Origin of the sequence: Peribacillus sp. Aquil_B1 (assembly GCF_022603275.1) — a bacterium.
Lineage (GTDB): Bacteria > Bacillota > Bacilli > Bacillales > DSM-1321 > Peribacillus.
The window spans coordinates 854,555-912,225 of the sequence record NZ_JAKXEE010000001.1 but is presented as its reverse complement, the minus strand read 5'-3'; the positions used below and the strand labels follow the sequence as shown (position 1 = coordinate 912,225).

Here is a 57,671-nt window from a genome sequence, read left to right as displayed (position 1 = left end):
CTTTTTTTTGTGCTTAAAGGTATAGCAAACCTGTGAAATGAAAATTCCAAAAAAAATATCATCGTACCCCCTTCAAGAAAATTGGATAAAATCTGATTTCAATAACTTTTTTTTAGCGATCCATTTAACAAAGCATAATAAAAAAAGACTAAACAATTAGTTTAGCCATACACTTACTTCTATACTTCAATTGGAAGGGTAATGATAAATTCAGTCCCTTGTCCAACTGTACTGTTAACTTCAATCGTCCCTCCCAATACGTTGACCAACTCCCTAACGATAGCGAGTCCAAGACCAGTACCTCCCATTTGCCTAGATCGCGATTTTTCTACTCGATAAAACCGTTCGAAAATAAAGGGCAAATCATTTGGAGGTATCCCTATTCCTGAGTCTTTGATAGTGATAATGACGAAATCCTTATTTGCTCGGGAAGTAATAACAATTCCCCCATGATTTGTGTATCTTATAGAATTTTCGATAAGGTTAGTTAAAATTTGTTCTAATCTCATCCCATCAGATAAAATCATTTTCAAATGTTTACCGGGTTCATATTTCAAAGTAACATTTTTCTTATTTGCGCTCAGTTTGGACCTGTTCAGGACCCCCTCAATTAATTCCTCGACATCAATCCATTCTTTGTATAATTCAATCTTGTTTTCTTCCATTTTTGACAGTTCAAACAAATCATTAATAAGAAGCGTCAATCTCGAGGCTTCATTCTCTATAATAGCTAGGTACTCTTCCTTTTCCTGTTCATTATTGTATAGATTTTTTCTTATCACTGACGCATATCCAGATAAATAAGATATAGGGGTTCTAAGCTCATGAGAGATATTCGCTAAAAATTCACTTCTATTCGTCCGATATTCCTTTAGTTCTATGGCAAGGTCATTAATGGCTTGAGCGAGTGATCCAATTTCATCGTTAGACGTTTTTTTGATATTTATATTAAGATCGCCTTTTGAGATCCTTCTTGTTATCTTTTCCATATCAATAAGAGGCTTTGATAGCTTCTTGGATACAAAGAAAGTAAAACCTGCAGCAAGCAGTAATGCACCTAAAATGGCAATAACAAGGTAAGTCCTTAATTTATGAATCGAATCATGAATGGAATCTAATGAGGAGAATACAAAAACTCCCCCTTCAAAATTTTCATTAATTATAATTGGACGTCCTGATAAAAAATAATAATTTTTAGTATGGGGATCCACATAATCCTGATGAATTTTATTCGTTTTTTTAATTTTAGACAACAAGTCAGGGTTAAAACGCGTCCCATTTTCATAAAGATTAGAAGTTGTAAGTACCTTACCAGCTTTATCAACGATCACTAATTCAGTTTTTGTATGATTCGCCATTTTTTCGTATAGTCCCAATTCATTTTGATCATCGAGATATGATATGGAGTTTATGATGTCTAAAGAAACTTCATCAATATATTCATGAGTTTGACCATAATAAAAACCGAAAAATATTCTATCTATTACATAACCTAAAGGCACTAAAATACACATAAATAATATCATTATAGTGATGCCTAACTTACTACCTATACTATTAATTTTGATTTTTTTCATGGCTTGCCCATATCCTCAAATTTATAGCCGATTCCCCAAACTGTCTTTATTGGGTTAGATTTGCACTGAGTATCCCTTAACTTCACTCTTATGTTCTTAATGTGAGTATCCACTGTTCGAAATTCACGCTCATCATGTATTCCCCATATTTTATCAAGCAATAATTCACGAGTAAAAATTTGAGTCGAATTACTAGCCAATAGCCACAACAAATCAAACTCCTTTGGAGTGAATTCCACTATATCACCCTCTATTTTAACTCTCCTGCTTTCATAATGGATTTCTAAACCACTTGAAATTATTACTTGCTCATTTGGCTCAATGGTTTGTTTTACTATCGACCTTCGTATTAATGCATGAACACGGGCTGCCAATTCCTCAAATGCAAAAGGTTTAACTAGATAATCATCGGCCCCTATCTCTAATCCACGAACTTTATCTTTCAATTCATTCCTTGCTGTTAGCATTAAAATCGGTATATTATATTTTTCTCTAATAATTTCACACATTTCCCAACCACTGATATACGGCATCATAATATCTAAGATAATTAAATCAAATGATTGCTTATTTAGGCATTTCAATGCCTCATGCCCATTGTCCGAAACGACAATATTATAGTTATTAGATAAATGTATCTTTATTAGATTTAACATATTCCATTCATCATCAACAACTAATACATTTCTTTTCATTCTAATGACCCTCCAAATGAATATTGCGTTTTTTAGCAGATATGGAATAAATCATAGGTCATGGCCCCTTCTTTTTAACATCATTCTAAAAGGACGCATTATAGTATCCCTATAATTCATTTACAAGTGACTCCTTAAAATAAAGTTACCCTTTCGATTATATAAAAAATTCATGCAGAAAATATGGAGATTTAGTAAGTTCTTTTACGGTTCTTCCTCTACTCAAAATCTATTGATTAAATATTTTCCTTATTAAATATTACCAAGGAAGCTTCCTACCTCTACTGGGTCCGCTTGCTCGAATTAGGAAGGAAGATAGCATTTGAAGAACGAGTTAAACAAATGCTTATTCCATCTTGTCAAAAAGCTACCCATACTTCTATTAAGATGTTAATAAGTGCATAAAAAAGCCCTCTATGCAGGAGGTTTTACTACTTCAATTCAATGTTCTTAAACCAAAACTCCAATGCCTCCATTGGCTCTTCTCTTGTATGTACATAATATAATTTTACATCACTTGGTTTTACGGTCGCTGGGAGAAAGAATGTGAATTTAAATTGATTATCTGTATGTAAATCAAAAATTTGCGGTTCTAATTGAGGATGAGATTCTTTTCCAGCCCAATCTCGTACTTCTCCCCTTAAAAATTTCCAATCCATATCTTTGTAGTCTTTTACCCTATTTCGTTTTACGTTGGAGACTTTTTCATTTTCAGGAACATAGAACACAAGAAAATCCGAAGGAAATCTATACGCATCTAAACTTTCTTTCCACCTTCCCTCCACAAGGTATGTTTCATTTTCTTTATGAACAGAAAGTTCTAAAGAATCAGGTGTTGTATGATACGACGTTTGATAAACGAAATATCCGAAAAAAGTAAAAACTATTAGCAAGGGACTTAACAAAATTATCGATAATATCCGTTTTCTCTTCCAAAAACGAATTCCTCCAAAAATACAGCCAATAATGATAATCATTGCAATAAGCGACATAGAAATTTCCCCTTTAAAGATTTTATTAATGAATATATTGTAATTTTACCACTATTAATAGGAACTCCTTTGAATGAGTAGATTTATCACTAATAGCAACAATCTTTAAGAAAACAGCCACTTAAAAAGAGACACTGGTACAATCACCAATGTCTCTCCAAGCTTTATAGCTTAACTCTTTGCAAACGAAGAGCATTTAATATGACCGACACAGAACTGAATGCCATTGCGGCACCTGCTAGCCAAGGGGCAAGTAGCCCAATCGCTGCTATTGGAATTCCTAATGTGTTATAGGCAAAGGCCCAAAACAGATTTTGTCTAATATTCCTCATCGTTTTCCGGCTCATTAGTATAGCGTCCGCTATACTGTTCAAATCTCCACGAATCAAGGTAATATCAGCAGCTTCCATGGCCACGTCCGTGCCTGTACCAATCGCCATTCCGATATCGGCTAGAGCAAGAGCAGGGGCATCATTAATTCCATCTCCAACCATTGCGACCTTTTTGCCTGTAGCCTGAAGCTTTTTCACTTCCTCCGCTTTTCCTTCCGGAAGTACTTCAGCTATGACATGATCGATACCTACCTGTTTGCCTATTGCCATTGCAGTACGCTCGTTATCACCAGTAATCATAATGACATCAATGTCCATCTCTTTTAATCGTGCTATGGCTTTTTTAGAGGTGTCTTTAATCGTATCGGCAACTGCAATCAGACCAGCATATTTCCCATCAATGCTGGCTAGCATTGCAGTCTTCCCATTTGCTTCTAAGTCTTCCATATCAGTTAAGACCTTTGACACATCAACGTTATATTGCTTCATAAGTTTTCGAGTCCCTACCAAGATCTCTTTTTGATTGACTCTCGTTTTAACCCCATACCCTGGAATCGCCTCAAATTCCTGAACGAGGCTAAGTGATATACCCCTCTCTTGTATTCCTTGAACAATAGCCTCGGCAAGTGGGTGTTCAGATTGTTTTTCAGCTGCCCCTATTAAGGATAGGAATTCCTCTTCATTTATTCCATTATCCACAATAACATCTGTCAATTCTGGTTTACCATTTGTAACTGTTCCTGTCTTATCTAGGATGACAGTATTAATATGGTGGGTAGTTTCAAGGTGTTCCCCACCTTTAAATAGAATACCGAATTCTGCGGCCCGTCCTGAACCAGCCATAATCGAAGTCGGAGTTGCAAGTCCTAAGGCACACGGACAAGCTATGACAAGAACTGCAATCAAAGCTTCGAGAGCTGGTGTAAACTCTCCAGGGTTGACCCAAATGAGCCAAACAAGAAATGTCAAAAAGGCAATGCCGACGACAATCGGTACGAAAACTCCAGAAATTTGGTCCGCAAGCCTTTGTATAGGGGCCTTGGAGCCTTGGGCATCTTCCACAACTTTAATGATTTGGGAAAGAGCCGTGTCTCTGCCAATTTTAGTGGCTTTCATTTTTATAAAACCATTTTTATTCAGGGTTGAACCTATAACCGCATCTCCCAGACTTTTATCCACCGGAATGCTTTCACCAGTTAACATGGATTCGTCGACAGCAGAATTCCCTTCAATTACCTCTCCATCCACCGGTATTTTTTCACCCGGCTTCACCAAAAGTATATCTCCTACGATAACTTCTTCAAGTGGTATTTCAAGTTCTTCCCCATTCCTTATTACCAAGGCTGTTTTAGCTTGCAGTCCCATGAGCTTCTTAATCGCTTCAGAAGATCGGCCTTTTGCTTTTGCCTCGAAAAGCTTACCTAAGATAATAAGCGTGATGAGTATGGAACTTGTTTCAAAGTATAGCTGTGCCATATGATGATTCCCAATCGAAATAAAGGCCTGATAGACACTGTAAAAATAAGCGGCCGATGTCCCCAAAGCGACCAATACATCCATATTGGCACTCTTATTCCTAAGCGCTTTGAAAGCACCCACATAGAATTGCTTACCAATAATAAATTGTACGGGTGTTGCCAGCGCCATTTGTACCCATGGATTCATGAGAAAATCCGGCAGGTAAATAAATGACGTAAAACTAAAATGACTTACCATCGCCCATAACAACGGGAATGACAAAATAACGGAGAAAATAAATTTTCTTTTTTGTTTTTGGATTTCTTTCTGACGATAGTCAACAGAATCCTTATTATCATCCTTAATAATCGCCCCGTAGCCCAACTTTTCCACTCGTTGAATAATATCGATAGGGGAAGTTTGGGAAGGATCATATTCAACCGTGGCATTTTCAAGCGCCAGGTTCACATTTGCCTTGGATATTCCATCCATTTTATTTAGACCCTTTTCAATCCTTGTTGCACACGCTGCACAGGTCATCCCTGTAATGGCAAACTCCTTTTTCTCTTTGACTACATCATAGCCCAAATCCCGAATTTTTTTTTCGAAATCCTGAGCGTTCACCTTTTCTGCGTCATATTTAATGACTGACTTCTCAAGGGCTAAATTGACATTGGCTTCTTCTACACCTTCCATTTTTTTTAACCCTTTTTCAATTCTTGTTGCACAAGCGGCACAAGTCATTCCTGTAATTTGTATACTTTTTTCCTTTATATCATTACTCATTTGCACTCACCTCTCCATACCATATGGGGGTATATTTTTTTGTAAAAAAGAGTGCTAAAAAGCACTCTTCCAACTTATTTAACATCGTAGCCTTGGTCATCGATTGTTTCTTTTATTTTTTCGAGGGAAACTTTTTCACTATCAAAAGAGACATCAACTGTTCCTGCTTCTAAATGTACTTTTACACTTTCTACACCGGTAAGCTTTCCTACATTTCCCTCAACAGCATTCACACAATGACCACATGACATTCCACTTACATTCAATGTTACGTTTTCCATTTGATTCACTTCTCCTTTATTTTTTCATTAGTTTTTGTATGGTTACTAATACCTCATCAATAACTTCTGTATCTCCCTCATTAAGTCGGTCGACTACACAATTTTTCATATGGCCTTCTAATAATATCTTTGCTACGCCATTTAGTGCACTTTGAGTGGCCGCAATTTGAGTAATAACGTCATCGCAATAGGTATCCTTCTCTATAAGACCTTTTATACCACGGATTTGCCCTTCAATTCGATTAAGACGGGTAGTTAAATTCTTTTTTACTGCTTCCGAGTGATGACTTTTTCTTTCTGAAGAGGGGGATACACAGCATTCATCTTCAATCGGATAAACATTTTCCTTCATCTCTTTATCCATATCTCGACCTCCTTGAATACAATATACCATACCCCTCTACCCTATTCAACAAATAAATAATCTGTTAATAAAATTTTTTATAATCTTCGTTTTCTACACTTTTACTATTTGCTTCTTAAGATTATCTATTCCAAACCTATTAATAAATTTAGGAAAGGCTTCTCTTTTTTTTCCGTTTTTCTCATATATAGAAATTACTTTTTGTACTTGATCTAAAGGCTCCTGTTCGGACATGCCCTCACTGAATAAAAAGCCTGTCTTTGCATCGATCATTCATTTTATTAAAGGAAATTTGGGTACTACAGTATACAAGGAAAAGATAAATTCTTGCGATAACTCTAAATTACAATACCCCCCTACCCTATGTAAAGTTTAAAGATTTTGTTACTATTTCTTTAAAAAATGGATCATTATTCACATAGTAATCCGGCTAAATAGTTAAAGAAGGGAGAATAGCGTCTATCTCATCGGTGGTCACCCTAATATTTCTAACTTATTACCAATACAAGAAAATAGAGCTTACCCCTTTACGGGAAAAGCTCTATTTATGGTTAAAATAAGTTCATTTTTTCAAGCCTTATTTTTCCGGTGATAATTCACTCTCTGTTACCCATTTATGATTTTTAACTTCCTCTCCGCCCGTAGTCGGTGTGTAATCAACCATATACACAGTCGTTTCTTCGGCTGAATCAATTTCAGCTTTCGCGCCATCCATCCCTTCCATATGAGCAGCATCTACTGTAACTTCTGCTCCAGGTTCTAACGGTTCGTCACCAGCATCTTTAATCTCTTCCTGGATAACCCATTTATGATTTTCCACTCTTTCTCCACCAGTTGTCGGAGTATACGAAATAGCATAGACCGTCGTATCATAGGCACCCACAATCGTTGCTTTGGCACCCTTCATACCTTCCATGTGATCTGTTTCGAGAATGGCTTGACTTCCAACTTCATAGGTTGGATTCTTTGCTTCTTTCAAACCTTCAGGAACTTCTTCTGAGCTAGAATGTTCCATATTACCATGATCCATGCCTTCCATGTTCTCTTTTTCTTCTGTTTTCTCAGCGCTATCATTGTTTTCTGTTTTTTCATCATTCGCATTGGCGCAGGCACCCAGTATTAAGAAGAGGGCTGCAAATAACGATAAGATGAGAGACATTTTCATTCTTTTTTTCAACATTAAAATTCCTCCTTTGGCTTTAGACAATATCATAATACCAATAATATGTGCAGAAATTGTGGAGCACGCTCATGAAAAAGATAAACGGAGTATCTTACTTTATTTCCCCTTTTGACAGGATTTTATTCCACTTCTTTTCCTGCCTTTTGCTAACAAACACATCATTCATTGAGGTTACCATCATCATTTCGCCTTCTTTCAATGGGTTAACCTCTAGGTAAATCGGTATGTTTTCTTTATCCAAAGATGGGGCAACTAGTGAAGAATCCTTTTTTTGATCCTTCAAACTGATTTCATGAAGGCTCACTTTGTCATTTTCAAGCATGGAATAGACCATGGAATCTTCCTTAAAGGTTAAAGAAGTCACCATCGACTTTGTCGGGATTAGGGAAAAGTCCTTCCCATAGTTTTTAGATAAAAAGACTCCTTCCTCTCCATAAATGGCAATCATGTTATCCTTTGATGGATGGATATCAAGGCCCCCAATAGAGGTAGAAGTCATACCGTTGAGCTCCAATTGTTTCCAGTCTTCCCCTTTATTTTTGGAATAAAAAAAGCCTTGTCCCATTTTTGAATTTTGAGCTTCATTATATGTATAAACAGTACCGCTTTCATAACTGGCCCCTAAGTAATGAAAGTCCGTTTCTCCATAGAAAGCAAGCTTTTCCAGACTTTCCCCTTTATCCGTACTTTTAACAAGACCTAAGGGATTTTTTAAATCAGAACCCTCTTCAGGGTGACCACTTGAATAGAAACCGTCTTTTATTGTCTGGAACCCCATGTAATCGTGATTGTTACGTGATGTTTTGTACCAGGTCCCATCCCTATATTCAAATGGCCCTCCATGAGTTGCTATAACTGGGGTTCCCTCTTTACTCCAGTATCCCGCACCATGGATATGTTCAATTGTTTCATTCTCTGCTTTAATAAAATACTCCTTTTGCTCATCATTTGAACAGGCTGCTAGAAGTAAGTTTATAGATGTAAAAGATAATAAGCCCCATTTTAAATGTTTCAATGGTATCCTCTCCTGTCTTATTTGTACCTTTTTTATGTTTTTTAATGACAAATTTTCGTTATTCCTTGGGCACCCACTTATATCCAACTCCCCAAACAGTTGAGAGATATAGATCTATAGGAAAATTCGCCTGCCTTAATTTATCTCGGATATTACGGACATGGGAATCTATAGTCCTATCCTCTGTAAAAGCTTTATTCTCCCAAATACTTTCCAGTAAATGCGCACGAGAAAAGACTTTGTTTGGGTTTTTTAATAATAATCCCAGTAAGGAAAACTCCTTAGGAGTGAGTTGAATCTCCTGTCCTTCATACATCAATTCATGAGATTCCTCATCCCATTTTAATCCCTTGAAATGAACTGCCTTCGTGTCATTATCAACCATTCTTCTGAAAAGTGCATCTATTCTAGCCAATAATTCCCCCTCATCAAATGGTTTTGTTACATAATCGTCTGCCCCTAACTGGAAACCTTTAACCACATCCGATTTTTCATTTCGAGCAGTCAGCATAATAATGGGTACTTTAGAAAATTCACGAATTTTAGCGCAAGTACTCCAACCATCCATTTCCGGCATCATAACATCCAACAAGATTAAATCAGCATATGAATTTTTCATATGAACAACTGCTTCATGTCCGGATTTCACCATGATGCAGTGATAGACGGGAGATAAGTATATATTCAACAAATCGAGCATTCTTGCTTCATCATCTACAAGCAATAAGGTTTTCATTACGGCAACTCCTTTAACGAAATAAAAAAGGCTGTTCCTTTTCCTTGTTCACTTTTTATCTCTATCGTACCATCGTGAGCTTCTATTAGTTCTTTGACGATGGATAGTCCAAGTCCTGACCCTCCAGTGTCCCTAGATCGAGACTTATCTACTCGATAAAAACGATCAAAGATATAAGGAAGGTCCGTTTTAGGAATCCCATGGCCTTCATCTTTTATAATTAGCACTACCATTTCCTTTTCACTTTTTACAGATATACTTGTTTTGGTATTAGGATTGGAATATTTGATCGCATTATCTAATAAGTTAAACATTACCTGTTCAAATCTCATAGGGTCTATAAAAACATTTACATTTTTCTTGCATTCAACGATAAGTTCCATTCCATTTTCCGTGAAAGCAGGTAGCATTTTCTCATAAATAGAATGTAAAAAGGAACAAAGCTCTACTTCAACACGATTTATGACAAAGGTATTTTTGTCTAACTTAGCCAAATCAAATAAATCTTTTATCATATCAGACAATTTTTTTGTTTCCTCAAAAATAATACTCAGATACTGATCGCGGATGGATTCGTCTATATCTTTTCTCCTTGATACGTCTGCATATCCCTTAATATAGGTAAGAGGTGTTCTTAACTCATGAGAAATGCTTGCCAAAAACTCACTTCTTTCCCCCTTTAGGTGTTTTAAATCCTCAGCAAGGATTTTTATAGATTTGGATAGCTCTCCCAACTCATCATTACCCATGTCAGGGAGATTGACAGAGAAGTCACCCGTGCTAAGTTTCTCAGTAGCCCGCTTCATCCTGATCAGGGGTCTAGTCAAAGCTTTGGATAAAAATAGGATGGTGATGATCATTAAAGAAAGAATCATGATGGCACCTGCAATAAAATGATGGTTCAGTCGTGAAATTAAACTTTGAATCTGATCCGTACTCCGGAACATGTAAACATACCCTTTTTGATTTTGGTTAATTTTAAAAGGAGTTACCGTTGAAATATACTTTTCACTTTTCCACCTATTTTCCAGCGTTTCTCCATCACGGGGTATTTTCCCTATTTCTTTGGCAATAATCTTTTGCTCTTCATTATCTAATTTCGAGGATGAAATAATAATGTTCTGATTTAATCCCGTGATAATGACCTCTGTATCAGCGTTTGCTTCCATTACAGCAATATGATGTAATGTTTCCTCATTATAGGAATTTTCAAGCACGTCCCGATGACTATTGCCTCTTGCCTGAAGTGCAGCTAATTCTTCTTCTATTCTGGAATCTACAATGCTTGTATGGAGAAAAAAGAACAAAAATATTTCAAGAATAAGCATGGCACCTAAAAACCAGACCCCGAATTTCAAGGATATTTTATTCAAATTAATCACCGCTTTTTCGAATTACTATCACCATCATAATGAAAAAATATCAAAAAATTGTGCAGTTTTTAAGGAGTTTTTGATATTTCGTTAAATAATAGTTGAGCTGGGTAGAATATGAGTGTTAAACAACAAAATTCTTAGGAGGTTTTATTTATGAATACCACTTATGAGGAATGTATTAGAGCGTGTCTGGAATGCATGGAGGCCTGTAACACATGTTATGATGCATGCTTAAAGGAAGAAGATCTTAAAATGATGGCTACTTGTATAAGGATAGACAGGGAATGTGCGGATATCTGTGCATTTGCAGCTAAAGCCATGCAATCCAAAAGTCCCTTTGCCCATCAGATTTGTCAACTTTGTGCAGACATTTGTGAAGCATGTGGAAACGAATGCAAAAAACACGATCATGAACATTGTCAAAAATGTGCGGAAGTATGCTTCAAATGTGCAGAAGCTTGCCGTAAAATGTCCGCTTAATGAAGGTTGAACAATAATAGTGTACATGTGACACCAGAAAAACCCATTTCCATCACTCTAATTGGAAATGGGTTTTCTATTTCCCTCCTTAAATACGAAAAGATTGTGCCTACTAAACTAAATCGTCCCGTGTTTTTTATCTAATAAATATTGGATTGTTTCTTTATCGGAAGTAGTTGGCAATGAAAAGTCTTGTTTATAACTTTCATGACCTTTTCCCGTAACGATTACCCAATCACCTTTTTTAGCCATCTTTAGGACAGTCTGTATAGCCAATGTTCTATCCGGAATTACCAGACCATTCTCAGCATTATATTTGTGATATAGATCGATTAAAGTAGCTTTCATTTCGTGATAGTCCTCTGTATTTAAATCATCGAGAGTTAAGATTGATACATCGCTCAGTTCTGAGGAAACCTTGACCATTTCAGCTCTCTTTTTTTTGTCACGGCCACCTCTAAAGCCAAATATATGAAAAATCCGCTCAACACCTAATTCCTTAGCTGTTTGCAGGCAGTGAAAAATTGCGTCTGCCGTATGGGCATAATCAATGACAATCGTTGGGCTATCTTCGTCCTTATACACTTCAAATCTTCCTGGAACACCAGGGAATTTCTTAAGAGCTAGGAGAATATCCTCTTTTCCAACCGTCATCTTCCGAGCAACTGCGTAGGCTATTGCTGCATTATATAAATTATGCAGTCCAGGCATTGGCAAATTAATTCTTACGATCTCGTTCCCATCATTCAGTAAAACAAAAGGCTTAGTTGCCGTATCATAATCATGGATTGATAGATCACAGCACTTGGATTCACCAATGACATACGTATTCACTTTCCGCTTTTTCAGGTACTCATGCAGCTTTTCACCCCAAAAATTATCTCCATTAACGATGGCCATTCCATTCGGCTTTAACTTTTCAAATAGTAGTGCCTTTGCCTGAAAATACTCTTCCATGGTTCCGTGATAATCGAGGTGGTCATGATAGAGGTTGGTGAAAATGCCATAATCAAATTCAATTCCCTCTAAACGGTATTGAACTAATGCATGTGAAGACACTTCCATTATGACTACCTTGTCCTTGCTGGAAGCGAGTAAGGCGTTTAGTTCAATCGCACTTGGTGTGGTATTATGTGAATCAATTGTTTTTTCATTAATAATATGTTGAATCGTCCCTATGACGGAGCACGCCATCCCACTTTCTTTTATAATTTTATGCAGCATATAACTTGTCGTTGTTTTTCCGTTGGTTCCGGTAATTCCAATCATGATTTTCTGCTTACTTGGATCTCCATAAAAATTCTTCGCAATCTTCCCTAATGCTTTTCGGCTGTTTTTCACTTGTAAGTAAGGAACCTCCAAGTCTCCAATATCGAGCTCTCCAATCACCGCTGAAGCACCAAGTCGCACGGCATCCTTTATATAATCATGACCGTCAACACTATACCCTCTTACAGCCACAAAGAGATATCCATTTTGGATATCTCTCGAATTATCCGTAAGACCTAAAATCGATATATCTGGAACATTCATTTCTGATAAATTCTGTATACTGGCATCTTTTATCAATTTTTTTAACATCATAGGTTGGTTTGACTCCTTATTTTCAAATAATCCCCCTTATCTTAGTTTTTAAATATGTAGAAATTATGGAGAATCATTATAAAAATAAAATCTTAATATTCTTAATGGAAGTGCAACAGTTATTTTTTCGGGGAGAAAATTTATCCTTGTACTTTTTAATCCACTCCTTTTTTCACAAAAGCATGCATAATTGAAATGAGATAAATATATACTTTACTCCTCAAAGAAGAAGCCTTTAGTTTAGTTACATTACAGTAATTTCCCCAATCATTCCCGCTTCCTTATGACCCGGAATCGTACAATAAAATATATAGTTTCCCGCAGGCAAAGAGCCAATTTTTGCAGATGCAGACTCTCCTGCTTTAGCATGTACATGAAAGTTACCTTCTTCATGAAAATCTTCTGCATTATTTTTATTAAACCCATCACGGCTAACTATACTTATATCATGCTCGTCTTTTCCGACATTTTTTAATGTGATTTCGTACTCTTCCCCTTGGTTAATGGATATATTTCGTGGCTCATAACTAAAATCGAGAGCCTTGACCTCTAAGGCATAGGAGCTACTCATGTTTTCTTTTGGTATAGTTTCCTGGTTGTGTTGATGCTGCTCGTTTCCAATGTCCTTTGCCATAATTGGTCCTGTAAAGTTTAATAAATATATCGAGCAGAACAAAAATCCACCAGAAAATAAAGGGTTTTTCACTAGCTTAACCATCATGTTGGTTTGTTTTTCTCTCATTTCAGACAAAAGAAGATAAATCATAAGTAGATGGACACCGATAAAAAGAATAAATAATATCTTCAATAGCTGTTCAATATTTTCAGGGGGGATCATTTCCCCAAGCATGGCTCCCATCATTCCTCCCATAAGACCCGACAATACACCATCTGATACAGCTAATAATCCAAAGGGCAGACCCATTATAAATCCAATAAATAATCCTACAAGAACTCCCCATACCGTAGATTGAAATAAATCTCCTGAAAGATATACGGCAATGATGGTACCACCAACGATTCCACTAACCATTCCTGTAGCCATAGAGACCATCATACCCGACATAAGTCTTATCTGTTTGTACAACATGGCACACAATATGAAGATGCCTACCAACAATCCTATTGAAACGATTAATATCCAAAGCAGGGAATTAGACAAGAGGATTCCTCCCTAAAAAGTATGTTTGTACATACCTATTGAAACCCACAAAAAAAAAGACTAATAAAATACAGATATAGCTTAGACTATTGTAGGAATTGTAAAAATCCTTACAATCTTGATAAAGCCTGCAAACTTTCTTCACATTTATTACTTATGATTTCTTTTTAAGGTATCTAATAAAAGTACAGGGATGGATTTATTCAATCATCCAATAAGATCTAAAGAATTTTATCAATGCTTTCAACTGGCCCCTGTACTGTACACAATTTGTAATAAAATGTCTCGATTAACTGGTCTAGGGTTATAAAATGTAATATGACTAGGAAGGGTACAAACATGGATGAATTAGTTTTATATTGGTTTTCACTTTCGGGATCTTTTTCTATTATGGTGAGTATTCTCCTGAATATTGTTATAAGTATATTCGGAGTAATACCCAGTTTTTTTTTAACAGCAAGTAATATTACTTTTTATGGATATGAAAAAGGGATTTTTATTTCCTATATTGGTGAGTGCTTGGGTGCTGGCATAAGTTTTCTCTTATATAGAAAAGGGATTCAATATGTGAAACATCCTGTTCCTCCAAATTCAAAATATCTTAATAAACTTATGAGGTCAAAAGGGAAAGAGGCAGCTATATTAATTGTATCTCTTCGGCTTTTACCTTTTATGCCATCCGGATTGATCAACCTCGGAGCAGCCTTAAGTAAAATCAATATACTTCACTTTACATTAGCTAGTGCTATAGGAAAAATTCCGGCAATGCTAATAGAAGGATACTCCGTTAATGAAGTGTTATCCTGGGAAACTGAAGGGAAAGTTGCCTTATTTATAGTTTCATTGTTGATTTTGGTGATTAATTGGTTGATAAAGAGGAAGCGTTCCGGCGTTTAAGCTTTTTATTTATTTAAAAAAGAGGCAGATTCGTAAATCCTGCCTCTTCTCTAATGTACTTATCTAAATTCGCTTAAACATATTCCCCTTTGACAAGGCCAATTAATTCTACACTTTTATATCGTTTCCTATTCAGGAATCCTGATATTCTTTAGCGGCATAGCCCCTTCTCCTTCGAATTATCATAATGATAACGGAACCTAAAATTAGTACCAGTGACATGAGTTGTGCCATTCTGATTACATCAAATAGCATAAGCGAGTCTGTACGCATTCCTTCTATAAAAAACCTTCCAAATGAATACCAAATTAAATAAGACAAAAATATTTCCCCATGACGGATATGGGTTCGTCTTAAGAAAAGTAAGAATAGAAACCCTGCAACATCCCATAGTGACTCATATAAAAAGGTAGGATGATGATAGACACCATCTATATACATTTGATTAATGATAAAATCCGGAAGCATAAAGTTCTCTAAGGATCCTCTGCTTACATTCCCTCCGAATGCCTCTTGATTCATAAAGTTTCCCCATCGGCCGATCGCCTGGCTAAGGATAAGACTAGGTGCAGCTATATCAACAATCTTCCAAAAAGAAACCTTTTTTGCCCTTGAAAAAAAGTATGTTGTTAATACTGCTCCAATTAGGGCGCCATGAATAGCAATCCCGCCATTCCATATTTGAATAATCTGTTCTGGATTCTTCGAATAATAAGACCATTCAAACAGGACATAATAGATTCGAGCGGAAACGATTGATATAGGGACCGCGTAAAGAATTAAGTCCATAAATATTTCCTTATTAAGACCTCTTTTTTCAGATTCTTTAATTGCCAGCAATAAGCCAATTAGAACTGCTGCCGCGATAATTAGTCCATACCAGTAAATCTCTATAGGTCCCAAACTTAATGCGATTGGGTCAAGAGGCAGTTTTTCGTTTTTCAATGTATGTCCCCCTGTATTCTGATTTTTTTATTTTTATTAGTATACAGAATAATTTTGCAGAATTTATGAATTCCTATAAATCATACGGCAAACTTCATTATTATTAACGAACTATTAAACATTAATAGACGTTTTATGCAATAGACTTAGTTAAACTCAAATAAACTTTATGAATGATTCTAAGCGGGACAAAAAAACTTGCCAAAATATTGACAAGCCTGTAGAACATTAAATCCTAATATTCAGTCGTTATTATTGGTGTACCCATTGTAATCTGAATCTCTTTATTTTCAGATTTTCTCAAACCGATTTGAACATTAAATACCTCTCCAGTTTTGGTCTGAATGTTGTCATCAAATTTATTAGAGAGTCCTGAAATGGAAATAAAATTTTTTTCTTTTAACCCTTCCACATAACTAGCTGATAAGGAATCGAGTATATTACTTTCAAGTTGCTTAATGTCTTGTCCAACCTTTTTTCCAGCCACAGTAATATATGGATTACCTTTTTTAAATTGTGCCGGTATATTGAAAGCCTTACCTTTGTTTAAACTCACCCATTTTTTCCCTTTAATTTGATAACTTTGATTAACATTAAATAAATCACCATTCTTAATTAAGGAAATCGTAATCTGAATTCCCTCTTGATCATTTCCTTTTACACCTGTAATAGTCTTATGGTGGATTTCATTCCCTTCTTCCGACCAGGAGAATGATTGATCCCTTATTAATGTAGTTACCATCTTGTTTAAATCAGCCTGCTCTACATTTTCCATTATTGACCCGTAGACAACACGCCACTCCCTAATTTCTATTTGATTTTCACTCGCCACTTTTAAAAAATCATTTACATTATTATATAAATTAAAATTCTGACCATGTGCACTTCTTGATAAGATCAATAAACTAAAGATAAATAGTAAAGTAACTAAATTTATTTTCATAAAAATCACCTCGCTATAATCATTGACAATAACAAGCTACGATATATTCAAACTATTAAACTAGATATATTAGAATCCAGTAAAACCTCTAAATATGTAGACAGTGAGAAAAGATATGATTTTAGTCATCCAATCGAAATATAAAAAGATTCCCATAAAAATCATTAGGTATCCACCAAACTTTATAAACTTTACATTGTATTTTTTTATCCATTTTAAATTACCTATAAAAAAAGCCATTATAAAAAATGGGATGGAAAAACCTAACGTATACATTAGCATATATAATAGACTGGCATTTGGATTTGAAACACCCATTGCGATTACAGCAGCTAGAATGGGACCCGTACAGGGTGTCCATCCTGCGGCAAATCCCATACCAACAAGACCGGACCCAAAAAAACCTGTAGGTTTACTTTTAAAATTCACCTTTTTCTCTTTCATTAAGAATTTAGGTTGAAATAAACCGCACGCAACTAGTCCAAAGAAAACAATAATGATGGCCCCTAATTGACGGATAATATCTTGATACTCAAGGAAAAGGTTACCTATAAGCGAGGTAGATAAACCTAAGGCTAGAAAGATTACGGAAAATCCTAAAAGGAAAAACATTGTGTGCAAAATTGCCCTCTTTTGCATGATTCCATTATTCCCCTTTAATTCATCCATAGAAACTCCTGTTATATAGGATAAAAATGCAGGATATAGGGGCAGGCAACAAGGAGAAATGAAAGATAAAAATCCTGCACCGAACGCTAAAAATATATTCACATCTGTCATGAGATGATTGATCCCCTTTCTTGTATTTATTTCCTCATTTGGATTAATAATTTATTATAATGCTTAGATGTGCAGAATTTATGAAGTTTATATCTTTATTAGTCCTTCATTAATTTCCCCAGTTCATTTTACAAACAAAAAACCCTTATAAAGACATAAGGGTCATTGGTCAACGATAAAGTTAGATAAGCATAAACTATACGAATAATATTCAAGTTTATTTTTTCAGGGTGCTTTATCCTCTGAGATTGTAAGTACTATTTCTTTTTCTGTCTTATTAACAATACCTACGATTATTAATAGTATGGATATCCATTGCAATAAGGATAATTGTAAACTTATAATTTCTTGAGGAGAAAGGAAAGAAAAAAACATTCCACAAACCCCAAGAATAATGGCCATTTTCCTAGAAAGCTCCCCATGACTTTTTTTAAGATCCGTTTTAAAAGCAATAAATAAGAATATCCCAAATACAATTGCGAAATACAGATTTATGGGATGATATTTAATGGATGAATCAGCCATAGATACCCCCCAAGGAAGATTCGTTGAGTATCCATAGATGGGATTGAAAAGATTGTATAGAAATAAAGAGGATAAAATACCGATAAGTAATTGATCAAAAAGCTCCATTAATGCAATCATCATTTTTCTCGACTTGATGTATAAGTACAGAATTGTTAATATACCACCTAATATAAATGACTTATCGTTGCCATTTGTATACAAAATTAGAGATGGGTTTTGAAATACTTCTGTTGGATGGAAGAGAACAGGACCAAATTTCCAAGTGAATAAAAGTAAAAATGCTGCCCCAGAAAATATGTCTGTCACTTGTTTCCTAAAGGGATTTTTTAAGTACCTAAATCGAAAGTCTATTATAAGATAACCGACTATTCCGCTAACGATGATTATAAGCAGTTTATATTGCAATAGAAAGGGCCCTACATTTATGACGTCATCCATTTATTTAACCTCATTTTCGACTAATCTTTGAAATTTTTCCTCAAATATTTTTTCTCCAGCAAAACCCATAATTTGATCAACAATAATTCCATCTTTATTGATAAAAAAGGTAGTTGGAATAGCTTGGATATGATACTTTTTAGACACGGCATCATCAACATCAAGTAAGACTGGAAATTTAAATCCATAGGATTCAGCAAAAGTCCGAGCACCATCTATAGAGTCACCTGATGTGATGTTAACAGCATACATTTGTACCTTTTCCCCGTATCTTTCGTTTAATTTTACTAACTCCGGCGCTTCTATTTTACATGGGCCACACCATGAGGCCCAAAAATTAATCACTAAAGGTTTTGATACATCAGACGTTGAGTATTTATTTCCATCTAACGCCTTTAGTGTAAAACTAGGCCTCTTGAAATTTACTTGGGGAGCCTCTTCCATCTTATTTAAATTTTCTGCGGAAGTGGTTAGGCTATTTTCCTTATTAATTGTAGTGACAAAAGTCCATAATAAAGCAAATAATAATATACCGCTTAGTAATTTCTTCACAATACTACCTCCAGATCTCATAGCTAAAAAGATAAGAATTTTTTTATTGTCCATCCTGGACTCTCCTTGACAGTGTCAGAAACATTCTAAATTGCATTAGTAAAGTAGGCTATCAAAATAATAAATACGGACCATATAATAAAAAAAAACACAGGTGGAATCCTTTCCTTTTTCCTGGTTTTTCGTTTGCTGCAGCAACCCATCTTACATCCCCCATTTCTTATTATTAATTCTTGAGGTTATTTTACACGTTAAATTTGCAGAATTTATGAAAAAAACTAAAGTAAGCCATAATTACCTGTGTGAATAATTCATTTTTGTATGGAACAATTTATAAAGCTAAGTAGGAAAAACATTGGTTGTTCCTCCACAATCGAGAATATTTAAAGTTAAAAAGATTGATCATGCTGATTATCCTTTTCCTTTCAGGTAATTGTATTAGTCTGGGATAACCTGCTTACCTGAATAGTGTTAGCCTAAAATAAAAAGACGCATTTCTAATGAAATGCGGCTTTTTTCCGAATAATTTGTTAACTCACAAAATTGGATAATAGGGTGTATTGGTCACGTCGAGCAGGGATAATCCCAATACCCATTTATTTAAATGGTATTACTTCTACTTTAACCTTTGTGTATAACTTAATAAACCCTGTTTTTTAACTATGGGCTATCTCTTGACAGGAATTACCGATCGATTGTTTCATTTACCCAAGGGCTACATCCAATATCATCATTATTGTAAACCCTATCATTAAGCACATAGATGCGAAATCTTTATTTCCGTTCTCTTGGGAGCCAGGAATAACCTCTTCAACGACTACAAAAATCATGGCTCCAGCCGCAAAACTTAGTGCAAAAGGGAGAAGTGGTTCAATTAGAGTAACTGCTAAAACTCCAATCACAGCGGCAATAGGTTCAACCATTCCCGAGAACTGCCCATATAAAAAGCTTTTTCGACGAGACATTCCCTCTCTTCGCAAAGGCATTGAAACAGCAACACCTTCTGGAAAATTTTGAATACCTATCCCAATCGCTAAAGCAATGGCACCAGACAAAGAAGCAGACGGAAAGCCTGCTGCTACAGCTCCGAATGCAACCCCCACCGCAAGACCTTCTGGTATGTTGTGTAATGTAATGGCCAACACAAGTAGAGTGCTCCGTCGCTTTCTCTTGGGATGTAATCCCTCTGCATCTTCCAATGATGAATTAGGATGCAAGTGAGGAACAATTTTATCCACTCCCCATAGAAATACGCCACCCATTAAAAATCCTATTGCAGCAGGTAACCACACTGGTAAAGGACCACTCTCTGCCATTGAAAGGGCCGGTGATAGTAACGACCAAAAGCTTGCTGCAATCATAACACCACCAGCGAAACCTAACATCCCATCAAATAGCTTAAGGTTCATTGTTTTTGTCGTGAATACTAAAGCAGCACCAAGTGCCGTCATGCCCCATGTAAATAGGGTTCCAATTAATGCCTGGGTCACCGGATTTAAAGTTGAGAAAAAATCAACCACTTAAGTTCAGCTCTTTCCAACTAAATTTCAGAAATAAAATTTTTAAACCCCGAGGCTAAGTAGCCCCTTTTTCGTCTTTATTCCCCAATTGTTTTACAGCTAGTTTATGCAGTTACCATTAAATGTTCGCCTAAGGAAAGAGTATAGCTATAAGTTCAAAAGTGTCAATTTCCTTATCAACTTTACCGTAAGGAATCTGTTGTTATTTAGTGTGACCATTTATTATTTGTTTTTCCTAAAACAATTTGTAAAATCCTTAAATCCTACAAACTAAATTCATAGTTTCTGCAAGTTTATATTATAAGATTAAAAATGAATGGAGGAGGTATATAAAATGAACATAAAAATCATTGGATTTCTTACTTTTGTTATATTACTTTTAACCGCATGCTCATCAGCTGGAAATATGGGCAACATGGATCATAGCAACATGGAAGAGAAAGATACAAACAAGGAACAAAAAGATAAAAAACTTCCTGAAACATCAAATACAGAGATTCTAACCGGTAAAACATTCAACATCGTTGCAAAAGAAGCAAATCACCAATTAAATGAAACAGTAAATGTTACTGCTTGGACATTTAATGGTTCAGTCCCAGGTTCCCAAATTCGGGTAAAAGAGGGCGAAGACCTAAAAATAAACTTAAAAAATGAGCTTCCCGACCCTGTCAGCATTCACTGGCACGGAATTCCTCTTCCTAATAATATGGATGGTATTCCAGGAGTAACCCAGAATGCTGTTCAGCCTGGTGAGTCCTTCACATATAAATTTAATGCTTCAGTTCCAGGTACCTATATGTATCACACTCACCAGGACGGAGTTAATCAAGTGGATAAAGGACTTTACGGCTCATTAATTATTGAACCGAAAGATGTATCTTATGATCGTGATTATTCCCTTATGCTGGATGAGTGGATGAGTAACCCTGAAGAGGGAATGGATATGGAAGGCATGGACGATATGGAAGGTATGGATCATTCAAACATGAGCGGGATGGAAGATAGCGATTCTGAATCAGATAAGGACCAGGATAAAGGAACTGAAGATGGCGAAAGTATGGCACACGATATGAGCAATTATGACATCTTCACCATCAATGGTAAAAGCGGAAAGGATGTTAAGCCTCTAACCGTAAAAGAGGGTGAGAAAGTTCGATTACGATTAGCTAATATCGGATATATGTCTCATAAAATTCATTTACATGGACATAACTTCAAAGTGGTTGCCATAGATGGCCAAGAATTAAATGAGCCTCAAGAAATAAAGGATCAATTACTCCCTATCGCACCAGGGGAACGTTATGACATTGAGTTTGTTGCTGACAATCCGGGTCAATGGTACCTAGAGTGTCATGGAGAGATGGATGGTACGACTGGTATGAAAACAGTCATTCAATACGATGGAAGCAACGAATCAAACGATAAGCCGAATGAAAAAGAAGAACTTCCTGTCTTCAATTTCACTGCCTATGGAGAAAGAACAGAAACTGAATTTACTTTGGACCAAAAATATGATGTAGAATATACGATGGATTTGAATACGCAAATGAAAGATAATAAAATGGCCTATACAATCAATGGAAAGACGTTTCCTGCTTCAGAAAACTTGGAGGTTAGTGAGGATGATCTCGTCAAAGTGAAATTGGTAAATAATTCTGAATCTGATGATCACCCCATGCATTTGCATGGTCACTTCTTCCAAATTTTAAGTGAAAATGGGAAGCCAGTTGAAGGTTCACCCATCTATAAAGACACCGTTAATTTAAAACCTGGTGATGAATATGTGGTTGCCTTTAAAGCAGACAATCCTGGTAATTGGATGTTCCACTGTCATGATTTACACCATGCCTCAGCCGGTATGATGAACATGGTTAAATATAAAGGTTTTGAACCTGACTTCACACCAGATCCAGCTGCTAATAACAAGCCAGAATAATCAGAGTATACTTTAATTTCCATAAAAAAATGCGATCCGCTTTTAGATCGCATTTTTTTTGCTTTTCAAGTCTTTTTATTGTAATACCTGCCTTAATGTTTCAATATTCTTTTGCATTAGTGAGACGTAATCTTCCTTATTTTGAACATCCTCTGGGGTTAATGCTTCTAAATTATGGAGTGTCAGCGTTTTTGCACCAATTTCACGTTCAATTACTTTTGCCACCTGATTTTCCGCATTTTGTTCAAATAGGATATATTGGATATTTTCCTCTTCAGCCTTCATAATGATTTCCTCAAGTTGCTTTTGGGAGGGTTCACTGCTTGGGGAAAGACCGCTGATTCCTATTTGCTTAAGGCCATAAGCATCCTCCCAGTAGCCATACGCAGAATGGGCAACTATAAACGCCTTCCTTGGCGATTTATCCACCATTTCTTTAAATGAAGAATTTACACTTTCCAGTTCTTTCTTTAATGCCATATAGTTTTGTTCAAAATACTCTTTTTTGTCAGGCTTCATTTCTACTAATGCATTTTTAATATTCTCTGCTATGACAATAGATCTTGAAGGGTCCAACCATACATGGGGATCAATATCCCCTGATTCCTCTCCTTCATGTTCATCAGGTTCTTCTCCTTGTTCCTCTGTTTTAATTAAGCTTATCCCTTTTGATCCTCTTACTATTCTTGTCTCTTCATTTTTTACGGCATCAATAACAGCATTACTAAAACCTTCAATTCCAGTTCCCAAATAAATAAAAGCATCCCCTTCAGCAATTTTCACCATTGTCTTTGTGGTAGGTTCAAACGAATGGGCATCTGAACCCGATGGCACAATATTTTCAACGGTTACATATTTACCGCCTATTTTTTCAGAAAAGTCTTGAAGTGGGAAAATCGTTGTGAAAATTTCGATGTTTTCATCCTTTTGCTTATTTACTTTCTCCGAAGGAGATTGGCTGCAACCTCCCAGAATAATAAGTAGAAAAAGAAAAGCAAGAATATATACCTTTTTCATAAATCCTCCTTAAATATTTATAAATAGTAATGATTACGTTTTATAATTTGCAATATTAAATATAGTTTAAAAGTGTGCATTTTACAATCAAAATTTCAACCCATAAATGGGACTGTCCATAAAAGACGAAAAACAATTTGTATTTTATCGACAGTCTTATTTTATTTATAACTAATATTAAACTATGGTTTAACTCTCTCCATAAGCGTTTTAATATCTTCTTCTGTTAATCCCCCTGTAATTTCATCAATAACTTTTCCATCCTTATCTATTAAGAAGGTAACGGGCAACGGATTTACCTTATACGCCGATTGAACCTCTCCTCCTTTATCATTTAGAATGGGAAATGAAAGTTTATACTTATCAGCGAAGGTCTTTACTGCATAATCAGATTCTCCTACATTCACGGCCAAGATTTGGACCCCCTTTTCTTTGTAATCCTGGTATTGGTTATCCATGAATGGCATCTCTGTTTCACATGGTTTACACCATGTACCCCAAAAGTTAAGAAAGACACCTTGCCCTTTGTACTCAGAAAGCTTATGTTTATTGCCCTCCATGTCTGTAAGGATAAAATCTGGCGCTTTTGAGTTTATTTCGATTGAATTCATTTTATCTCTGTTAAGATTGGTATATAAAGCGTATATCACTGCTGCTGACAACCCTATAAGGATAACCGTTCTCATAATAAGCCGCTTTTTTTTAGCCATTAACTTCACCCCGTCCGTATCCCAATGATTCCCTTAAAGACAATAACATGCTCTAATCACGTTCAAAGATCCCATTTTTCACACTATTAAGAAAAGCTTAAGGACAAATGTTATATGATATAAAAAGAGTTGTACTATAAAAGAATATTCATGAATCATTTAGTTTGTTTCTGCCTCACCTCTACTAATTTTTCATTTGGATTTTTTCTATCTTACCTAAAAAGTTTGCAGATTTAATGGAAAAAATGAAAATATTTAATGATAAATATAAAAGTCTTAGAATTGTGAAAACAATCCCTTCCGAAAAGGCCGTATAGATTTTATTTTTGGAATTTGCTTCTCCTATTCAGAGTCTTTCTACTAAGAAAAAAGTTAATTCATCACTGTATCACAATGATGAATTAACTTTTTAATACATAGTCCTTCTATTCACTTTCTTTCTTTGAATCCTGTTGTTTCTCGATTGTATTTCTATAATCGTAATCGGATGGATTTACAGGCTTAAATCCTTTCGGAGTATAAAAGCGTAAAAGGTCTCCGTATACGACTTTATCTGATAATTGGAGTCTCTTCTGGACCAACTTTTCAAAAACATCGATTTCTTTATTTTTGTCCACTACTTTCCCAGTTGATGTTTCATAGTATTTATCATCAATCTTGGTGACTTTTGGTGTTATAAAATCACCATTACGGAAAGGTACTAATTGGGTTCGATCACTAGCTAATAAATCTGATCCAAATTGAATGAAGTCATCTGTATTCACACCCAATAAGTGAAGAAGTGTCGGAAGCACATCAATTTGACCACCATATTGATTCATCGTTCCCCCTTCTACACCTGGTACACGGATGAATAACGGCACACGTTGTAACTGCGTATACTCAAACTGGTTAACTTCCTTACCCATCACTTTAGCAAGAGCTGGCTTATGATTATCTGAAATACCATAATGATCTCCATACATAACTATGACAGAGTTCTCATATAATCCGCTCTCCTTCAAATAATCAAAGAACTGTTTGAGGGATTCGTCCAAATAACGAGCCGTCTGAAAATAGTTGTCGACGGATGTATCACCTGTTGTGTGTTTCTCAATCGTTGCCTCGTTTTGATCTATAGGAAAAGGGAAATGGTTTGATAGTGTAATAAACTTGGCATAGAAAGGTTGTTTTAAAGAATTGAGCATTGGCTTAGACTCTTCAAAGAAAGGCTTATCTTTTAGGCCGTAGTTTAACACATCAGCTTGCTTCATATTATAATAACTAGCATCAAAGAACTTATCATACCCGAACTGTTTATAAATTTCATCACGGTTCCAGAATGTTTTATAATTCCCATGAAATACAGCTGAGGTATATCCTTGTTGTCCCAAAATGGCCGGTGCAGCCTGATAAGTATTTTGCCCTTTTGTTGTATAAGCAGATCCCTGTGGTAAGCCAAATAATGAATTCTCTAGCATAAACTCTGCATCAGATGACTTCCCCTGACCAGTTTCATGAAAAAAGTTATTGAAATACATCGTGTTTTTCTCATTGACAAGAGAATTTAAAAAGGGAGTAACCTCCTGTCCGTTTAACTTATAATTTATTACAAAATTCTGCAGGGATTCTAAATGCACATAGATGACATTCTTACCCTCCGCCTTGCCAAAGTAATCTGGGTTCGGTTCTACCTTAGTAGCTTTAGTATAGTTAACAACTTCGGTCATATCACTACTATTGGCTATTGCACGCTGAGTAGTTGATTTTCCACTTTGGACAGCATCATAAATATGGTAATTAAACATCCCCAAATACTTCACAATATAATTACGGTCAAACCCTCTCGTCAATAATTGTGGGCGATCGATTTCAGCGAGAACAAGATTGGTACTCAATACTATAAGACCTGCAACAAAAACAGTCGCTATTCTTCGCATAGACATGCGTACGGAAAGTGGTCTAACAAACTTAGTAGCTACCAATATTATCAATAGAATCATATCTAAAAAATATAAAGGATCATAAGGCCTTAATAACGCAGTAATACTTTGCCCTAAGTCGCCAGCATTTTTCGTTTGTAAAAGCGTCGGAAGTGTAACGAAATCCGTAAAGAACCGATAATATAAAATATTGGCATATAAAATAAACGATAGTAGCATGTGAATTAGAATCGTCCAAATTAATGTCTTTTTTCCTTTAGCAAAAAGTGCTGGGCCAAGAAACAAAATAGCTGAACTTATTGGATTTATGAATAAAAGAATCTCTTGCATGTTGTTATTAATCCCTAAATCGAATTCCACTTTATATACAAAATAGGTTTTAATCCAAAGGAGAACGACCGCAAAAAGGAAGAAACCTAGTTGCGCTCGAAGACCATTTTTTATTTTAGATAATATAATTTTCATTATATCCCTGCTTTCTTCGTAGTTAGATCTTATTTTCAATTCTTTCACAGTCAAATAGAACATAATTTCACCTCTGAAAATCATGTTCGATTCAATCAGCCTTATAGGAGAATTAGTGAGAACGTTTACGCACTTTTTCGGAGTATTAGCTTTTCCCCATCAATTGAAAGCTCTATTGCAAGTATGCTTTTGTGGTCTAACTTCTGAAGTTTCCTGATTTCAGCAGGGATGGTAATTCCACCATAGTGAAAGACACACTTATTATAAATATTTTCTTCCAGACTCTTTTCGATAATTATATCGCTACCTTGTTGATAAACAGAAACCATTTCACCTTCCTTGAATGGCAGGAAATTCCGAATGGCTTTTGGAATATATAGTTGTCCGTTCAAATTAATTTTTAAAAATTCCTTGATTATAACATTATTACTCAACACTATCAGTCCCTAATTGAAATGAGAAAATTTTTAAGGTGTTAACTCCAAATCAGCGAAAGAACCTTCACGGGCTGTAAGAAACTGTTGATCGAATAACCTCTCTTACCTTATCGAGTTATTATAAAAAAAAAATGTGGAGAAATTGTGGAGATTGTTAAATTAGTACAAATAAACAACTTTCATCTGATCTGAACCTTTCTTTATTAAATAATGTATTGGAGTAACCACAGTGAAAAAATTTCTAACGGTATTTTTTGAAACGCCTTTTGTTTCTTCTAAATCTGAAGAAGAAGAAGCAAAGTATAGAAATACCTAAAATTAAAAAAGCAATATGATAATAAGAATATTTTACTGGATCTAAACCTTCAACTTGTTTTTCTTTTTGCCTGCTTTCAATCGTTTCAGGCTTTTTTGCTTTAATTAACTGAAAGGAAGCAATAAGAGCCTGGTCTTGATTCCTGATTTCAAGAACCCCCGCATCCGTTATGTCTTCTCTGACTTTTTCATTTTTTGATATAGGAAAGAATTTATCAGCCTCAGTAACGAACGTATTGTTATTAGTCTTAAATTCTTTCCCCTTAGGGATATCGATAACTTTAAAACCTGTAAAGGCATAGTCTAAAAGCTCGATTGTATCGTTATAGGCCACAGTTTGTGTCTGCCCTTTCAATATTACAGCAATTACCGACATCCCTTCTCTCGTAGCTGTAGTAATTAAAGTTTGGCCAGACTGGTCGACGTAGCCTGTCTTACCTCCTGTTACCCCTTCATATGGTCGTTCTCTCATTAATTTATGGTGATTAAAAATAGTGGTCTCCCAAGCCGCTCCTTTCCACTTCAGCTCTTTCGTTCCAAAGATTTCACGAAATTCTTCATTTTTCATGGCGTATTGTGTAATCTTTGCTAGATCACGTGCAGTGGTTGTATGTTCGGGATTAAATAAACCATGTGGATTTTCAAAGTTAGTATCTTGCAGTCCAATTCCCCGTATATATTTGTTCAAGTTTGTTGCAAATGCCTTTTCTGAATTATCCATGTGCTCTGCAATGGCCACACCTGCATCATTTCCAGAGTTAATAAGTAAACCCTGTACCAGTTTTTTCAATGGCACCTTTTCACCTTCTTCTAAATAAACCCTTGTTCCATCCACATACCTAGCATTTTTACTAACTGAGACGATATCGTCTAGATTCCCCTTTTCTATTGCATAGATGGCCGTTGCCACCTTGGTTAGGCTTGCTGGGTACATGTTCAAGTCCGCATTCTTTTCATAAAGGACTCGTCCCGTTTTTTCTTCCATTAAAATAACTGCTTCACTTTTAACATGAGGTGAATTTTTGGAATCCGCTGCTAACACCTTAGAATAAAAAGAGGTATTCAATGTTATGGTAATCAAACAAAAAAACAATATTTTCTTCATAACTCCATGTAATCTATTGGTAATGAGCAGCACTGTTTTCTTATCAGAAAGTATACATAATTCTCTTATTGCGTCCTTTATAATCATAAAATTTCTACTCCTTATTTAATTAGCAAGCTAAATCACCGTTTATGTTAGAGCAAAAATATGAAGAAATTGTGGAGAACTAACTTTTGTAATATAGTATTAACAATAGTTTGTGTATTGTAATATAAAATGAAAGAATTTGTCTGGTTAATTGCCATATACACACGAATTGTAAGGAGACATAAAATTTATCCATGTTTATTTAGATGTGAAATCCATTCACACATTTTTTTAGTATTTCTCCAAAAGGATACAAAAAAAAGCATGAAGATAAGTCTAATAAAATGGACTGTCTCTTCATGCTTTTATAGTTTTTGAAATTGGACTACCTAATTACCTTCAACCCTCAATCTTTAATTACTTTTTATCTTCATCCATATCCATATTTTCATGATCCATATTATTCATATCTTCCATCTTCTGGCCCTTGCCGTTCTTCTCTTCGTCATTATTTGTACAGGCCCCTAATGCAAGAAATGTCGCTAAAATAATGGATAAGCTCAATGTTACCCTTAACCTTTTAAACACAATATCCCTCCTCGGATAATTAAGTAGATATCTTGTCATGAACATGTGTAGAATTTTTGGAGATGGTACTAACTAAAGATTATTCGAGTAAAGTAATATTACGGAATGTATTTTGTAATTCCAAAGAGTTTATATATAGTAAGCTTTCTATCTTTTGAATATTCCGATAAAAATATCCCTTTTCAATACCTCCAGAAGCCATAAATTTTTTTTATTTTCGTGATATCTCCTCGGAAACCAAATTTACTGTCGCTATGGTCATGCCAGTACCAAAACAAGCTATGACAAAGCTAGATAAACCAAAAAAATTATACATCCATAACGTAATAGCAAATGTTAACATCAAAATAATATGGGAACGTTTCATTATCTTATCCATTCACTTCCTCCGCTTCCCAATATTTATCACTAAAAACCTCCGCAAATGCTTTAATGGTATTGGAAAGTTCAGTTAAATTGTTATCAACACCACCAAATTCAACCAATAAAGCTTTATCGGAAATATCTTGGTTGTATATCCCATTACCCTCGTCTTTCCCTTTTATGAAAACACCACGACTGAGTCCAGGATATTTTTCCTCAAATTTTTTGTTGATTTCTTTTGCGTATTCTAAATTTTTCTCGTAATTTTTATGCTCTTTTCCAACAATGAAAAACAGCCTTGCATACTCTTTACCTTGAATAGTAGTTGTTGTGACTGCTTTACGTTGTGAATCTCTATGGATATCAATCAGTATTTTTAATTTATCGTTAGATCCCATTGCTTCCTGAACGTCTTTGCGAGTTAAATTGTATGAGCTTCTGTAGTCCAATTTTTGACTTTTTAAATTCGCAGCCATGTTTTCTGTATTGTGCTCTACCCCTATCCCTTTGTTGATTAGTTCATGGCTTAATAAATCGCCGACAGCAATGACATTGGCCCTTTGATCAGAACTAACAGCTTCATTCGGTGTTGTTGCCCCTTTTATAAAGGGGAGAAAAGCCTCCCAACTATGTGAATGATAAATATATACGGATTTTTCCTTTGGATTTATTGCATCTTCATGTTTTCCATCCTCTTCTGGTTGTTTTAAATTCTCTTCGGCAATTTCTCTATCTTTAAGATAAATATCTAATGGTGGCCCTGATTCAACCGGCAAATTTGTTATATTGGTTCCTTTCCCCGCCACAGCGATTTCCGTGTTATAGATCGATAAGCCTGGTAATTCCCGGCCAAGCAATGTGCGAGTGTCATTTATTTTAAAATTTGTCATGGATTCAAAAGATAATTTCATGAGGGATGGTGAATTCATACTTTGCTTTTGATAAAAGTAATGATTCTCACTGTTTAATGCCAATATTAATACTTGATCTATAGCAGAGTTGCCAATTATGCCATTTACAGTTCTGGAAGTGAAATTTAATGGGGATGTGACGAGAAAAGCTACTAATGAAAAAGTTAGTATCATTCCAACAAGTACCATTGCCATGCACCTGATGGGAGTAGTTATATATCTTTTTCTATTGTTCATATAATCACTCCTTTTCCCCAATTAATTATAAATGGGTAATCTAGAATCTTTTATTTTGTTCAATGGAAATCTTCCAATAAATTATATATATCTGCCTCATCACCTACTCCCAATACCAAAGATAAACCCTTTATTCCTTCTCAGTCCTATTTCCTTAGAGTGCTTCTTTCCGGACATCCAAATGACAACTCTAGGGTCATTTATCGAATCATTACAAGGGAATTAATTGTATATTTTATAACGAATATAATTGTAGTTTGATGTTGGATTAACTTTTATAACCTTTCCACTCTTATCTTTGTAGAGTTCATATTCACGATAAGTTTCTACAAGATAACCATCAATGACTTTTTTATTAATAAGCCTTTCATCTAATTCAAAGAGTAATGGTTCTTCCTTTTGTTCTTCAGATTCAGCCATAGCTGGTTCACTTTCATTTACACTTTCTTGTCCAATAAAAAGGGGTTCAGTATTATACAAAGAATCCAAATAAGACGATTCTAGATATAAAGTAGGTACCATGAGCATTAAAAGGAAAAATACAGGACTTATTTTCACCCTCTTTTTCACAAAAAGATCTTCCTTTCCTGTTCAATTTTATTTTTTTATTATTTTATGGGTACTCATTCAATTAAATGTCATTATTGATAAATATGCAGATTCTATGGAGATTCTTATCTAATGATTTACTGGTTAAATATAAAGGCATCACAGATTAAGTCCCTTTACCCTAGCTAAAACTGATAGATTATATTGAGTGAAAATTACAACGAAACAGAGAAGAGATACTTTGATAAAAGTAAAAAAATTAGAGAATATAAAAATAAAAAAACTCGTCTAAATTGACGAGTTTTTGCGTTATTGCTATTCATTACAGTTCATCAAACGCACCTCTTCTATATCAAATCCACGCGAACTTAATATTGAAAAGAAAAATTCTTCATCTAAGTATTCACCCTCCTTGTTATAATACTCTTCTACAAAAGCACTAGAACTGTGCTTAAAAGCTGATTTATAATCTGTTTGATGATATAAAGGTATTCTTGTTACGTTTTTTAATGGAATATATTCCTCTCCAGTAAGAGGACATTTATTCAAGCTTTCTAAGTGTCTTTCATCTAATGACCTTTCTATATTTTTTTTGTATTTAAGGTAACCCATCAACAGTCCAGGTTCAAACCAAAGGCCTTTTTGAAACACATAGCTATGAGTGTAAAAAGTATATGCTGCACCACGGATACTAAAGTTCATATAAACTGTATCGATTTCTATTTCTTTTCTTGCCACACCATATAGCCTTTTTTTCAAGAGAACAGAATTTGGTATTTTCCATTTAAGTATATAAACATCCTCAATCATAATCTCTTTTAGGAAATCATCTTTATTGATTAACAAATTATTCATTAACATCACCCCTTTCACAGAAGTATACTTAAATTTTCTGATTAAATTAAAAAAAATAAAAAAACTTAAATTTAGTCGGGAATACACTCATCAAAGCGAAATGAATGTACGATCAGAAAGAAGTGTAGAAAGTTAATTTAATTTTAAAAGGTTACAGCGTGCTATTAGCATGACTCTCTAAAGTTGTTTAATTCGGAATCCGACACTTTATTAGTCTTTAGTTATGACCCTCATTTTCATTAACTTAATTATTTAGTACAAAACCTTATTATAGAAAAGAAGGCCACTAAATTGGTGGCCTTCTTTCTGAACTATTGCCTTATTCATTTTAAAAAGATTGCCCTAATTAGAAAAGGATTAGCCAGCGGAAATAGGTTCTAATAAATAGATACTTATAGCGACGTATGGCTGTCCGACCTCATAGTACTAAGATTGTAATTCCATTTTAGAAGTAAATTCAGTAATATTAAATCAATATATATTTATCTTTTAAAGAAGGGGTCGGTAACTAAATTATGGCAGAACAAAAAATTCATCGACTGACAAGAAAAAAAATTATGAAAGAAATGTTAGAAAGGCCTTTTATGGGAAACGAAAACCTTATTGATTTTTTAAAAAGAATTTGGCCTTTAGAAAAAATGGAATCCACAGATCATAGATTTAATAATGCAAAAGATGATATTTGGCAACATATGATTAGTAACAATGACTGGGAAGAAGATTATTTGTTCTTAGAACGATTAGATATTCTGAATATAACAGATAAATTGTTTGCCCAATTTATCGAAGTTATTGTCCATCCTGAAATCAGAGATTCAGAAATGGAACAACAAATCTATGCTGAAAACATCAATCTACACTTACGTAAAAGTGGATTTGAACTTAGAGTAGTAGGAGATATTGCTGGATATCCTTTATATAGAGTAAAATATTCAATTAAAAACCGAGACTATAATACTTCTATTTCAGGAGATGCAAATTCGGATAGCAACCCAATACTTGGTGTACGTCGAAAGTTACAAGTATTTGTTTCATCAACTTTCATTGACCTACGAGAAGAACGACAATCTGCCGTTAATGCCATATTGGATGCAGAACACATCCCTTGTGGAATGGAAATATTTAAAGCTGGAGAAGCACAACAAGAAACAATTTCAAAGTGGATTGATCAATCAGATGTTTATGTTTTAATATTGGGTGGAAGGTATGGGTCCCTCATTCCTGGCCAAGAAGTGAGTTATACTCACTGGGAATTTAGCTATGCTAAAAAACATGGGAAAATCATTTTACCGATTGTCTTAAGTGAATCATATCTGAATGAAAAAGAGGCACAATTAAAAAGAAGAGACTCTAAATTTTCAGCTATCGAAGATTTACATAATCCAAAATATATTGAATTCAAGAATGCAGCACATGCAATAATTCGTAACGAGGTACAAAATATCGATCAAATTACAAATGCTATACACCGGAATTTTAGAAATATAGAAGAAAAAGCCGCCCAAAATAACTTAGGATGGATCCGTATAGAAGAAGTTTTAAAATTATAATCCTAACTCTAAATATACATCATTAATTTTAAAAAAGTATCTGCTATTTATGGGATTTGAACATATGGAATATGGATGATATATCAAAATAAAGGATTATTTGATGTTCTAGCTTTTTTAGTTAGGATGGTGAAGTTGAAGCTTTTAATAATCTTTTCAGGTATCTAAATAAAATTAATAGGGGATATTTAACATATTTGTTTTTTTGAATAGTCTTTGCTAAATAAGAGCAAAGGCTTATTTTTTTTACGAGTTACTTATATAGTGATCTTTTTAGAGTCTTTTTCATATTCCTTAACCAACTTATAAAAAATCGTCTTTTTAACTTTTCGCGATAGCCTAACGGCTGTCACTTCACCAGATTATAGACTTCCTTAAACTTTTCAGCTACTTGAGCTTTCGATCGGTCGAAGACCACAACGTTTTGAAAAACCACATCAATTTCTTCATCCAGCCTTTTTCGAATACGGCCCCGTTCTTCTTCCGCCATCAATGAAAGAATCTGCAAAACCAAATCCGCGATGAATGAACCCTAAACTTTACAAAAAACATATTCCAATCGATTTTGGGCAAAGTATCTGTAACTAAAACAAGGAGGTAGTCATGTTTAAGAAAACGATACTGGCTATATCTACAATCTCCCTTTTGAACATAATCGCACCAACACTAGAGACAAAAGCATTAACATTTGATGAATTGCCAACTAAACAAACATCAAAACAATGGTCAGTTCAAGTAGGCGAAGCTGAACAAGGTAAGGGGTTAGCAAAGCCCGAAAAGGGAAAATTTCATACTTACTCTTTAGTGGTTGATAATATTGGTAAGGATGTATTTTTATATGTTTAGAAATGAACCTAATTCTACGACAAAGTTTGCACTTTTTGGTTGCCCTGGTGAAGAGGAATGCAATAAAAACAACTTTGAGGAAGCTATTTCTTTAGCAAAACAAATGAATGATGGATATCCTTATACATTTAGCAATTTCGTTTTAGCTGAAAAAGCAACGAAATTGGAAGTGGAAATCGTTTGGACTCAAAAGGGTAGCGAGGGCAGACCTTTAAAAGAAACATTTACATTCACTGCTGAATAACAGAAAGACAAAAAGACCGAACTAATCGGTCTTTTTGTTGAACTAACGCACCCATTAGTTGATTAACTAGGTGCAATCCATTTGAAAAATCAATCAAAATAGACAGATTCCTGTGGATTATGTAAATGCTTAAAAGCCCATTCAATTTGTGATTCTGTATTTCTAGCTATTGATAATGTTGGTAGTTCATTTTCAGCAAAAAACTCAACTGCACTCGTTTCTATTCCTTCTTTTGGTTGTCCACCAATTATTTCACATTGGATAAACATTTTATAAACGTGATAAAGAGAAGGAGGGTGTGGATGGCACTTCTTATCTAGTACACCTAACAATTTGATTGCTTTTACCTCAAACCCTGATTCTTCTTTTACTTCTTTGACTGCAACTTCACTTGGAGCTAATCCTATGTCACCCCAACCTCCTGGTAACGACCAATCACCATCAGTGTTTTCTCTAACCATTAAAATTTTATTATCTTTAAAGACAACCGATCTAATATCTACCTTTGGAGTTGCATAACCAGTTTCATTGGCAAACAGATCTTTTATTACTTTCTTGTTCATATCTGTTTGTTGCGACAACATTTCAACGCTTATATTTCTTATCAATTCAAATCTTTCCAAGTCATATACATCTTTCGAATAAGTTAACCCTGCCTGTGCAATGGATTGAAGTTGTTTCGACCATTCAAGCCATTTAGGTTCCATCTATCTTCACCACCAACCCTTTTATACCTAATAATACCATATTACTTCCGAAAACTAACCTGTCCTTTAGTTCCATAAGAGGCAGCCTTGAAAGCTTTGATCTTCATTAAAGCTCTGTTGATTGAACAAGGACTATTGCTTTCTTTCTCATTCTCCAGCCAGTTTTGCGTTAATAATATGTTCTAAATAACAATTTTATAGCCACACTGATTGTCTCCTTAACTTCCTTCTACGCCTATTGAATATTGAAAGTTAAAGGTTAAACACAATACTGATATCCGCTTTCAGGGTTGATTTAAATTCGGAATTTATGGGTGGTAAGTTCCTTTGGTCTTGTGTACATATCCTCTGAAACAAGTTTTTATCTAATTATTTTTCTCGGCCTATGTAGGAGGTAGTGTAATTGACAGATTATCAACTTTCCCTATATATTCTTTTATCAAAACATCTTCGTGGATAAATTAAACAAAAAAACAGTTAAATTACTCAACTGTTTTTTTGTTTAATTTATATTGTCTTAACCTTGGAAATAAGGTTCAGTATGTGTGTAATTGACAATGAATAACGGATCCAACTGATAATGGAAAGAAACAGCCAATCGATTTGTTGCTGTAAGTTGAGTTATTTGTTCCTGTATTTCTAGTCCATTTTCGTCTAAACCTTTTGTTTCAACATCGTTAACAGTTACGCCTTTAGGTGTGATCACTGTTAATTGAACAGAACTTCCGTTAAGCATACGAGTTCCATCGAAAGGTAAACGAATTTCAAATTGATAGCTTCCATTTTCTTGAGGGAAAATCTTATAATCGTAACGAAGTTCATATACATAACTACTACCAGCTTGAGTAACTTGGGTAAGTTGCCCTTTTAATAATGATGAGCGTAGTAGTAATTTTGCTACATCTTTTTCTGTCTCGACTATATTGCCTGATATAGCATCAGCTAAAACATCTTCAGTACCTGTTAAAAGATCTGTTTCTCGATAAGGCCTGAATTCTAAACCGTGTTTTTTTATTAGAGCGATAGCTTCATTGGATAAAGAGGAACCCGATGGTACAAAGTATTCGTCGGTTAAAGGAGCATCTGTGATAATCGTAGTATGCACCATTACTGTGTCGTAAGAGTTGTTAAAACGTGAACCGCCGTGAACCACTACTGTTGCTTCTTGCATTTTAATATTAGGCATAAATTGTTTTCCTTCTTTCCTTTTAGTTTAGTAGAATAAGTAGCAAATCAAATTCATCACTTATAGTTCACTCAGTACAAAATGTTTATTTATTTGCCATTATTTACATAATAATTATATCTAATTTATATAAAATTGGGTATAATTATGTAATATTTTATAAAAAATTAACATTTCCGCATGTTTTTTACCGATAATTATAGGACGTTTCATCTACACGTACTAAAGGAAATTAAATTTAGCTTCGGGAATTCCAGGTGGTAAATCTACATCAGATTATCCAATGGAGTTAAATAACGGAGAATCTCTCTTTTAATCATTAAGCATTTTATGGTGTTCGGGCATAGAGAATGCACTTTGCCATTTAATTTTTCCTCTTTCTCTAAGTATCATCGAATCAGCCCCTTCTAGTTCCTTCTTTCATTACAGAACAAACGTTCCATTGAAACTAAAAAAGAAAGTTCCTGATATTTAAACTTTCAATAATGCTTTACACATTATATGTTCTTTGCAGAACGTACACACTTCTTAGCTAACCTTTCCCGTTAGCCATCCATGAATCGCAAAATCGGCGATTCACCACAAAGAGAATGAAAATGGTTAGGAAGTGTCAATACTGATACTGACCTTTAATCCAGTCAACCCTAATCCATAGACTAATTAACTAACGCTTCCCTCTTTTTTTAAACGATTGAGCAGGGTCTTTTTAAGTATTGTCATTTTTCATTTTTAAAGAAACTTATTTTCATGGTAGTTGCATAAGAAAATCTACGTCAATGAAGCTAAGATCTTCAAAAATAAACAACTGTTATGTTAATAATCCGTATTATGTTAACTGAATATATGTTATACCTCTAATCAATAGGGATTAAAAATGCTGATGTGAAATATCATTTTCTTATTTTAAGTTGTCATGTATTCTACTTGGAATTATATGTGAAAAACCCCTACAAATGTTATAATATTTTATAAATAAATTTCCAATAAAGGGTGGTCAAATGGGAAATAAGTTATATCTTAACCAAAAGGATAGAAAATTACTTATTATTAGTCAAATTACAAAGGACTATGATTGGCTCAATAAGTTGTTAATAGAAAATGAACGAATTACAGAGGGTTTAGTTGAGGGGTTAGAAGAAAAACAAAAGGGTTTTATTCAAGATATTCTTCCCCTCGTTCGTGAAAATGCTTCAAATGAATGGAAAGAAAGTAATCGTCCCATGCTAGACTTAGGTGAAAATAGCAAAAATTGGGGGAAATGTTGTCTATGCAATACTCCAAATCGTTTTATTCATTACATTACAAACCGACATACCAAGGAAATCATAAACGTTGGTAGTGACTGTGTGAAAGAATACGCTTTTAATGATAGAGATATTAATAAAAGTAGAAAAGAAGCTATTGAAATTAGAAGATTAACCCTTTTAAATGAATCAGTGCCTGGTATAAATAAACTCGTTGAAAATTGGAAAAATGATTTAGATAAATACCCTATTTTAATACCTAAAAGTGTAGCAAGAGAATATCTTCAGCTTGGTGAAAAGTTAGTTGATTTATATACAGAATATCTAATTGGGAAAGTTAAAGAATTTATTGTAGAAGAAATAATTGAGTTGGTCCATAAAGGATTATTTGAAAAAGAGAAATTTGATTTATACATTAATAAACAAGAAAACCATCGATTTAAAATTACTCGTAACATTGTTAATTGGCTTAAAAAAGAGAATAATATGGAGGCATTCCAAGCCCTTGAATGGTTGAATGAGGATGGTGTAATCAGCTATCGAACCGCACATAGAATTAAAGAAAGTACATTTATGAGCCTAATTATGGCTTTAATGCAAGAAAAAATTAACGCCCTTCAAGGAACCATTTTAGATTTTGATTCTTTCCATGGCACATATCAGATTCAACTTTCTCCTCTAGATAACGTGATTATAAACTCACCACATACTGAAATTCTTCAAAACTTTGGATGGCTTTTATTTGATGAAGAGGAATTTACCAGATTTAATATATTGAACTTATTAAAAGTATCTAGAGTAGAAAAATCCGAAAAAAGTTTCGAGGGTATCTTACGTGGAATAAATACTCGATTAAGAAATGAGATTGTTATAATAGCCGAATACGATTTTGAGTTTAATGAAGTATACTTTTATCATACTGAAAAAAATATGTATATTAAAGATAATCTTACAACTTTTATAAACCGAAATTTCCCCCTTGCTTATAGTGGTAAAGAAAAATATATCAGAGAATTAAGCGATGAAATATCTTTAAAACCGAGGTTTTCCTCCTCTGCATTCCATGCTATTAAAAACGGCAGAAACAATCAAGGAATAGGAAATTTAATTACAATATAAATTACAAATAGCAGCTTTATTCGATGAACGAACCTGTAATCTCCCGTTTTATTTACAAAATGTATGTGCTCATTTTCAAGACTAAAATTTGTATTTTCAGATACATCTTTCAATTCAACATCAGTCTTTAAATTCAGGAATAAAGAAATTCATTAAGAGATACACTTTTATTATGAACTTCGCATATTCTTTCATTCATACACGCTCAGCTTGTCTTTTTTTCTTTTTGATATTGATTGAATTCATCTACCCATTCCGGGTCTAGTCACCGGTTTTTTTGTTGAATACAGAAATATAATGAATTAAAGGGAGGGATTATATGTTTTATAATGAAAAGATCAAAAAGAATTTTATAGAGCATAAGAACGATAGTTATAAAGGATTATATCGTAATATTTTTAACGTCAGTAATCCTATGGAAAAAGAATTGGAAAAAGATTTGTATGATTTCACGCTGGACAATTTAGGTGATTTAATGAAAAGGTTAAGTCCCACAACTATAAATTCTTCGAGAAATAGGTATTATAGGATTTTTGATTATATTGATTCCCATAAAACTCTAAGGGGCGATAAAAGTAATCCTTTTTTATCTGTCGAACCTAATTGGAATGAACAGTTTGTTGATAAAACAAAAAGAGTTTTTTTTACTGAAAAAGAATTTGATGATCTTATTAATAAGTGTGTTAACGCTCAGGATGCCGTTGTTTTTAGATTGTTATTTGAAGGAGTATGGGGACAGAGTGGCTATAGTGAATTATTAAATATAAAAGCAGAGGATATTGATTGGGAAAACAATTCATTATATTTGAATGATGGAAAAGGTGAAAGAAACCTTAGCATATCTGACAAGTGTATTGATTTGTTAAAAAAAGCAATTGATGAAAAAGTTTATTATTTTAAGAATGGTGAATCAATCGGATATAGAAATAAAGATAAGCTTGTATTAAATAACTATGTTATAAGAGGTGTAGATCCTGGTTCAAGAAACAAAGAAAAGAGAGATAGGTTTTTAATAACAAGAAGAATTGATACTATTTTTAAAGAAACTTTTTCATACCCTAATATTACTCCCCACTCATTACGTTATAGCGGAATGTTAAAGGCAGCAATTGATATTAGTGCAACTAATCATATTCCGGTAAAGGAATTTAATAATAAAGATCATTGGTCACAAGTTGCTGAAAGATTTAACGTTAAACCTTATGAAAAAAATGGTTATAAAATATATAAAGGTGTAACAGATAATATAAATGGTGAACTAGTTAAAGATATATATGGTGAGATAGTGGATTACATAAATAATGACTTCGAATTAGTAAATGAAGATGAAATTGATATTGAAGTGATTACTAAGAAAAAAAGAATTGATGCGCCTGTTTTTCGAGATTTAGTAATGTCGGTTTATGATAAATGTACAATAACTGGTGAAAACGTTCATATAACTTTAGAAGCTTGTCATATCCAACCATATATTAACAGGGAGAGTAATCATATTCAGAATGGTTTATTACTTAGAGTTGATATTCATAAATTATTTGATAATGGTTTAATAATTATTGATGATAATTATACAGTTCGGATTAGTCCTTTATTAAGTTCGGACTATTATCAATCATTAAATGGCAAAAGGATACATTTGCCAAAAGATAAAAGGTTTTATCCATCTAAAAAGGCTTTAGGATATAAAATGAATGAATTTATTAAAAAGAATGATTTAGAAACAATTGCTCCTATATGATCTAATCAAAAGGTAGCTGAGGTATCTTTCTCAGCTACCTTTTCTTTCTGTACTGGCTGTTTCCATTTTTGTAGCTTTAAAGCGAAGTTTGATCAAATGAATACAAGAAACCCTGATAAATGAATAAATAGAAAGTGAATGTTTTGAAAAAAGATTAATCAAAACATGCGCTTATAATATTTAATTGGATTATTCTTTTATAAAAAAGTTTGATCATTTTTGTGTTCCTTAATCAACTAACACACCCGTTAGCCATTCATGAAGCGCAGCGCACCACAGAGAATGAAAATTGGCCTCTATGTCGATAATGTTTTAATGGCTGGCGAAGAAGGTCGTTGAACTATGGCGCCTTTCCTTTGAACCCATCGGTTAGTCTGCCTCCGACGCCCACGGTGTACCACCGACTGTCGCGCCCTTTATAGGTAGCAATCATGGGAGATTAATCCTTTTTTGGTCGTCGCGCTAGCCTCTACTTAATTTGCTATAATTGGATGTTTTTGTTTAACGATTTACCAAACTCAATCACATCACTCATAAGGCTCAGAACAGTGTTTTTTATCTTTTGTATCCACTCATATGCTGATACAGCAGCAGTCCATTCCGGTTCTTTTCTAAAGTCAGTTGTTATTACTGAACAACTACCAGACTGTAAGAAATTAGCACCGTTCGCAAACAATTGAACTTCAATTTGAATCTTCATTTGTTACTCCTAAATCTCTGTGCCTTTTTTTGTGTATTCTTCATCCTCAAGTTCAATAGTGTTATTTGAAACAGTTAAAGTTATATCAGCTAAATGAACTTTTGAGCCCTCAGGCATTTTATGAAGCCAACTAGAAAGATCATCAAATTTTTCTAATTTAGCCAGTGTAGGTGCTTCAAATTTGGTGTCTTCATGTTCATATCCAAAGAAATCAACATCAGTCTTTGTAGATGCAGGATGAATATATATAAATAGGTTGCCTTTATTCATTACTCTTCTTCCTCCTTCTCATTGAACCCGAGTTCTTTAATTTCTTCTTCAGTTAATTCTACACTTACTACAAAATTGCCTGTCTCATAGTAGGGGTAATGGTAAAAAATTAAAGTTAAAGCCCTTTTATTCCAGTATATCCTTTTATTTTATCTAATTCTCGAACCATTGAATCGAAGCAACACTGTAAAGCCCTCCTGAATTTTAAGAAGGGCTTTTTTTTAATCCTCAACGATTACATTAATAATTTCATTAAATTTAATTTTCTCAAAGAAACTATCTTTCTTCTGAATACTTAACTCTTTCGTGACAGGATCAATATACACACAGTATCCATGCAGTTCAATTGGATTTCCATCGTTATGCAATCTAAAACTTATCGGTAAATGATATTCCATCGCATAATGAATGTTGTTTTCAAATTCTTCAACCTGGTAATCATCTAGGACAGGTTTTTTATTCAGGAAGTAATCAACCTCACCCATTTTTTTATTTAAAGCTTTATGTTCTGGCATAATCAGCGCTGCTTGCCATTTAATGATTCCTCTATCACGAATTGTACCCATTATAAAGATCCCACCTTTTCATTTATTATATACGAACTGGCGTTCTTATGAAAGGCAGAAAATAATACCTATAAACTTAATTTTCAGCATGATTTTCATTAAAAAAAACATACTAAAAATAACGTCTATAAAAGGAGGATTTAAAATGAAGAAAAGTATTCTGTGTTATATATTTGCCCTTTCAATAGTCCTAGGTATGAATATGAGTACCATAATAGCCCGAGCTCAGAGTCCAGAATTAAAGTCCGCAGCTTCAAATACTGAAACAACAGAAATTTGGAAAATTTCAACAGAAAGAAGTTCAAAACAATCTGAGGAACCAAAAGTCTATTCGTATTACAATTTAAAACTACAGAATAACAGGGAGCTTTCAAATGTAATGCTTGAAGGGTATAGGACTAGTGAGAAAAATCAAACTAAATTAGCTTTATTTACTCCAGTCAATATAGGTACATTACCAAATAATAGGGATTTCACATTTGATAATTTTTTATTATCTACAAATGCAAAGGAAGCTGAATTTGTGGTTTCTTGGGAAGAGAAAGGGAGAAAAGTCAAGCAAAACTTTGTCTTTAATAAAAACCATAATCTAATTGAAGTTCAATAAAAAAAATTTTTTATGAATGTGGCAATTATTAAGATCTAAATTAAAAAAGCCATAATAAATAAAGGAGAATACATATTATCCTTATGTACTCTCCTACTGTTTTTGTTTAATAAGAAAGGGTGTTTAAAACTCATTTTCATTCATTACAGGAATGCTGCCCCGATAGTTGCGTAAAGAAAAACTGAGAACCTGGATCAGAGTGTACGATACCAGCATTGGTTGCCACTCCTATTGACCACATGTTTTATGACTCCTTTCAATATAAAAACATACTGATTTTAATTTTACTTAAGGTTTAACATTTTGTTTTTAAAAGTAGCATGGTCACTCCATTGTAAAACTTTAAAAACAACAGTTTCCCCTTGATTTTTTGTTAAGTCAGAGGTAATCGATAGGTCTTTCTCCAATAATTCAAAACACTTTTTTATCTGTTCACTTGGTTTTCCATCTTCATAGTGCAATGCTTGATTCCTAGCTATGCGTATTACTTTACTTAGTGCCTGGGTCCCAACTAACTGAGAAGATGGCCATAGTGAAGGATCTCCATAAGCATATGACAATCCTTGTTTTGCTACTTGTAAAATCGATCCAGATAATTGATTGACACTTTCTTTTTGGATATCCAATTTTTCCTTTATAGCTTTTGCTTCTAGGCTCTCACTGTACCCCTTTGCTTTCATACCATGAAAATGGTCGATATAACCATAAGGTAAGTTATCATCTGGATCCCAATCTCCTAGATTAAGTTGTTGTTCGGCAACAAAAATCTTACGAATTGCCTCACTTAACTGTTGATTGGTTTTTATAATTTCTAATTTATAGTGTTGTATACTCTCGTAATAACTTCGTAATGCGAAATCAACGCTTTCTAAGTAATCAATCATTTTCATAACCAGTTTCCCCTTGGTTTAAATAGTTAAAATTACCATTTAATTTTTATTATATCATTTATCCAAATATCCTTCTTACACTAAACTGCCCCTCAGAAAAAGCTGCCTTAAAGACAGCTCTGATCTTCAGCTAACGCACCCGTTAGTTTAAGTACAAACCTTCACAATCTTGCTAACCTGCCCCATTAGCTCCATAAAAAAGAAACTGTCCCAATCAATCTATGTTCTTTAACTTATGCGACTCGTTGAAGAACCAACCTAGTTTTTACTTTTTCGACTATAAAAAAAGAAATGAGAAGATAAGTACCATAGAGGCAAGTAATAAAAAATATTATAAGTTCTAAATTAATTGTTCCAGACTTAAACCAAATAGTTAACGCAGCTAAAATGAGGGCTATAAGGCAGGCGATAAAACTTTGAGTATGTGGTTTCAACATCAAAACCTCCTGTTCTGTTCTTAAAGGCTAACCTTAACCTGTATTAGCTTATTTTTCTATTGGAAATGTTTCTCAATTTCACTCAACTAAACTGCCCCGTTAGTGCCATTAGGAAAAGCTACCTTAAAGCAGCCCCTATCTTCGCTAACGCACCCGTTAGTAGGTTAAGAAAAAGGCTGCCACAGCAACCTCAATTAATCAACTAAGCACCCGTTAGTTTAATTTTATAGAAATTTATAAGAATCCTCCTCCCCTTTTCCCTAGTTGATTGAGGAATACTTATGACAAAATTACTCCCATGGTAAAGATAAATGCACAGATTAATCCTAAAAGGAATATCAAGATTCTCCGTATTAACGTTGGGGAGAATTCATACGTAAGATCCAATATCACCTCAATCAGGCTAGAAGAATTACCTATATACATATCATCGATTTTCTTTTTATTTCCAAAGATGGCATACCCCATAAGAACATAACCCAGTATCGCAAAAATCGCTAAACTCACTTTTAACCACATTTTAATATCTCCTATAGTTGTTTTAATTCCACTCAGTAGTCAGTGCTTATTTTTCGTTATAGCCGCCTATCATTCCCCACTTAAATAGTGACTTGGCTAAATATATTGTCTTCAACAGTATATCACCTTGTTCAACTAACCTGCCCCTTTAGTTCCATAAGAAAAGAGCTGCCTTCAAACAGCTCCGATCTTCAGCTAACGCACCTGTAGTTAAATGAAGAAAAGTGCTAGCAGATGGGATTATCCCCTCTAAAGTTTATATTTTTTAAAAGTTTTATTTGGCGGAAGACCTACCGTTTCATCAGGCACATAACATTCTCTATCATGATAAGGCATTTCTAACTCTTCCCATTCAAAATTATCTTCAACACATTTGATGAATAAATCATATCCCTCGCCATCAGAAGGCATTAAACCTAATCTTGTTTCGTCATGCTTCAAGGCAACATCAATCGCCTCTCTTAATTCCAATAAAGCTGTTCGATTGGCAATAAGGTAAGCGTTGCTATGCCACATTTGTTGACCAAAAATATGGCACAAGGGCATAGGTTCATCCTCATCATAAAATCTATTGTTATATACATGGTTTAAATGTTCGAATACCTCTTCAGGACTATCTACATCTAAATAAACGTCCATGCCACTTTCCCAATACCGTTGTCCTCCGCCCCTAAACTGCGAAACAAAGTCATCATATAAATCATTGTTTTCCACAAACAAATATCTTTCCAAGTCATCTTCTAAATCCTCGAAATAATAACAGTGAATTTGTTTTTCATCCCTTTTATAAATAAAATGATAAAGATTACTTACCATTTTTTTACTCCCCGACAATTCAAAGTTATATTTCTTTGCCTTTTTAGGCTTTAATACTCCATTGACAAAAGGTGTCTCTGGAATATAAATAGCTGTAAATAGCTTTACATTAGCCATTTTTAATCACCTCTTAACATCTTATTATACCTTCATATCCTTAAGTAATCTGCCCTTTTAGTTGCATAAAGAAAAAGCTGCCTTAAAGACAGCTCTGATCCTAAGCTAAAGCACCCGTTAATTGATTAAGACTTATAGAGTTGACAACAAACTGCGAAACAAAAAAAACTATTAGTTAGAGTGTTTTTTGAGAACTAGGTATATCTTTACTGATGTATGAATTATCGATAATCTTAAAGTAAGGGAGTATTAATCCTAGTAAAGATACAGTACAAATAATAGATCCTATTAAAAAGTATAGTGGTCGTATTCCCCAAATTTCACTCAAAAAACTACCTGCGAGCACACCTAATGGCATAACACCTCTGATAATAAAAAGTCGGACAGAGGATACTTTACCCATTAATTCATTTGGCACAGTTTGCTGAAAAATAGTTATATTATGGACACCAAAGAATGCCATTACTATTCCGGCAATTACCTCAGTAATTAGGGCAAAAACGATACTATGGTTAAAACCTAACGAAATAAATGTTAAGCCCCCTATAACTAATGCTCCCAACATTAAAACTCTACGACTTTTATTTTTAATTTTCCCGACAAATATCGAACCAATTACATAGCCTAAAGGGAAACTTGCCATAAAATATCCATACTCGTCATAACTACCCGATAATTCATTTGTTATATAAGGAAGAGTTACAACCATTGTGACCCCTACTCCAAATTGAACAAAGGCCAAAAAGATTCCTAACCAAACAATAACCGGTTGTTTAAAGAAATAAGATATTCCTTCAATGAATTGTTCCAGCCAAGACTTTCGTACATTTTGAAAACTTCTTGTCTCCTGAATAAAAAGCAAAAGTGTACCACTTGTGATAAGTATTCCACAAACAAAAATAAGTGTCGGTATTACACCTGTATACTCTATAACGACTCCACCTAAAATTGGTGCAGAGAAAGTCATTAGTCTAACTGTGCCATCTATATAGGCATTAGCAGCACTTAATTGGTCTTTAGGAATAATAGTAGGTGTAATTGCTTGATTAGCAGGTGTATATATAGGAGTTATTAATCCTACTATAATTTGAACTACGAAAATATGCCAAGATTCGAGGTTTCCAACTACTAATGAAACAAGTGGTATAAAGAAGATTAACCCCCTAGTCCATTGAGAAACTATCATTATCCACTTTCGACTCCATTTATCAATAAAAGGACCAATGAATAATTGGAGGATAAGGGATGGTAAAAAATATAATAGCCACATACTCCCCAGTGCCATCGTGGAATTTGTAAGTTGATATATAAGAACTGAGTTACAAAAAGTACCGAAAGCCCCTCCTAATTCAGAGATAACATTACCTATCCATATAATAAGAAACTGACGGTTCTTTAATAAATTGTTACTCATCCATCATCACACCCTTTATATTCATCATAGATCCAAATATTAGGTCAATTGGTCGCCTCACTTTGCATTGTTACATCAGTTTATCATTTTTCTTATACAGCTAACCTGCCCCGATAGCCTAGAAGACAGCTCTGATTCTTAAGCTAATGCACCTGTTAGCTTAAGAAGAGGTTTTGATATGGTTAACTTTTAACTTTTTCCAAGTTGATTTCCAATTCTTTTTTGTTATGCGATCTTCGTAAATTTCTACTCGCTCTTTAGTCTCTTTAAAATAAGGTGTTGGTTTTACCTCTAAATTAATAACATCATGAATTCCACAAGGTGCTGTTAATATTACATTGTCATTTTCATCTAACTTTACTCCTAAAGCTGTTGCTGTTTCTGGAAACTTCGATATAGCATCTACAGACGAAGAATAAGGAGGCATATTACTTTTAACATGCATTCTCGCTTCATTCTTTACCGACCAAGGGATATTAGGTATAAGGGATTCTAGTTTTTTTCGATTTTCTTTTCTTCAAATTTATCAATATTTGTTGGATCAAAATAGATCACATCAATATCTGGAATAGATGTTCTTACGCTAAAATCGTGTAATACAACCCAGACCTAAAGCACCCGTTCGTTGTTCTATAAGGTTTATTTAAAAGAAAGGGACAACGTTTAACATTGTCCCTTTCTTTGTTACCCTTTTCTAATTTTTAACATCGAGTTAGCATTAGCCTGAAATTCATATGGCACTTTAACTTCTTCGACTGTACATCCATTATCAGCGAGATAACTTATTAATTTATCTAAATGCTCATAGCGTTTTCCTTCCAAATCAACTATAGGGAAAATACGAATTTCCTCTTTAGTAACTCTCAATAACTCATTTAGCGTTTCTATATGAAATTGGTAATCTAACCGGTCAGCATACATAAATAGAAAATGTGCAGAAAGAAGAATATCAAATTCTCCATCCTTAAACGGTAAAGAAGGCAAAGTAACAGGAACGTATCGGTCACTCGATTCCCTCGTATCCTTAACACAATCTTTTAAAGCATTCAAACGATGTTTTCTAAGAGCTTCTATATCTTCGAAATAAGTCCAAATATAATTACTTGTTACTTTTTGCATATGCTCCATAGCGTGTTCAATATCCTGAAGACCTTTATTTTTTAGGTCTTCACCCGAATGATAATACGCAATATCACAAGCTGTTACACTTAAACCTGATTTGTTACCAACAGCAGTAAAAGAACAAGCCCCTGCTGGACAATCCAGTATTTTTTTTCCCTTTAGTTCTTCTACCGAAAGAGAAAACATATCCAGATACTCTTCAAAGGTTCTCCCAATAAAAATAATTCTTTCTAAATCTAACTTTGTACTCTGCTCAACTCTGCTCAACTAAACTCACCTCTTATAATAAGAATTAAATTTATATTATCACAACCCATTGGAAAAATTGACCTTTTTACTTTTCCTTATACAACTAACCTGCCCCGATAGTTCTATAAGAAAATGCTATCTTAAAGACAGCTCCAATCGTCAGCTAACGCACCCGTTAGTTTAAGTACAAACCTTCACAATCTTGTTGATAAAATAATGAAAAAAGCGACCTTCGCCTTGAAGAATCGCAATTGTAACTTAATAAAATTCCGACTTAGTTTGGATCATAAAAGACTGGAGCTGAATCAACGTTCTTAATCCATAAATATTCTTGCCCACTAATACCATCTTTCACCCATACATCTCCCTGAAAATCCTCTGCCTTCCTTCGAAACAAAGTAAGATAAGATCTAACTACTTGAGGATCTTCGTCAAGTTCATTCTTCCTTGGAAACGAGATTTGTTTTTGCTCTCCTTTTCTTATGTTTATAGCGTAAAGTGATGTGAACATATTTGGTACAGGCCCTTCTTTCCACTCCTTGTTCTCTTTCGCACGAGCCACAATTACCAAATCTTTAGAGAACCATTCAAGATCGAGGTCTACAAATCCTTTAGGTGTGTATTCCTTTTGTTGTTTAGATGTTGGGATTTCAGCAATCGTCATCTTCTTGTTTTCAACGAAAAATCTTCCTTCTCCTGAAATATAGGCCAATTGATTGGCTAGAGGAGCCCACTTAAACCAGTCTTTAAACCCTAACATTTTTCCCACTGATTGAAAGTGTTTTCCTTGTGATGATAGGACACCTAACGTATTGCTATCCATTGACCAAGAAGCTGTAGGAACAATTAAAAAGCTAACCCACTTCCCATCAGAACTCCACTTAAAATAATCGGCATCAATCCCAAACAAATCAGGTTCTTTAGTTTGAATAGTGTAAAAAGGTTTTATTTTATCTTTAGCAAGTTTTGCATCTACTGGAATTCTATAAAGTGGGATTGGGCCCCATCCAGTAGGAAGTAAGCTGGATTGTGAAGCAACGATAAATTCTTTTCCGTTCGGAAACCATTCAAAACCACTAACCCCAAGTGAGACATTTTCAAAACCCTGTGGACGACCGTTCTTTGTTTTCGTAACGTTTAATAAACCTTGATCATTGTAAGCCAGTTGATTATTTATCGGCGACCATTTAAAGTCAGATGTTACGACCCTTACATAAGGTTGGTAGCTTTCTTTTTCCTTTGTATCATAAATGAATAAATCCGATTTTTCTCCCTTCTCATCACCATCAATATAACCAATAAACCGACCGTCATATGACCATTTTTGATTATACACATATCGATTCTTTGTAAGTTGTATTTCTTGATCTCCCTTTTTGATCCATAGTTGGTGGTCACGGATAAATGCAGCAGTAAGTGGAGCTTCTGCACTGGCAATTGTAGATAGATCAAAACAGAATAATATCAGCAGCAATAATATTCGAAATAACAAGATCATCCCTCCTTCTTTTAGGATGACCATATATGTTATCACGATTCTCATTTCGCAATTAGTATGCACCTTTTATTTAAAACCTTCTTCAGGTATCCTACCCCTTTAGTTCCATTAGAAAAGCTGCCTTAAAGACAGCTCCGATCTTCAGCTATAGCACCCGTTAATTCAACAAATAAATGTAAAATGATAGTTAGTTTTTAAGTTTATTCAGGTCAAATCTTGCTATTTCTTGACTTTCAATTGTTACAACCAAAAAAGCATCCAATGCATATTCTTTAAGTTCATCTAATTTTTCTTTTGAAGGTACAAGTAGTGGGACTTGGGAATTTTCTTCACTTACACCTAAATCGTAGTTAAGAGTATACTCACCCTTTTCGTCAGGCTTAAGAACAGATGAAAAAGAATGACCGAACCCTACACCACTCCCGTTATAATCGTCAGGATTATAAATATTGAATCCTATTACGTCTTCTGACACCGATTTTAATTTTTCTTTGGGTTCAATCTTAAGTTCAATTCCTTTATCAAATTCTCCAATACCTACTGTTTTATTACCAGTATTTTTAATGGTGAATTCATAAACTAAAGCTGTCGGTATCAGTTCATCTCCCTTTCTTTCTCCTTCAGTTTTCTTAATTGAACCAAGTAAACTTTTACCTTTAACAATATCAACATTCGCATCTTCTAGTTCCAGAGAAGGTTTTTCCTTTATATCCATAACCAATATATCGAATAATTTACCATCAATATAAACTAAGAGTGCCCATTTTCCTGCTTTTGGTAGCACGACATTCGAAGGCAAACTCGCATCTGCACCATTAATTTTACCACCACCGACACCAGTCCTAGACCAAACCCCATCACTTAAAACAGGACTTATATTTGAAGTATCTTGGTTGTAACCAACGATTGTTAATTTACCTTTATCAATCCCCCAAAAATGCCACAACCACTTTTCCACTTTATTTGGTTTTAATTCTGGTCCTATTATGCCCAGTTTATTTTTGTTTCCAACAATATCACTACTTGTACCTGTGCCAAATTCGGTAGCCGTCCTATCCCAATCTATCTTTTCAAAATCTTTTACTGTTACAAAATCAGGAATATCTTCAGGCAGACTGAGTTTATTTGGATTTTGAGGTTCTTGAACTTTGGTTGATGTACAACCACTTACAACAAATAAACACAAAAATAGTGCACCAAAAAGGCTTTTTATTTTCAAGAATTTTCAGCTCATTTCTATTTTTCTTATGATTATACCATTAATTCACAATCATTCAGAGTAGTTATATTATGTTTGCTTTTTCACTAACCTGACCCGTCAGTTGAATAAATACAAAAAAAGTATCAATACTAAATTTTATAAAACATTTCTGTACAGAGAGGATTGTATTATCATCAGAAAGTTACCTTTGTTCATCTTGCTTATTTCATTTTTCCTCCTAACTGGCTTCAATAGTGCAAATCAGATAGTAATATCAAATATTGAAACGACTATTATAAAAGCAGAGAATATTCTTCGTTATGATATTAAATTGAAAAATACAGGTACTACTCAAATTAAAAGTGAATTTGATTACCCCGGGCATCAACCTTACGGGCTTGAAGTAGTGATAAGACCTAATGAAGAGTTAGCAACTAAAATGGAAATGGATAATAGTAGCAAGTACAAAAAAATGATTTCAATGGGTGGCGGAAGTGAAGGATTCATCAATCCAGGGAAGGAAGGTTCATTTCACATTGAATACAAGATTAAAGAAGGTACAGACATAAAAGATATAGAAAAATTGGCTTTTGATTCTACCTTAATAATATTAGATGGTGTAAATATTGTTAAAGAATTTCCATTAGAAAAACCAAACGAAAATTAACTGTATAATACGCCTTAATATGACTTCAGATATTAAGGTTTTTTATTGTTTCCTTTCAAAACTCTTGTAGAACTATCCTGCCCCGTTAGTGCCATAAGAAAAAGAGCTGCCGAAGCAACTCTCTTATTGAAGTAATGCACCTTTTAGTAGAAGTGTATTTTTTACCTTTTTACATAAATTTTGTTTATAAAGGGATCAACAGAAGAAATGGTTACATCTTGATAATAATAATTTACAATATCCTTATAATTTTTACCCTCTTGTGCCAATCCGTTAGCACCATATTGACTCATACCTACACCGTGCCCATTACCCTTAGTATAAATAATGATCTTACTTCCATCCCTTTTAAATGTGAAATCGGATGAATTAAGTTTTAGCTTATCTCTGATCGTTTTCCCACTAAATTTCTTATCATTAATTTCAATAAGCTTTATACGATTCCCTGTTGATTTTGAGATAACCTTACCGATATTAACGTCATTATTCAAATTTATTCCCAGCAACTCTTCAAATTTAGATACTTGAATTGTTGTTTGGTATTGGAACTTAGGAGATTGTATGTCCCAAGGACTTTCAACGCTTTTTAGATATGGCGTTTTATTACCCCAATAATCCTCAGAATTCTCCGTATATCCATTACTGGTCGAAAAGAAAGAAGCATCAATTGGTTTCTCATCATAGGTTAAAATCTGACCTTTTGTAGCGTCAACTGCTTTCTGAATTTTAGAGATATTTGATTTGTAATTTTCTTGCCACTCATTAGCTAGTTCTTTTTTATTTTTATATACTTGATGGTATTGAATATTATCAGTTATATCAGTACCGTCTGGTAAATTAATTTTAGAATTAGAAAGCATTTGTTTAACTAAAAATGTTCTAGCTGCTAAAGATTGAGCCTTTAATGCCTCTAATTCAAAAGTAACTGGCATTTCTGAAGCAACAACACCTACAACATATTCTTCTAAAGGAATATTTTCAATTTCTTTAGTGTTTGTCCTATAGACTGACACGTCGAGGGATGGATTAGTCGAATTTTTATCATTTTTACTTTCTTTAGTGTCAGTTGAAGCAACAATATTCTGTTTTGTAGATGCTTGTTTCGGATTGTTTGAAAATGAAACTACTAAAAGAGAAGGTACTACTAAAATTACAGAAAATATTGTAAGAACTACCCACATTAATGGTTGAAATTTATTCATCATTCCTCCTTAAAAATAAATCACTTTTTTTAAGGATATGAATAATTCATTCATTATATTACCATCTATTGGAAATGGCGTATACGGTCAATAATGAACTAACCTGCCCCGTTAGTGCCATAAAGAAAAAACTGATGCCTTAAAGGCAGCTCCGTTCTTCAGCTAAAGCACCAAGTTTAAGACTTTGTAAACTAATCACCTATGGCAAATATATGTTTTTTTCGCTGTAACGCTTCTATGCAAAGAAACTTTAACTCTTTAGCAAAACGTCTAACTTTTTGTTCTTTGTCCTCCCCTGAGTATTTATTAATTACGCCATCACATATACCTATTAATTCATTAATCTCGTCTCTATACAATATCGTTTCACCATAAATATTAAGATTTAGAAGTAAACCAAACTCATTATTAGAGTCCTTTTCCTTACTTAAAAGATATGAGTGTATTCCCTCTTCAAATTCTACATATGTTTCTTCCTTATACGCTTCTTTATAGGTGTTAGCTAAAATGAAATTGATTCCACACATTTACTTCTTCCTGCCCTTCCTATTTCTAACTATTTTAGCAGATTGTACTCAAGTCCCTTATTGAACAAACCTTCCCCTATAGTTGCATAAGAAAAGGAGCTGCTGATCAGCCCCTGGTAATGAAGTAAAGCACCCGTTAGTTTAAGTACAATCCTTCACAATCTTACTAATTTGCCCGTTAGCCACTGGTAGTTCAACAAGATTATATTGTTTTAGTTCTATTTCTATATGGATATAGGACCGTATCGACCCAATTACGAAACACTTCATAGGCTTCTTCGTCTGTTTTAACGTTTCCTAAAAATACCCCCATAAAGTCATCATAATAATGTTCCTTGCCTCCAAATAACGCTTTAAATTCCTTGTCATTTTCAAAACCATCGAAAAATATATCCATTGTTTTATCTTGTCTTTCCCAAGCAATCGCCTCGATATAAGGAGTAAACTCATTTGTGTAATTGTCTATATGTAGGTGGTTACCAGTAAAATTTTCATTGCCAAAATATCCGTAGTCATTCATATCAAAGCCTCCTAATGATATCCCAGATTTATTATAGCCCTTGTTCAACTATCCTGCCCCTTTAGTTCCATAAGAAAAAGCTGCCTTAAAGACAGCCCCGATCTTCAGCTAACACACCCGTCAGTTCATTAAGGAATAGCAGTTTAATGGTATCGAAACCAAACAAACCATCCTTTTTCCTTACCTTTAGCTAAAAATATTTGACCTTGGGCTAAGTTAGCTCCAGGTGCTTTGGGAAAATCTAAACGTACAAGCCAGGATTTTTCAACAATTTCTTTGCCACAAAAGGTTTTTGCCATTCCAAAATAATCTTCTTCATCTTTAATGCCAACTGTTTTGGGAAAAGGTTTGGCAGTTACTACATCCCACTTAGTATATATGTCCGGAAAATCATCTAATTTCCCATAAGTTTTTGGTATTAAAGTATTTAACGCTTCTATTACCTCTTTTTTATCCTTAATCGATGTTTTCTCTAATTCACTTAACACAGGACATTCTTTAGGTTGTGCGTATCCTTGAATTGAACCAAAAAACAACATCGGAATGGTCATAATCAATATATATAGCATTTTCATAAAAATTCACCTCAGAAGTTATCTTTCCTCAATTTTAAGAAAAATAGTCCGATTTTTAGGTGTAATAGCTCAATTGTTATGTAACTAACCTGCCCCTTTAGTTCCATAAGAAACTCCTATGGCGGCGCTCCTCGCCGCCACCATGTCTTTAAGACAGCTCTGATCTTCAGCTAACGCACCCGTTAGTTCTATAAATTATTTCATTGATCTTGCAACTTCCAACATTTTATTCCTTGATACCCGTGAGCTCTCCATTTCTACATAAGTTCCTTCTTGTATCCAACGAAGTAAACCACCAGTAACAAGTTCTCCCTTTTTATCTAACTCACCACTATTACCCCATTCTACAAAAAAGCCTTTATTACCGTTTATATCTACTTGCTCTGCATTTATGTTCATTTCTTTATTAGAAGATTCCTTACTTTGCCCAATATGAATTAGCATATAATTATCGTCGCTATCCATATAGTGCAAGCTAAAATTAGTGATTTTATCTTTTTCATCCCAAGGGTATGTTTTTATTTCTAACGTCCAATCATTAGGAATATTTTGAGGAACAACTACTTTAAAATCAACTTTCCTCTTGATTTCAGAAATAGTTATACTATCGTGATTATATTTGATTTCTTTAGCTTGAACTATTAGTGGAATGTTTTGAAATAGAATAAATACAACTAATAAACGTATAAAAAGTAATTTCAATTTACTACCTCTTCCTGTTTGATTTTTACATAGGTAGTTTTTCCAATTTGATGTTTCTTATTAAACTAACCTGCCCCGTTAGTGCCATAAGAAAAAGGCTGCTTCAGCAACCTCCCTTATTGAAGTATTTAATCCATCAATCTATAAAACAAAAAAAGATTAGCTCATAGCTAATCTTTTCAGTTTGTAGACAAAAGGGGTTCGGAATTAAAAAATTCTGAACCCCTTTTGAAATCCCCTTTGAAATTTTGACCAAAGGTTAAGAGATTTGGGCTCTTCGAGCCACTATGTTAAGCCATTTTAGGACCTTGCCATGTCCAAGTGGCCATCTTCTTTAAATTAATGGCAGCGAAAGTAAGCATCGCTTGCATCGACAATTTTTTAAGTCCCCTTAAAGTAGTCCAACGCATACCATGCTTTTCTTTTGCATCTGCGAATACACGCTCAATCGTTTCTTTGCGTTTCGCATATATAGGTTTTACCTCTTGATGATGACGCAGATGATCTGCTTCTTCCACATATGCTTGCCAGATATGCCGTGTCACTACTTTTTGATGGTCTTTGCTTTCAGTACACCGTGATAAAAATGAGCATGTTGCACAAATTTGTTTTGGCGATTTGTACTCGCGATAGCCCTCTTTATTTGTTGTTGAGTACTTTAAAGTTTTTCCCGAAGGGCAAAGGTAACAATCAAAGTGTTCATCGTAAACATAGTCATGTTTGCGAAAGAATCCTTCTTTTGTACGAGGACGTGTATAGGGTAAAGCAGGTGTGATTTCTTTGTTAAATAGGTAGCTTGTAATCGCTGGTGTTTTATAAGCTGCATCTGCGGCAACTGCTTCTGGTTTTCCAACTTTCTCAATCACTTGCTCAACAAGTGGCTCCAAAATATGACTGTCATGTGTATTACCAGGTGTTACAATCGTTCCCAATACAAAACCGTTGCGGTCTGCGGCCGCATGGAATGAATAGGCAAACTGTTTTGTTCGTTCATCTTTCACATAGTAGCCACTCTCAGGATCCGTAGTACTTTCTTTAATTGCTTTGGTTTCTTCCTTATCAAATTTACCTGGTGGAAAAGGCTTCTTTCCATGGTTTTCACGATCTTGATTTATTTCATCTTGAAGACGTCCTTGATATGCTCGTGTTTCTTTGCGTACGATTTTCTTTTCAAATTTGCGCTTATTCGCATTGGCTTTCACATGTGTGGAATCGACGAATACGTGTTCAGCACTTATTAACTTTCTATCAGCAGCTGTCATTAAGATGCGATAGAAAATCTGTTCAAACAGGACTGTATCTTTAAAGCGTCGTTCATAATTTTTCCCGAACGTTGAGAAATGAGGTACTTTATCATGGAAACCATAGCCTAAGAACCAACGGTAAGCCATATTTGTTTCAACTTCTTCAATCGTTTTACGCATAGAACGAATACCGAAGGTATATTGAATGAATGTCAGTTTAACTAAAATAACTGGATCAATACTTGGGCGTCCTACCTCTGAATACATATCTATCACCAAATCATAAATGAAAGTGAAGTCAATGGAAGCCTCCATTTTACGAACCAAATGATTCGCCGGCACCAGTTGATCTAAAGTAATCATTTCAAGTTGATCTCGCTGAATAGAATTATGTTTCGAAAGCATCCTCATCACCTCAAGTTTTAATAGTTCTATTTTAAAACAAAAAAGACTGTAGGCAAAAGGAGTTTCCATCTAAAATTTTAAACATAGTTGATTGGAACGGAAGGTGCGAGACTCCTGCGGGAATAGCGAGTCTAAGGGAGACCCCACAGGCGCAATTGCGCCGAGGAGGCTCCCGGACCGCCCGCGGAAAGCGAGTGCCTGAAGTGGAAATCAACGTCCAAATTTGTACAAGCCAAAAAAAATGTAGACAAACTCGATTTTCATCGAGTTTGTCTACAGTCTGAAAAGATTAGCTCATAGCTAATCTTTTTTCTTAATGATAAATTCCCCTAATTTCCCCAATAAATGTAATGTGTAAATAATCATTAAGGCTCTGGCTACTACAAAGCCATCTATAGCTAAGTCATATCCGCCTCGTAATAAGGCTGAATCAGAAAACCAAAAATAAATTGATATTGCCAGAGGTATTAAGAGAAAAATCAAAGCTAGTTGAATTTTTTTATCCATAAGATCCCGCCTATTATATGTATTTTACAAATAATAGCATTATTTATGGAAAGAAAAAACTAAAAAGTGGAAATGTTTTACTATTAAAATGGCTTGTAAGGCATTTTAGTAAGAGGTAATATAAATACGTCAGAGGATATAATTCCGCTCACCAATGCACATCGTTTTTGGCATTTTACGATAGGTCTTATAATAGCACTCCTTATGGATAGTTCCATAAT

General features: G+C 34.3%; 57 protein-coding genes and 1 pseudogene. 10 read left to right on the top strand and 48 right to left on the bottom strand.

Annotation, left to right across the window (positions count from 1 at the left end; translation table 11 throughout):
• Window positions 1-179: 179 nt before the first annotated feature.
• The 10 genes from MPH60_RS04485 to MPH60_RS04440 form a co-directional block, all read right to left on the bottom strand.
• Window positions 180-1,577, bottom strand: coding sequence for a HAMP domain-containing sensor histidine kinase (locus tag MPH60_RS04485; RefSeq protein WP_241589897.1), 1,398 nt, complete (start codon window positions 1,575-1,577; stop codon window positions 180-182).
• Window positions 1,574-2,272 (bottom strand): response regulator transcription factor, encoded by a 699-nt coding sequence (locus MPH60_RS04480; RefSeq protein WP_241589898.1) that lies wholly within the window; start codon window positions 2,270-2,272, stop codon window positions 1,574-1,576. Before MPH60_RS04480 ends, MPH60_RS04485 begins: the two co-directional genes overlap by 4 nt.
• A 431-nt stretch (window positions 2,273-2,703) precedes the next feature.
• A complete protein-coding gene (locus MPH60_RS04475; RefSeq protein WP_241589899.1) occupies window positions 2,704-3,264 on the bottom strand; it encodes a hypothetical protein in 561 nt (186 codons plus the stop codon).
• A gap of 164 nt (window positions 3,265-3,428) precedes the next feature.
• A complete protein-coding gene (locus tag MPH60_RS04470; protein WP_241589900.1) occupies window positions 3,429-5,840 on the bottom strand; it encodes a heavy metal translocating P-type ATPase in 2,412 nt (803 codons plus the stop codon).
• Between the two features lie 74 nt (window positions 5,841-5,914).
• Window positions 5,915-6,121 carry a copper chaperone CopZ gene (copZ, locus tag MPH60_RS04465; RefSeq protein WP_241589901.1) on the bottom strand — a complete coding sequence of 69 codons (207 nt, stop codon included), beginning with the start codon at window positions 6,119-6,121 and terminating at the stop codon, window positions 5,915-5,917.
• A gap of 16 nt (window positions 6,122-6,137) precedes the next feature.
• Window positions 6,138-6,473: a metal-sensitive transcriptional regulator gene (locus MPH60_RS04460; protein ID WP_405390704.1), complete on the bottom strand. Its 336-nt coding sequence runs from the start codon at window positions 6,471-6,473 to the stop codon at window positions 6,138-6,140.
• Window positions 6,474-7,062: 589 nt separating this feature from the next.
• Complete coding sequence (locus MPH60_RS04455; protein ID WP_101222681.1) at window positions 7,063-7,665, bottom strand: DUF1541 domain-containing protein; 603 nt, start codon at window positions 7,663-7,665, stop codon at window positions 7,063-7,065.
• A 94-nt stretch (window positions 7,666-7,759) separates the two neighbouring features.
• Window positions 7,760-8,683 (bottom strand): F510_1955 family glycosylhydrolase, encoded by a 924-nt coding sequence (locus MPH60_RS04450; RefSeq protein ID WP_241589902.1) that lies wholly within the window; start codon window positions 8,681-8,683, stop codon window positions 7,760-7,762.
• Window positions 8,684-8,741: 58 nt separating this feature from the next.
• A complete protein-coding gene (locus tag MPH60_RS04445) occupies window positions 8,742-9,419 on the bottom strand; it encodes a response regulator transcription factor (RefSeq protein WP_101222683.1) in 678 nt (225 codons plus the stop codon).
• A complete protein-coding gene (locus tag MPH60_RS04440; RefSeq protein ID WP_336275387.1) occupies window positions 9,419-10,801 on the bottom strand; it encodes a sensor histidine kinase in 1,383 nt (460 codons plus the stop codon). Before MPH60_RS04440 ends, MPH60_RS04445 begins: the two co-directional genes overlap by 1 nt.
• Window positions 10,802-10,948: 147 nt before the next feature.
• On the opposite strand from MPH60_RS04440, the gene MPH60_RS04435 reads away from it, so the two are divergent.
• Window positions 10,949-11,275, top strand: coding sequence for a four-helix bundle copper-binding protein (locus MPH60_RS04435; protein ID WP_101222685.1), 327 nt, complete (start codon window positions 10,949-10,951; stop codon window positions 11,273-11,275).
• A 117-nt stretch (window positions 11,276-11,392) separates the two neighbouring features.
• On the opposite strand, the gene MPH60_RS04430 is transcribed toward MPH60_RS04435, so the two are convergent.
• Both MPH60_RS04430 and MPH60_RS04425 read right to left on the bottom strand, forming a co-directional pair.
• Window positions 11,393-12,859 (bottom strand): UDP-N-acetylmuramoyl-L-alanyl-D-glutamate--2,6-diaminopimelate ligase, encoded by a 1,467-nt coding sequence (locus tag MPH60_RS04430; protein ID WP_241589903.1) that lies wholly within the window; start codon window positions 12,857-12,859, stop codon window positions 11,393-11,395.
• Between the two features lie 244 nt (window positions 12,860-13,103).
• Entirely contained in the window at window positions 13,104-14,021 is a 918-nt protein-coding gene (locus MPH60_RS04425) for a plastocyanin/azurin family copper-binding protein (RefSeq protein WP_101222687.1), read from the bottom strand.
• 339 nt (window positions 14,022-14,360) lie between these two features.
• On the opposite strand from MPH60_RS04425, the gene MPH60_RS04420 reads away from it, so the two are divergent.
• Window positions 14,361-14,918 carry a TVP38/TMEM64 family protein gene (locus tag MPH60_RS04420; RefSeq protein WP_241589904.1) on the top strand — a complete coding sequence of 186 codons (558 nt, stop codon included), beginning with the start codon at window positions 14,361-14,363 and terminating at the stop codon, window positions 14,916-14,918.
• Between the two features lie 132 nt (window positions 14,919-15,050).
• Here the strand turns inward: MPH60_RS04420 and lgt are convergent, their stop codons facing one another.
• The 6 genes from lgt to MPH60_RS04390 all read right to left on the bottom strand — a co-directional run bounded on the left by lgt (window position 15,051) and on the right by MPH60_RS04390 (window position 20,624).
• Entirely contained in the window at window positions 15,051-15,863 is an 813-nt protein-coding gene (gene lgt / locus MPH60_RS04415) for a prolipoprotein diacylglyceryl transferase (RefSeq protein ID WP_101222689.1), read from the bottom strand.
• Window positions 15,864-16,098: 235 nt separating this feature from the next.
• The gene (locus MPH60_RS04410; protein WP_241589905.1) at window positions 16,099-16,806 is read right to left on the bottom strand and encodes a YwmB family TATA-box binding protein; all 708 of its coding nucleotides are present in this window, start codon (window positions 16,804-16,806) and stop codon (window positions 16,099-16,101) included.
• A 69-nt stretch (window positions 16,807-16,875) separates the two neighbouring features.
• Window positions 16,876-17,586: a cytochrome c biogenesis CcdA family protein gene (locus tag MPH60_RS04405; protein WP_241589906.1), complete on the bottom strand. Its 711-nt coding sequence runs from the start codon at window positions 17,584-17,586 to the stop codon at window positions 16,876-16,878.
• Window positions 17,587-17,811: 225 nt separating this feature from the next.
• On the bottom strand, window positions 17,812-18,552 hold the full coding sequence (locus tag MPH60_RS04400) for a prolipoprotein diacylglyceryl transferase family protein (RefSeq protein WP_241589907.1): 741 nt from the start codon (window positions 18,550-18,552) through the stop codon (window positions 17,812-17,814).
• Complete coding sequence (locus MPH60_RS04395) at window positions 18,553-19,104, bottom strand: TlpA family protein disulfide reductase (RefSeq protein WP_101223477.1); 552 nt, start codon at window positions 19,102-19,104, stop codon at window positions 18,553-18,555.
• Window positions 19,105-19,808: 704 nt separating this feature from the next.
• Window positions 19,809-20,624: a ZIP family metal transporter gene (locus tag MPH60_RS04390; protein WP_101222692.1), complete on the bottom strand. Its 816-nt coding sequence runs from the start codon at window positions 20,622-20,624 to the stop codon at window positions 19,809-19,811.
• 334 nt (window positions 20,625-20,958) lie between these two features.
• On the opposite strand from MPH60_RS04390, the gene MPH60_RS04385 reads away from it, so the two are divergent.
• Complete coding sequence (locus MPH60_RS04385; protein WP_101222693.1) at window positions 20,959-22,560, top strand: multicopper oxidase family protein; 1,602 nt, start codon at window positions 20,959-20,961, stop codon at window positions 22,558-22,560.
• 75 nt (window positions 22,561-22,635) lie between these two features.
• Here the strand turns inward: MPH60_RS04385 and MPH60_RS04380 are convergent, their stop codons facing one another.
• From MPH60_RS04380 to MPH60_RS04340, 9 genes are all read right to left on the bottom strand, one after another.
• On the bottom strand, window positions 22,636-23,577 hold the full coding sequence (locus MPH60_RS04380; protein ID WP_241589908.1) for a metal ABC transporter solute-binding protein, Zn/Mn family: 942 nt from the start codon (window positions 23,575-23,577) through the stop codon (window positions 22,636-22,638).
• Between the two features lie 182 nt (window positions 23,578-23,759).
• Window positions 23,760-24,287 carry a thiol-disulfide oxidoreductase ResA gene (resA, locus tag MPH60_RS04375; RefSeq protein WP_101222695.1) on the bottom strand — a complete coding sequence of 176 codons (528 nt, stop codon included), beginning with the start codon at window positions 24,285-24,287 and terminating at the stop codon, window positions 23,760-23,762.
• A gap of 425 nt (window positions 24,288-24,712) precedes the next feature.
• On the bottom strand, window positions 24,713-26,674 hold the full coding sequence (locus MPH60_RS04370) for an LTA synthase family protein (RefSeq protein ID WP_241589909.1): 1,962 nt from the start codon (window positions 26,672-26,674) through the stop codon (window positions 24,713-24,715).
• A 125-nt stretch (window positions 26,675-26,799) separates the two neighbouring features.
• The gene (locus tag MPH60_RS04365; protein ID WP_157831006.1) at window positions 26,800-27,108 is read right to left on the bottom strand and encodes an AbrB/MazE/SpoVT family DNA-binding domain-containing protein; all 309 of its coding nucleotides are present in this window, start codon (window positions 27,106-27,108) and stop codon (window positions 26,800-26,802) included.
• A 244-nt stretch (window positions 27,109-27,352) separates the two neighbouring features.
• Entirely contained in the window at window positions 27,353-28,618 is a 1,266-nt protein-coding gene (locus MPH60_RS04360) for a D-alanyl-D-alanine carboxypeptidase family protein (protein ID WP_336275388.1), read from the bottom strand.
• Window positions 28,619-28,975: 357 nt separating this feature from the next.
• Complete coding sequence (locus tag MPH60_RS04355) at window positions 28,976-29,146, bottom strand: hypothetical protein (protein WP_157831007.1); 171 nt, start codon at window positions 29,144-29,146, stop codon at window positions 28,976-28,978.
• A gap of 371 nt (window positions 29,147-29,517) precedes the next feature.
• Window positions 29,518-30,657 carry a stage II sporulation protein P gene (spoIIP, locus tag MPH60_RS04350; protein ID WP_232782917.1) on the bottom strand — a complete coding sequence of 380 codons (1,140 nt, stop codon included), beginning with the start codon at window positions 30,655-30,657 and terminating at the stop codon, window positions 29,518-29,520.
• A gap of 222 nt (window positions 30,658-30,879) precedes the next feature.
• Window positions 30,880-31,227, bottom strand: a complete 348-nt coding sequence (locus MPH60_RS04345) for a hypothetical protein (protein WP_101222697.1) — start codon at window positions 31,225-31,227, stop codon at window positions 30,880-30,882.
• Between the two features lie 294 nt (window positions 31,228-31,521).
• The gene (locus MPH60_RS04340) at window positions 31,522-32,061 is read right to left on the bottom strand and encodes a hypothetical protein (RefSeq protein ID WP_101222698.1); all 540 of its coding nucleotides are present in this window, start codon (window positions 32,059-32,061) and stop codon (window positions 31,522-31,524) included.
• A gap of 515 nt (window positions 32,062-32,576) precedes the next feature.
• Between MPH60_RS04340 and MPH60_RS04335 the strand changes: the two genes are divergently transcribed.
• Entirely contained in the window at window positions 32,577-33,611 is a 1,035-nt protein-coding gene (locus MPH60_RS04335) for a DUF4062 domain-containing protein (protein WP_241589910.1), read from the top strand.
• A 349-nt stretch (window positions 33,612-33,960) separates the two neighbouring features.
• Here MPH60_RS04335 and MPH60_RS04330 read toward each other — a convergent pair whose 3' ends face one another.
• A complete protein-coding gene (locus tag MPH60_RS04330; RefSeq protein ID WP_241615809.1) occupies window positions 33,961-34,119 on the bottom strand; it encodes a hypothetical protein in 159 nt (52 codons plus the stop codon).
• A gap of 95 nt (window positions 34,120-34,214) precedes the next feature.
• On the opposite strand from MPH60_RS04330, the gene MPH60_RS04325 reads away from it, so the two are divergent.
• Window positions 34,215-34,457 (top strand): hypothetical protein, encoded by a 243-nt coding sequence (locus MPH60_RS04325; protein WP_241589912.1) that lies wholly within the window; start codon window positions 34,215-34,217, stop codon window positions 34,455-34,457.
• The gene (locus MPH60_RS04320; RefSeq protein WP_241589913.1) at window positions 34,450-34,701 is read left to right on the top strand and encodes a hypothetical protein; all 252 of its coding nucleotides are present in this window, start codon (window positions 34,450-34,452) and stop codon (window positions 34,699-34,701) included. The genes MPH60_RS04325 and MPH60_RS04320 overlap by 8 nt, the downstream gene beginning before the upstream one ends.
• 89 nt (window positions 34,702-34,790) lie before the next feature.
• On the opposite strand, the gene MPH60_RS04315 is transcribed toward MPH60_RS04320, so the two are convergent.
• Together MPH60_RS04315 and MPH60_RS04310 are read right to left on the bottom strand one after the other, a co-directional pair.
• On the bottom strand, window positions 34,791-35,408 hold the full coding sequence (locus tag MPH60_RS04315; RefSeq protein ID WP_241589914.1) for an NUDIX hydrolase: 618 nt from the start codon (window positions 35,406-35,408) through the stop codon (window positions 34,791-34,793).
• A gap of 517 nt (window positions 35,409-35,925) precedes the next feature.
• The gene (locus MPH60_RS04310; RefSeq protein WP_241589915.1) at window positions 35,926-36,594 is read right to left on the bottom strand and encodes a hypothetical protein; all 669 of its coding nucleotides are present in this window, start codon (window positions 36,592-36,594) and stop codon (window positions 35,926-35,928) included.
• Window positions 36,595-37,592: 998 nt separating this feature from the next.
• On the opposite strand from MPH60_RS04310, the gene MPH60_RS04305 reads away from it, so the two are divergent.
• Together MPH60_RS04305 and MPH60_RS04300 are read left to right on the top strand one after the other, a co-directional pair.
• Window positions 37,593-38,957 (top strand): hypothetical protein, encoded by a 1,365-nt coding sequence (locus MPH60_RS04305; protein WP_241589916.1) that lies wholly within the window; start codon window positions 37,593-37,595, stop codon window positions 38,955-38,957.
• Window positions 38,958-39,276: 319 nt separating this feature from the next.
• The gene (locus MPH60_RS04300; protein ID WP_241589917.1) at window positions 39,277-40,695 is read left to right on the top strand and encodes a phage lytic cycle repressor MrpR family protein; all 1,419 of its coding nucleotides are present in this window, start codon (window positions 39,277-39,279) and stop codon (window positions 40,693-40,695) included.
• Between the two features lie 481 nt (window positions 40,696-41,176).
• On the opposite strand, the gene MPH60_RS04295 is transcribed toward MPH60_RS04300, so the two are convergent.
• The 3 genes from MPH60_RS04295 to MPH60_RS04285 form a co-directional block, all read right to left on the bottom strand.
• Window positions 41,177-41,395, bottom strand: a complete 219-nt coding sequence (locus MPH60_RS04295) for a hypothetical protein (protein ID WP_241589918.1) — start codon at window positions 41,393-41,395, stop codon at window positions 41,177-41,179.
• 9 nt (window positions 41,396-41,404) lie between these two features.
• A complete protein-coding gene (locus tag MPH60_RS04290) occupies window positions 41,405-41,665 on the bottom strand; it encodes a hypothetical protein (protein ID WP_241589919.1) in 261 nt (86 codons plus the stop codon).
• 221 nt (window positions 41,666-41,886) lie between these two features.
• A complete protein-coding gene (locus MPH60_RS04285; RefSeq protein ID WP_241589920.1) occupies window positions 41,887-42,231 on the bottom strand; it encodes a YolD-like family protein in 345 nt (114 codons plus the stop codon).
• Between the two features lie 145 nt (window positions 42,232-42,376).
• Here MPH60_RS04285 and MPH60_RS04280 point away from each other — a divergent pair, with 145 nt between their 5' ends.
• Window positions 42,377-42,838 (top strand): hypothetical protein, encoded by a 462-nt coding sequence (locus tag MPH60_RS04280; protein WP_241589921.1) that lies wholly within the window; start codon window positions 42,377-42,379, stop codon window positions 42,836-42,838.
• Window positions 42,839-43,122: 284 nt separating this feature from the next.
• Here MPH60_RS04280 and MPH60_RS04275 read toward each other — a convergent pair whose 3' ends face one another.
• From MPH60_RS04275 to MPH60_RS04240, 8 genes and pseudogenes are all read right to left on the bottom strand, one after another.
• Window positions 43,123-43,728, bottom strand: a complete 606-nt coding sequence (locus MPH60_RS04275) for a hypothetical protein (protein WP_241589922.1) — start codon at window positions 43,726-43,728, stop codon at window positions 43,123-43,125.
• A 716-nt stretch (window positions 43,729-44,444) separates the two neighbouring features.
• A complete protein-coding gene (locus tag MPH60_RS04270) occupies window positions 44,445-44,684 on the bottom strand; it encodes a hypothetical protein (RefSeq protein WP_241589924.1) in 240 nt (79 codons plus the stop codon).
• 249 nt (window positions 44,685-44,933) lie between these two features.
• Complete coding sequence (locus MPH60_RS04265; RefSeq protein ID WP_241593221.1) at window positions 44,934-45,617, bottom strand: hypothetical protein; 684 nt, start codon at window positions 45,615-45,617, stop codon at window positions 44,934-44,936.
• A gap of 175 nt (window positions 45,618-45,792) precedes the next feature.
• On the bottom strand, window positions 45,793-47,031 hold the full coding sequence (locus MPH60_RS04260) for an MFS transporter (RefSeq protein ID WP_241593222.1): 1,239 nt from the start codon (window positions 47,029-47,031) through the stop codon (window positions 45,793-45,795).
• Between the two features lie 160 nt (window positions 47,032-47,191).
• Window positions 47,192-47,640: pseudogene (locus tag MPH60_RS04255) on the bottom strand (nucleotidyltransferase family protein); the annotation flags it as partial.
• Window positions 47,641-47,715: 75 nt separating this feature from the next.
• Entirely contained in the window at window positions 47,716-48,420 is a 705-nt protein-coding gene (locus tag MPH60_RS04250) for a class I SAM-dependent methyltransferase (RefSeq protein ID WP_241593224.1), read from the bottom strand.
• 256 nt (window positions 48,421-48,676) lie between these two features.
• Window positions 48,677-49,894: a translocation protein TolB gene (locus tag MPH60_RS04245; RefSeq protein WP_241593226.1), complete on the bottom strand. Its 1,218-nt coding sequence runs from the start codon at window positions 49,892-49,894 to the stop codon at window positions 48,677-48,679.
• 193 nt (window positions 49,895-50,087) lie between these two features.
• The gene (locus MPH60_RS04240; RefSeq protein ID WP_241593228.1) at window positions 50,088-51,119 is read right to left on the bottom strand and encodes a hypothetical protein; all 1,032 of its coding nucleotides are present in this window, start codon (window positions 51,117-51,119) and stop codon (window positions 50,088-50,090) included.
• Between the two features lie 190 nt (window positions 51,120-51,309).
• On the opposite strand from MPH60_RS04240, the gene MPH60_RS04235 reads away from it, so the two are divergent.
• Window positions 51,310-51,768: a hypothetical protein gene (locus tag MPH60_RS04235; RefSeq protein WP_241593230.1), complete on the top strand. Its 459-nt coding sequence runs from the start codon at window positions 51,310-51,312 to the stop codon at window positions 51,766-51,768.
• Window positions 51,769-51,929: 161 nt separating this feature from the next.
• On the opposite strand, the gene spoIID is transcribed toward MPH60_RS04235, so the two are convergent.
• The 7 genes from spoIID to MPH60_RS04200 form a co-directional block, all read right to left on the bottom strand.
• Complete coding sequence (gene spoIID / locus MPH60_RS04230) at window positions 51,930-52,970, bottom strand: stage II sporulation protein D (protein ID WP_241593231.1); 1,041 nt, start codon at window positions 52,968-52,970, stop codon at window positions 51,930-51,932.
• Between the two features lie 191 nt (window positions 52,971-53,161).
• A complete protein-coding gene (locus MPH60_RS04225; protein WP_241593234.1) occupies window positions 53,162-53,497 on the bottom strand; it encodes a hypothetical protein in 336 nt (111 codons plus the stop codon).
• Between the two features lie 202 nt (window positions 53,498-53,699).
• The gene (locus tag MPH60_RS04220) at window positions 53,700-54,017 is read right to left on the bottom strand and encodes a hypothetical protein (protein WP_241593236.1); all 318 of its coding nucleotides are present in this window, start codon (window positions 54,015-54,017) and stop codon (window positions 53,700-53,702) included.
• Between the two features lie 143 nt (window positions 54,018-54,160).
• Window positions 54,161-54,592, bottom strand: coding sequence for a hypothetical protein (locus MPH60_RS04215; RefSeq protein ID WP_241593237.1), 432 nt, complete (start codon window positions 54,590-54,592; stop codon window positions 54,161-54,163).
• Between the two features lie 195 nt (window positions 54,593-54,787).
• Entirely contained in the window at window positions 54,788-55,294 is a 507-nt protein-coding gene (locus MPH60_RS04210; protein WP_241593239.1) for a DUF4367 domain-containing protein, read from the bottom strand.
• Window positions 55,295-55,584: 290 nt separating this feature from the next.
• Window positions 55,585-56,943 (bottom strand): IS1182 family transposase, encoded by a 1,359-nt coding sequence (locus MPH60_RS04205; protein ID WP_241593241.1) that lies wholly within the window; start codon window positions 56,941-56,943, stop codon window positions 55,585-55,587.
• Between the two features lie 300 nt (window positions 56,944-57,243).
• Window positions 57,244-57,450 carry a hypothetical protein gene (locus MPH60_RS04200; RefSeq protein ID WP_241593243.1) on the bottom strand — a complete coding sequence of 69 codons (207 nt, stop codon included), beginning with the start codon at window positions 57,448-57,450 and terminating at the stop codon, window positions 57,244-57,246.
• Window positions 57,451-57,671: the final 221 nt, after the last annotated feature.

Bases quoted from the DNA above. Each gene is read 5' to 3' on its own strand.
- MPH60_RS04225 (WP_241593234.1), bottom strand. From the start codon at position 53,497: ATGTGTGGAATCAATTTCATTTTAGCTAACACCTATAAAGAAGCGTAT.
- MPH60_RS04295 (WP_241589918.1), bottom strand. From the start codon at position 41,395: ATGAAGATTCAAATTGAAGTTCAATTGTTTGCGAACGGTGCTAATTTC.
- MPH60_RS04435 (WP_101222685.1), top strand. From the start codon at position 10,949: ATGAATACCACTTATGAGGAATGTATTAGAGCGTGTCTGGAATGCATG.
- MPH60_RS04455 (WP_101222681.1), bottom strand. From the start codon at position 7,665: ATGTTGAAAAAAAGAATGAAAATGTCTCTCATCTTATCGTTATTTGCA.
- MPH60_RS04265 (WP_241593221.1), bottom strand. From the start codon at position 45,617: ATGGCTAATGTAAAGCTATTTACAGCTATTTATATTCCAGAGACACCT.
- MPH60_RS04430 (WP_241589903.1), bottom strand. From the start codon at position 12,859: ATGATGTTAAAAAAATTGATAAAAGATGCCAGTATACAGAATTTATCA.
- MPH60_RS04475 (WP_241589899.1), bottom strand. From the start codon at position 3,264: ATGTCGCTTATTGCAATGATTATCATTATTGGCTGTATTTTTGGAGGA.
- MPH60_RS04320 (WP_241589913.1), top strand. From the start codon at position 34,450: ATGTTTAGAAATGAACCTAATTCTACGACAAAGTTTGCACTTTTTGGT.
- MPH60_RS04305 (WP_241589916.1), top strand. From the start codon at position 37,593: ATGGGAAATAAGTTATATCTTAACCAAAAGGATAGAAAATTACTTATT.
- MPH60_RS04485 (WP_241589897.1), bottom strand. From the start codon at position 1,577: ATGAAAAAAATCAAAATTAATAGTATAGGTAGTAAGTTAGGCATCACT.
- MPH60_RS04300 (WP_241589917.1), top strand. From the start codon at position 39,277: ATGTTTTATAATGAAAAGATCAAAAAGAATTTTATAGAGCATAAGAAC.
- MPH60_RS04370 (WP_241589909.1), bottom strand. From the start codon at position 26,674: ATGAAAATTATATTATCTAAAATAAAAAATGGTCTTCGAGCGCAACTA.
- MPH60_RS04460 (WP_405390704.1), bottom strand. From the start codon at position 6,473: ATGAAGGAAAATGTTTATCCGATTGAAGATGAATGCTGTGTATCCCCC.
- MPH60_RS04205 (WP_241593241.1), bottom strand. From the start codon at position 56,943: ATGCTTTCGAAACATAATTCTATTCAGCGAGATCAACTTGAAATGATT.
- MPH60_RS04470 (WP_241589900.1), bottom strand. From the start codon at position 5,840: ATGAGTAATGATATAAAGGAAAAAAGTATACAAATTACAGGAATGACT.
- MPH60_RS04290 (WP_241589919.1), bottom strand. From the start codon at position 41,665: ATGAATAAAGGCAACCTATTTATATATATTCATCCTGCATCTACAAAG.
- MPH60_RS04400 (WP_241589907.1), bottom strand. From the start codon at position 18,552: ATGGATGACGTCATAAATGTAGGGCCCTTTCTATTGCAATATAAACTG.
- spoIID (WP_241593231.1), bottom strand. From the start codon at position 52,970: ATGAATAAATTTCAACCATTAATGTGGGTAGTTCTTACAATATTTTCT.
- MPH60_RS04410 (WP_241589905.1), bottom strand. From the start codon at position 16,806: ATGAAAATAAATTTAGTTACTTTACTATTTATCTTTAGTTTATTGATC.
- MPH60_RS04270 (WP_241589924.1), bottom strand. From the start codon at position 44,684: ATGTGGTTAAAAGTGAGTTTAGCGATTTTTGCGATACTGGGTTATGTT.
- MPH60_RS04280 (WP_241589921.1), top strand. From the start codon at position 42,377: ATGAAGAAAAGTATTCTGTGTTATATATTTGCCCTTTCAATAGTCCTA.
- MPH60_RS04340 (WP_101222698.1), bottom strand. From the start codon at position 32,061: ATGAATAATTTGTTAATCAATAAAGATGATTTCCTAAAAGAGATTATG.
- MPH60_RS04325 (WP_241589912.1), top strand. From the start codon at position 34,215: ATGTTTAAGAAAACGATACTGGCTATATCTACAATCTCCCTTTTGAAC.
- MPH60_RS04420 (WP_241589904.1), top strand. From the start codon at position 14,361: ATGGATGAATTAGTTTTATATTGGTTTTCACTTTCGGGATCTTTTTCT.
- MPH60_RS04445 (WP_101222683.1), bottom strand. From the start codon at position 9,419: ATGAAAACCTTATTGCTTGTAGATGATGAAGCAAGAATGCTCGATTTG.
- MPH60_RS04405 (WP_241589906.1), bottom strand. From the start codon at position 17,586: ATGACAGATGTGAATATATTTTTAGCGTTCGGTGCAGGATTTTTATCT.
- MPH60_RS04200 (WP_241593243.1), bottom strand. From the start codon at position 57,450: ATGGATAAAAAAATTCAACTAGCTTTGATTTTTCTCTTAATACCTCTG.
- resA (WP_101222695.1), bottom strand. From the start codon at position 24,287: ATGGCTAAAAAAAAGCGGCTTATTATGAGAACGGTTATCCTTATAGGG.
- MPH60_RS04215 (WP_241593237.1), bottom strand. From the start codon at position 54,592: ATGAAAATGCTATATATATTGATTATGACCATTCCGATGTTGTTTTTT.
- MPH60_RS04360 (WP_336275388.1), bottom strand. From the start codon at position 28,618: ATGATTATAAAGGACGCAATAAGAGAATTATGTATACTTTCTGATAAG.
- MPH60_RS04275 (WP_241589922.1), bottom strand. From the start codon at position 43,728: ATGAAAATGATTGATTACTTAGAAAGCGTTGATTTCGCATTACGAAGT.
- MPH60_RS04380 (WP_241589908.1), bottom strand. From the start codon at position 23,577: ATGAAAAAGGTATATATTCTTGCTTTTCTTTTTCTACTTATTATTCTG.
- MPH60_RS04220 (WP_241593236.1), bottom strand. From the start codon at position 54,017: ATGAATGACTACGGATATTTTGGCAATGAAAATTTTACTGGTAACCAC.
- MPH60_RS04480 (WP_241589898.1), bottom strand. From the start codon at position 2,272: ATGAAAAGAAATGTATTAGTTGTTGATGATGAATGGAATATGTTAAAT.
- MPH60_RS04385 (WP_101222693.1), top strand. From the start codon at position 20,959: ATGAACATAAAAATCATTGGATTTCTTACTTTTGTTATATTACTTTTA.
- MPH60_RS04260 (WP_241593222.1), bottom strand. From the start codon at position 47,031: ATGAGTAACAATTTATTAAAGAACCGTCAGTTTCTTATTATATGGATA.
- MPH60_RS04285 (WP_241589920.1), bottom strand. From the start codon at position 42,231: ATGGGTACAATTCGTGATAGAGGAATCATTAAATGGCAAGCAGCGCTG.
- MPH60_RS04335 (WP_241589910.1), top strand. From the start codon at position 32,577: ATGGCAGAACAAAAAATTCATCGACTGACAAGAAAAAAAATTATGAAA.
- spoIIP (WP_232782917.1), bottom strand. From the start codon at position 30,657: ATGAACAATAGAAAAAGATATATAACTACTCCCATCAGGTGCATGGCA.
- MPH60_RS04310 (WP_241589915.1), bottom strand. From the start codon at position 36,594: ATGCCTAATATTAAAATGCAAGAAGCAACAGTAGTGGTTCACGGCGGT.
- copZ (WP_241589901.1), bottom strand. From the start codon at position 6,121: ATGGAAAACGTAACATTGAATGTAAGTGGAATGTCATGTGGTCATTGT.
- MPH60_RS04315 (WP_241589914.1), bottom strand. From the start codon at position 35,408: ATGGAACCTAAATGGCTTGAATGGTCGAAACAACTTCAATCCATTGCA.